The sequence below is a fragment of the Martinezella sp. CNPSo 3959 genome (genome assembly GCF_057784355.1).
On the sequence record NZ_JBXSOV010000015.1, the window covers coordinates 1 to 55,337 of the forward strand.

At 60.0% G+C, this 55,337-nt stretch carries 59 protein-coding genes, 2 tRNA genes and 1 pseudogene (1 of these 62 running past the window's edge); 42 read left to right on the forward strand and 20 right to left on the reverse strand.

From position 1 onward, the window contains the following. From AC13RE_RS24065 to AC13RE_RS24085, 5 genes are all read right to left on the reverse strand, one after another. Positions 1–358, reverse strand: a 358-nt coding sequence (locus AC13RE_RS24065; protein WP_488564807.1) for an SDR family oxidoreductase, incomplete at its 3' end; no start/stop codon positions are given. Continuing rightward, positions 355–1,422, reverse strand: coding sequence for a dTDP-glucose 4,6-dehydratase (gene rfbB, locus AC13RE_RS24070; protein ID WP_488564808.1), 1,068 nt, complete (start codon positions 1,420–1,422; stop codon positions 355–357). The genes AC13RE_RS24065 and rfbB, both read right to left, overlap by 4 nt. 174 nt (positions 1,423–1,596) lie before the next feature. Then, positions 1,597–1,670: transfer RNA gene (locus AC13RE_RS24075), tRNA-Gln, on the reverse strand. A 161-nt stretch (positions 1,671–1,831) separates the two neighbouring features. Next, on the reverse strand, positions 1,832–2,467 hold the full coding sequence (locus AC13RE_RS24080) for an NrsF family protein (RefSeq protein WP_488564809.1): 636 nt from the start codon (positions 2,465–2,467) through the stop codon (positions 1,832–1,834). Continuing rightward, positions 2,454–3,020, reverse strand: a complete 567-nt coding sequence (locus AC13RE_RS24085; protein WP_488564810.1) for a sigma-70 family RNA polymerase sigma factor — start codon at positions 3,018–3,020, stop codon at positions 2,454–2,456. The genes AC13RE_RS24080 and AC13RE_RS24085 overlap by 14 nt, the downstream gene beginning before the upstream one ends. A gap of 293 nt (positions 3,021–3,313) precedes the next feature. Between AC13RE_RS24085 and AC13RE_RS24090 the strand changes: the two genes are divergently transcribed. The 5 genes from AC13RE_RS24090 to AC13RE_RS24110 all read left to right on the forward strand — a co-directional run bounded on the left by AC13RE_RS24090 (position 3,314) and on the right by AC13RE_RS24110 (position 6,146). After that, positions 3,314–3,580 carry a BufA1 family periplasmic bufferin-type metallophore gene (locus AC13RE_RS24090; RefSeq protein WP_488564811.1) on the forward strand — a complete coding sequence of 89 codons (267 nt, stop codon included), beginning with the start codon at positions 3,314–3,316 and terminating at the stop codon, positions 3,578–3,580. A 46-nt stretch (positions 3,581–3,626) separates the two neighbouring features. Continuing rightward, positions 3,627–3,911, forward strand: a complete 285-nt coding sequence (locus AC13RE_RS24095) for a BufA1 family periplasmic bufferin-type metallophore (RefSeq protein ID WP_488564812.1) — start codon at positions 3,627–3,629, stop codon at positions 3,909–3,911. Positions 3,912–4,021: 110 nt separating this feature from the next. Next, positions 4,022–4,876, forward strand: coding sequence for an MNIO family bufferin maturase (bufB, locus tag AC13RE_RS24100; RefSeq protein WP_132719764.1), 855 nt, complete (start codon positions 4,022–4,024; stop codon positions 4,874–4,876). 10 nt (positions 4,877–4,886) lie between these two features. Next, positions 4,887–5,642 (forward strand): HvfC/BufC N-terminal domain-containing protein, encoded by a 756-nt coding sequence (locus AC13RE_RS24105; RefSeq protein WP_488564813.1) that lies wholly within the window; start codon positions 4,887–4,889, stop codon positions 5,640–5,642. An 18-nt stretch (positions 5,643–5,660) separates the two neighbouring features. Next, positions 5,661–6,146: a DoxX family protein gene (locus tag AC13RE_RS24110; protein ID WP_488564814.1), complete on the forward strand. Its 486-nt coding sequence runs from the start codon at positions 5,661–5,663 to the stop codon at positions 6,144–6,146. Positions 6,147–6,263: 117 nt separating this feature from the next. Here the strand turns inward: AC13RE_RS24110 and AC13RE_RS24115 are convergent, their stop codons facing one another. Continuing rightward, complete coding sequence (locus AC13RE_RS24115) at positions 6,264–7,220, reverse strand: phytanoyl-CoA dioxygenase family protein (RefSeq protein WP_488564815.1); 957 nt, start codon at positions 7,218–7,220, stop codon at positions 6,264–6,266. 472 nt (positions 7,221–7,692) lie between these two features. Here AC13RE_RS24115 and AC13RE_RS24120 point away from each other — a divergent pair, with 472 nt between their 5' ends. Further along, entirely contained in the window at positions 7,693–8,610 is a 918-nt protein-coding gene (locus AC13RE_RS24120; RefSeq protein WP_488564816.1) for a DUF1003 domain-containing protein, read from the forward strand. A 58-nt stretch (positions 8,611–8,668) separates the two neighbouring features. On the opposite strand, the gene AC13RE_RS24125 is transcribed toward AC13RE_RS24120, so the two are convergent. Further along, positions 8,669–8,869 carry a hypothetical protein gene (locus AC13RE_RS24125; RefSeq protein WP_488564817.1) on the reverse strand — a complete coding sequence of 67 codons (201 nt, stop codon included), beginning with the start codon at positions 8,867–8,869 and terminating at the stop codon, positions 8,669–8,671. 42 nt (positions 8,870–8,911) lie between these two features. Beyond that, positions 8,912–9,577 carry a flavin reductase family protein gene (locus tag AC13RE_RS24130; protein WP_488564818.1) on the reverse strand — a complete coding sequence of 222 codons (666 nt, stop codon included), beginning with the start codon at positions 9,575–9,577 and terminating at the stop codon, positions 8,912–8,914. 340 nt (positions 9,578–9,917) lie between these two features. Between AC13RE_RS24130 and AC13RE_RS24135 the strand changes: the two genes are divergently transcribed. Beyond that, positions 9,918–10,313 (forward strand): cupin domain-containing protein, encoded by a 396-nt coding sequence (locus AC13RE_RS24135; RefSeq protein ID WP_132719753.1) that lies wholly within the window; start codon positions 9,918–9,920, stop codon positions 10,311–10,313. Between the two features lie 64 nt (positions 10,314–10,377). Here AC13RE_RS24135 and AC13RE_RS24140 read toward each other — a convergent pair. Beyond that, a tRNA-Ser gene (locus AC13RE_RS24140) sits at positions 10,378–10,467 on the reverse strand. Positions 10,468–10,772: 305 nt separating this feature from the next. On the opposite strand from AC13RE_RS24140, the gene rplU reads away from it, so the two are divergent. The 12 genes from rplU to modC all read left to right on the forward strand — a co-directional run bounded on the left by rplU (position 10,773) and on the right by modC (position 20,387). Next, positions 10,773–11,090 (forward strand): 50S ribosomal protein L21, encoded by a 318-nt coding sequence (gene rplU / locus AC13RE_RS24145; RefSeq protein WP_004127263.1) that lies wholly within the window; start codon positions 10,773–10,775, stop codon positions 11,088–11,090. Positions 11,091–11,122: 32 nt separating this feature from the next. Then, positions 11,123–11,392 (forward strand): 50S ribosomal protein L27, encoded by a 270-nt coding sequence (gene rpmA / locus AC13RE_RS24150; RefSeq protein ID WP_004127267.1) that lies wholly within the window; start codon positions 11,123–11,125, stop codon positions 11,390–11,392. Positions 11,393–11,521: 129 nt separating this feature from the next. Further along, complete coding sequence (locus tag AC13RE_RS24155) at positions 11,522–12,157, forward strand: GNAT family N-acetyltransferase (protein ID WP_015341719.1); 636 nt, start codon at positions 11,522–11,524, stop codon at positions 12,155–12,157. Next, complete coding sequence (locus tag AC13RE_RS24160) at positions 12,154–12,741, forward strand: GNAT family N-acetyltransferase (RefSeq protein WP_488564819.1); 588 nt, start codon at positions 12,154–12,156, stop codon at positions 12,739–12,741. The genes AC13RE_RS24155 and AC13RE_RS24160 overlap by 4 nt, the downstream gene beginning before the upstream one ends. Positions 12,742–13,008: 267 nt before the next feature. Next, positions 13,009–14,112, forward strand: coding sequence for a GTPase ObgE (gene obgE / locus AC13RE_RS24165; protein ID WP_132719729.1), 1,104 nt, complete (start codon positions 13,009–13,011; stop codon positions 14,110–14,112). After that, positions 14,109–15,278 carry a glutamate 5-kinase gene (gene proB, locus AC13RE_RS24170; protein WP_488564820.1) on the forward strand — a complete coding sequence of 390 codons (1,170 nt, stop codon included), beginning with the start codon at positions 14,109–14,111 and terminating at the stop codon, positions 15,276–15,278. The genes obgE and proB overlap by 4 nt, the downstream gene beginning before the upstream one ends. Beyond that, positions 15,271–16,554, forward strand: coding sequence for a glutamate-5-semialdehyde dehydrogenase (locus AC13RE_RS24175; protein WP_488564821.1), 1,284 nt, complete (start codon positions 15,271–15,273; stop codon positions 16,552–16,554). Before proB ends, AC13RE_RS24175 begins: the two co-directional genes overlap by 8 nt. Before the next feature lie 37 nt (positions 16,555–16,591). Next, entirely contained in the window at positions 16,592–17,173 is a 582-nt protein-coding gene (locus AC13RE_RS24180; protein ID WP_488564876.1) for a nicotinate-nucleotide adenylyltransferase, read from the forward strand. Between the two features lie 99 nt (positions 17,174–17,272). Continuing rightward, on the forward strand, positions 17,273–17,470 hold the full coding sequence (locus AC13RE_RS24185; RefSeq protein ID WP_488564822.1) for a hypothetical protein: 198 nt from the start codon (positions 17,273–17,275) through the stop codon (positions 17,468–17,470). A 262-nt stretch (positions 17,471–17,732) separates the two neighbouring features. Further along, entirely contained in the window at positions 17,733–18,530 is a 798-nt protein-coding gene (gene modA / locus AC13RE_RS24190; RefSeq protein ID WP_488564823.1) for a molybdate ABC transporter substrate-binding protein, read from the forward strand. Positions 18,531–18,615: 85 nt separating this feature from the next. Then, positions 18,616–19,317, forward strand: a complete 702-nt coding sequence (modB, locus tag AC13RE_RS24195) for a molybdate ABC transporter permease subunit (RefSeq protein ID WP_488564824.1) — start codon at positions 18,616–18,618, stop codon at positions 19,315–19,317. Next, positions 19,314–20,387 (forward strand): molybdenum ABC transporter ATP-binding protein, encoded by a 1,074-nt coding sequence (modC, locus tag AC13RE_RS24200; protein WP_488564825.1) that lies wholly within the window; start codon positions 19,314–19,316, stop codon positions 20,385–20,387. Before modB ends, modC begins: the two co-directional genes overlap by 4 nt. Here modC and AC13RE_RS24205 read toward each other — a convergent pair whose 3' ends face one another. After that, on the reverse strand, positions 20,388–20,771 hold the full coding sequence (locus tag AC13RE_RS24205) for a winged helix-turn-helix domain-containing protein (RefSeq protein WP_112338644.1): 384 nt from the start codon (positions 20,769–20,771) through the stop codon (positions 20,388–20,390). It lies immediately after the preceding gene. 170 nt (positions 20,772–20,941) lie between these two features. Here AC13RE_RS24205 and AC13RE_RS24210 point away from each other — a divergent pair, with 170 nt between their 5' ends. From AC13RE_RS24210 to AC13RE_RS24240, 7 genes and pseudogenes are all read left to right on the forward strand, one after another. Beyond that, a complete protein-coding gene (locus tag AC13RE_RS24210) occupies positions 20,942–21,241 on the forward strand; it encodes a DUF1330 domain-containing protein (RefSeq protein ID WP_488564826.1) in 300 nt (99 codons plus the stop codon). A gap of 162 nt (positions 21,242–21,403) precedes the next feature. Beyond that, positions 21,404–21,846: pseudogene (gene rsfS / locus AC13RE_RS24215) on the forward strand (ribosome silencing factor). Between the two features lie 115 nt (positions 21,847–21,961). After that, entirely contained in the window at positions 21,962–22,444 is a 483-nt protein-coding gene (gene rlmH, locus AC13RE_RS24220) for a 23S rRNA (pseudouridine(1915)-N(3))-methyltransferase RlmH (RefSeq protein WP_488564827.1), read from the forward strand. A 291-nt stretch (positions 22,445–22,735) separates the two neighbouring features. Then, on the forward strand, positions 22,736–24,166 hold the full coding sequence (locus AC13RE_RS24225; protein ID WP_488564828.1) for a murein hydrolase activator EnvC family protein: 1,431 nt from the start codon (positions 22,736–22,738) through the stop codon (positions 24,164–24,166). Further along, positions 24,156–25,484, forward strand: a complete 1,329-nt coding sequence (locus tag AC13RE_RS24230) for a S41 family peptidase (protein ID WP_015341735.1) — start codon at positions 24,156–24,158, stop codon at positions 25,482–25,484. The genes AC13RE_RS24225 and AC13RE_RS24230 overlap by 11 nt, the downstream gene beginning before the upstream one ends. A 218-nt stretch (positions 25,485–25,702) precedes the next feature. Continuing rightward, positions 25,703–26,896: a divergent polysaccharide deacetylase family protein gene (locus AC13RE_RS24235; protein WP_488564829.1), complete on the forward strand. Its 1,194-nt coding sequence runs from the start codon at positions 25,703–25,705 to the stop codon at positions 26,894–26,896. 13 nt (positions 26,897–26,909) lie between these two features. Continuing rightward, a complete protein-coding gene (locus tag AC13RE_RS24240) occupies positions 26,910–27,449 on the forward strand; it encodes an RNA pyrophosphohydrolase (protein WP_488564830.1) in 540 nt (179 codons plus the stop codon). Positions 27,450–27,590: 141 nt separating this feature from the next. On the opposite strand, the gene bfr is transcribed toward AC13RE_RS24240, so the two are convergent. From bfr to AC13RE_RS24265, 5 genes are all read right to left on the reverse strand, one after another. Next, positions 27,591–28,076, reverse strand: coding sequence for a bacterioferritin (gene bfr / locus AC13RE_RS24245; protein ID WP_069611399.1), 486 nt, complete (start codon positions 28,074–28,076; stop codon positions 27,591–27,593). Then, the gene (locus AC13RE_RS24250) at positions 28,042–28,353 is read right to left on the reverse strand and encodes a (2Fe-2S)-binding protein (RefSeq protein WP_246699069.1); all 312 of its coding nucleotides are present in this window, start codon (positions 28,351–28,353) and stop codon (positions 28,042–28,044) included. The genes bfr and AC13RE_RS24250 overlap by 35 nt, the downstream gene beginning before the upstream one ends. A 139-nt stretch (positions 28,354–28,492) precedes the next feature. After that, positions 28,493–31,960 carry an error-prone DNA polymerase gene (locus tag AC13RE_RS24255; protein ID WP_488564831.1) on the reverse strand — a complete coding sequence of 1,156 codons (3,468 nt, stop codon included), beginning with the start codon at positions 31,958–31,960 and terminating at the stop codon, positions 28,493–28,495. Further along, the gene (locus AC13RE_RS24260; protein WP_488564877.1) at positions 31,957–33,513 is read right to left on the reverse strand and encodes a Y-family DNA polymerase; all 1,557 of its coding nucleotides are present in this window, start codon (positions 33,511–33,513) and stop codon (positions 31,957–31,959) included. Before AC13RE_RS24260 ends, AC13RE_RS24255 begins: the two co-directional genes overlap by 4 nt. After that, a complete protein-coding gene (locus AC13RE_RS24265; RefSeq protein WP_488564832.1) occupies positions 33,425–34,405 on the reverse strand; it encodes an ImuA family protein in 981 nt (326 codons plus the stop codon). Before AC13RE_RS24265 ends, AC13RE_RS24260 begins: the two co-directional genes overlap by 89 nt. Positions 34,406–34,680: 275 nt before the next feature. Here AC13RE_RS24265 and AC13RE_RS24270 point away from each other — a divergent pair, with 275 nt between their 5' ends. Continuing rightward, entirely contained in the window at positions 34,681–35,118 is a 438-nt protein-coding gene (locus tag AC13RE_RS24270) for a metallopeptidase family protein (protein ID WP_488564833.1), read from the forward strand. Between the two features lie 52 nt (positions 35,119–35,170). On the opposite strand, the gene AC13RE_RS24275 is transcribed toward AC13RE_RS24270, so the two are convergent. Both AC13RE_RS24275 and AC13RE_RS24280 read right to left on the reverse strand, forming a co-directional pair. Continuing rightward, the gene (locus AC13RE_RS24275; protein ID WP_106999599.1) at positions 35,171–35,377 is read right to left on the reverse strand and encodes a DUF1737 domain-containing protein; all 207 of its coding nucleotides are present in this window, start codon (positions 35,375–35,377) and stop codon (positions 35,171–35,173) included. 37 nt (positions 35,378–35,414) lie between these two features. Then, the gene (locus AC13RE_RS24280) at positions 35,415–36,359 is read right to left on the reverse strand and encodes an HpcH/HpaI aldolase/citrate lyase family protein (protein ID WP_488564834.1); all 945 of its coding nucleotides are present in this window, start codon (positions 36,357–36,359) and stop codon (positions 35,415–35,417) included. A gap of 111 nt (positions 36,360–36,470) precedes the next feature. Between AC13RE_RS24280 and AC13RE_RS24285 the strand changes: the two genes are divergently transcribed. From AC13RE_RS24285 to AC13RE_RS24330, 10 genes are all read left to right on the forward strand, one after another. Next, the gene (locus AC13RE_RS24285; protein WP_041677743.1) at positions 36,471–36,707 is read left to right on the forward strand and encodes a hypothetical protein; all 237 of its coding nucleotides are present in this window, start codon (positions 36,471–36,473) and stop codon (positions 36,705–36,707) included. 189 nt (positions 36,708–36,896) lie between these two features. Further along, positions 36,897–37,505: a 3-isopropylmalate dehydratase small subunit gene (gene leuD / locus AC13RE_RS24290; protein WP_015341746.1), complete on the forward strand. Its 609-nt coding sequence runs from the start codon at positions 36,897–36,899 to the stop codon at positions 37,503–37,505. Positions 37,506–37,778: 273 nt separating this feature from the next. Further along, on the forward strand, positions 37,779–38,597 hold the full coding sequence (locus AC13RE_RS24295) for a sugar phosphate isomerase/epimerase family protein (RefSeq protein WP_132719695.1): 819 nt from the start codon (positions 37,779–37,781) through the stop codon (positions 38,595–38,597). Between the two features lie 156 nt (positions 38,598–38,753). Further along, positions 38,754–39,866, forward strand: coding sequence for a 3-isopropylmalate dehydrogenase (gene leuB, locus AC13RE_RS24300; protein ID WP_488564835.1), 1,113 nt, complete (start codon positions 38,754–38,756; stop codon positions 39,864–39,866). A gap of 200 nt (positions 39,867–40,066) precedes the next feature. After that, positions 40,067–40,831: a lipid A 1-phosphatase LpxE gene (gene lpxE / locus AC13RE_RS24305; protein ID WP_132719692.1), complete on the forward strand. Its 765-nt coding sequence runs from the start codon at positions 40,067–40,069 to the stop codon at positions 40,829–40,831. A gap of 162 nt (positions 40,832–40,993) precedes the next feature. Beyond that, entirely contained in the window at positions 40,994–41,248 is a 255-nt protein-coding gene (locus AC13RE_RS24310; protein WP_488485849.1) for a winged helix-turn-helix domain-containing protein, read from the forward strand. A gap of 158 nt (positions 41,249–41,406) precedes the next feature. After that, complete coding sequence (locus AC13RE_RS24315) at positions 41,407–42,156, forward strand: SDR family NAD(P)-dependent oxidoreductase (protein WP_132719688.1); 750 nt, start codon at positions 41,407–41,409, stop codon at positions 42,154–42,156. A gap of 297 nt (positions 42,157–42,453) precedes the next feature. Further along, positions 42,454–42,963 (forward strand): Dps family protein, encoded by a 510-nt coding sequence (locus AC13RE_RS24320; RefSeq protein ID WP_488485848.1) that lies wholly within the window; start codon positions 42,454–42,456, stop codon positions 42,961–42,963. A gap of 374 nt (positions 42,964–43,337) precedes the next feature. Then, positions 43,338–44,372: an aspartate-semialdehyde dehydrogenase gene (locus AC13RE_RS24325; RefSeq protein ID WP_132719684.1), complete on the forward strand. Its 1,035-nt coding sequence runs from the start codon at positions 43,338–43,340 to the stop codon at positions 44,370–44,372. 283 nt (positions 44,373–44,655) lie between these two features. Then, positions 44,656–45,477 carry a lytic murein transglycosylase gene (locus AC13RE_RS24330; protein WP_488564836.1) on the forward strand — a complete coding sequence of 274 codons (822 nt, stop codon included), beginning with the start codon at positions 44,656–44,658 and terminating at the stop codon, positions 45,475–45,477. A gap of 109 nt (positions 45,478–45,586) precedes the next feature. Here AC13RE_RS24330 and AC13RE_RS24335 read toward each other — a convergent pair whose 3' ends face one another. After that, the gene (locus AC13RE_RS24335; RefSeq protein WP_132719681.1) at positions 45,587–46,228 is read right to left on the reverse strand and encodes a carbonic anhydrase; all 642 of its coding nucleotides are present in this window, start codon (positions 46,226–46,228) and stop codon (positions 45,587–45,589) included. A 98-nt stretch (positions 46,229–46,326) separates the two neighbouring features. Then, positions 46,327–47,034: a DUF1013 domain-containing protein gene (locus tag AC13RE_RS24340; protein ID WP_106999610.1), complete on the reverse strand. Its 708-nt coding sequence runs from the start codon at positions 47,032–47,034 to the stop codon at positions 46,327–46,329. A 224-nt stretch (positions 47,035–47,258) separates the two neighbouring features. Between AC13RE_RS24340 and acs the strand changes: the two genes are divergently transcribed. Continuing rightward, positions 47,259–49,217, forward strand: coding sequence for an acetate--CoA ligase (gene acs / locus AC13RE_RS24345; RefSeq protein ID WP_488564837.1), 1,959 nt, complete (start codon positions 47,259–47,261; stop codon positions 49,215–49,217). A 69-nt stretch (positions 49,218–49,286) separates the two neighbouring features. Here acs and AC13RE_RS24350 read toward each other — a convergent pair whose 3' ends face one another. Then, positions 49,287–49,514 carry a DUF1674 domain-containing protein gene (locus AC13RE_RS24350; protein WP_112338663.1) on the reverse strand — a complete coding sequence of 76 codons (228 nt, stop codon included), beginning with the start codon at positions 49,512–49,514 and terminating at the stop codon, positions 49,287–49,289. Positions 49,515–49,736: 222 nt separating this feature from the next. Between AC13RE_RS24350 and htpX the strand changes: the two genes are divergently transcribed. From htpX to purH, 4 genes are all read left to right on the forward strand, one after another. Continuing rightward, the gene (htpX, locus tag AC13RE_RS24355; protein ID WP_488564838.1) at positions 49,737–50,735 is read left to right on the forward strand and encodes a zinc metalloprotease HtpX; all 999 of its coding nucleotides are present in this window, start codon (positions 49,737–49,739) and stop codon (positions 50,733–50,735) included. After that, the gene (locus tag AC13RE_RS24360) at positions 50,732–52,141 is read left to right on the forward strand and encodes an RsmB/NOP family class I SAM-dependent RNA methyltransferase (protein ID WP_488564839.1); all 1,410 of its coding nucleotides are present in this window, start codon (positions 50,732–50,734) and stop codon (positions 52,139–52,141) included. The genes htpX and AC13RE_RS24360 overlap by 4 nt, the downstream gene beginning before the upstream one ends. A 150-nt stretch (positions 52,142–52,291) precedes the next feature. Next, positions 52,292–53,938, forward strand: coding sequence for a heparinase II/III family protein (locus AC13RE_RS24365; protein WP_488564840.1), 1,647 nt, complete (start codon positions 52,292–52,294; stop codon positions 53,936–53,938). A 170-nt stretch (positions 53,939–54,108) separates the two neighbouring features. Continuing rightward, on the forward strand, positions 54,109–55,337 hold the 5' portion of the coding sequence (gene purH / locus AC13RE_RS24370; RefSeq protein WP_488564841.1) for a bifunctional phosphoribosylaminoimidazolecarboxamide formyltransferase/IMP cyclohydrolase. 388 nt of this gene lie beyond the right edge of the window; 1,229 of the gene's 1,617 nt are visible here — the first part of the coding sequence; the start codon lies at positions 54,109–54,111; the stop codon falls past the right edge of the window.

Here is a 55,337-nt window from a genome sequence, read left to right on the forward strand (position 1 = left end):
TGACCGCATCGTCTTCCTGATAGGGATCAGCTTTCGTGCCGTCGAAGACATAGTCTGTGGAGTAATGGATGAGCCAGGCACCATTGTCCGCCGCCCAGCGCGCTAGTATCCCCGGAGCTGTGGCATTGACTGCCATCGCCAGCTCTTTATCGCTCTCGGCCCGATCCACCGCCGTATAGGCGGCCGGATTGACGATGATACCTGGCTTGTGCTCGTCGAGAGCGGCAAGGATGCCTGTTTCGCTGGCCAGATCCATGTCCGCACGCGTCAGGGCAACGACATTCCCCACAACGCTAAGCGAACGCTGCAGCTCGAAACCGACCTGGCCGTTGGCGCCGGTGACAAGAATGGCACTCACAACTGGGCCTCGTACTGCTTGCCAACCCATTCACGATAGGCGCCGCTCGTGACATTACGGACCCAGTCCTGGTTTTCGAGATACCATGCGATCGTCTTGCGAATGCCGGTCTCGAAGGTTTCCGCGGGCTTCCAGCCGAGTTCGCGCTCGAGCTTGCGGGCATCGATCGCATAGCGGCGATCATGACCGGGCCGGTCCTTAACGAAGGTGATCTGATCGCTGTAGTGGCCGCCATCAGCCTTCGGCCTCAGCTCATCGAGGATGGCGCAGATCGTCCGCACGACATCGAGATTGGGCTTCTCATTCCAGCCGCCGACATTATAGGTCTCACCGAGCTTGCCGGCTTCCAGGACGCGGCGAATGGCGCTGCAATGATCCCGGACGTAAAGCCAGTCGCGGATCTGCTGGCCATCGCCATAGATCGGCAGGCTCTTTCCCGAAAGCGCGTTCAAGATCACCAGCGGGATCAGCTTTTCCGGAAAATGGTAAGGTCCGTAATTGTTGCTGCAGTTCGTCGTTAGGATAGGCAGGCCATAAGTGTGGTGCCAGGCGCGCACAAGATGATCGGAGGCCGCCTTGCTCGCCGAATAGGGGCTGTTCGGCTCATAGCGATTGAGCTCATTGAACGGCGCATCATCCTTCGACAGCGTGCCATAGACCTCGTCCGTCGAGACGTGCAGAAAGCGGAAGCCTTGCTTCTCCCCGTCCGGCAAGCCATCCCAATAGCCGCGCACAGCTTCCAGCAGATTGAAGGTACCGACAATATTCGTCTGGATGAAATCGCCGGGACCGTGAATGGACCGGTCGACATGACTTTCGGCTGCGAAATTGATGACCGCACGCGGCCGGTGCATCGCCAGCAAATCGCTTACCAGCTCGCGATCGCCAATATCGCCATGCACGAACACATGGCGATCATCACCCTTCAATCCCTTCAGCGTATCTAGATTGCCGGCGTAGGTCAGCTTGTCCAGATTGACGACCGTCTCGTCGTGTCGCTCAAGCCAGTCCAAGACAAAGTTCCCGCCGATAAACCCGGCTCCGCCCGAAACCAATATCGTCATCTAAAATCCATTTTAGGCACGCAGCTAAATTGCCGACACAATCCAAGACAAATCAAATCTCATGACAAGGAGTAGTTTCTCCTTCGAAAAGATTTCAATCATAGGAAGACGGATATCCGCCTCAAGCACCAGAGGCAAACCAAAAATGTTTATTCGAATCGGGAAGCTTGAAATTGGCTGGGGAACCTGGACTCGAACCAAGATTAACGGAGTCAGAGTCCGTCGTTCTACCATTGAACTATTCCCCAACGACCGCCAGGCGATAAAACCCTTCGCGGTGAAGGCTGGGCCTCTATAATAGAATTCGTCGCAGATGCAAATAGTTTAACGCAGGCAAATGCATTTTTTTGGCGGAGCACCGTCGATGCTCAAGATGGTGGCCCCTGGTGGAAGTTGAGGATTGATTATTTCACCAGCGCAACAGGCGCCTCCCGAGGGCATATCCGACAGCTGTCACCATGGCGATCGCGATCGGGTACCAGAGCAGGACGAAAAGCGGGCTGTCGTCCGTGCAGTTGGAGGCATAGAAGGTTGCGGCGATGCCGCTAGCGGCAAGGCCGGCGACGGCGCCGGCGGCACCCGGTTTTTCCGGCGCGCCCTGGCGCAGGGCGAACAGGAAGCAGGCAAGCGGGCCGATCGACAAAAGCGGGATGAGCGTCAGGCAGAAGCGGGCGTTGTGGCCGATCATCCGCGCACTCCAGCTGTCGGCCGGCATGACGGCCATTTCGATGGCCGCGGCGACAAGCAGCAGGATGGGCGCCAAGAGCAGCGTCCAGCCCCACAGGCGCAGCGATGCGCCCGGCCGCCCGATGCGGAAAACGACAGCGCAGGCCGTTGCGGCAAGCGCGATGGTCACCACGAACTTGAACAGGAAACGGACGGTCTCCATGGCTGTATCGATATCGGCTCGAAAGCCGATCATGGCGAAGAAGATACCGCCGCTGATCAGGATACCCCCGACGACCGCCAGGGTCAGGACCCTGCCGATCCGCATGCGGACCGGCGCGTCCTGCGCCAGAAGATTGATGAGGTCATCGGTTTTCACTGGTCTCACTCCGATACAAAGCCGCAAGCGCCTTTAGCGCGCGGTGCAGCGCCACGCGCACCGCCCCTTCCGTCATCTTCAGCCGGTCCGCCGTTTCCCGAACACTTGTTCCCTCGACAGAAATCGAGCGCACGATCGTCTTCTGCGGGTCTTTCAACAGCTCCAACATACGATCGACATCGAGCCGGTCCAGGGAGTCGGTATGCACTTCCGCCTCCAGGAAATCGATCACATCGTCGATCGGTACGCTCATATGCCGCCCGCGCCGTCTCAGGCTATCGATCAGCTTGTTGCGCACGATCGTCGACAGCCAAGGTCCGATCGGGCGGGATGAATCCCATGTGCCACGCTTCAGATGGATGGCCAGCAGCACTTCCTGAACCACATCCTCGGCCTCGCTTACCGGCGCACCCAGCTGGTCGCAGCGCCGGCGCGCCATGGCGCGCAGATGCGGCGTCACAGCGGTGAGGAAACGGTGATAGGCCTGCACATCGCCGCCGATGGCCGCGCGCATCCAGACTGCCCATTCCTCTTCGCGCGCCGAATGATTCATCCGACATCTCCTCTACGCGGGACCGCAAGCTTTCGTTACCGGCAACGGCAACTATTTTTCAAGCCCTTTCGTCTCCGCGACAGATTCCCCGCCGGATGCGTCTGCTACCCATGCACATGCCAGCCTCACCCCCCACACCTGCTCGGCTATTGCCCGCCGCAGCAGATAGCCGGCACAATATAAATGACGCCATCTCTAAAAAAATTCCGATGCGGCTGTAACATCCGCTCCAGACGCTCCGTAGACCTCGATGCAAGCCAATGACGGCTCGCATCCATCTAGGAGACAGATCCATGAAGAACAGCATCCTCACCCTGGCCATTGCTGGCTCGATCGCCTCGGCACTTGCATCCGTCGCCGCCCCGGCTTCGGCCGCCGATTCCAAGGAAAAATGCTACGGCGTCGCTCTCAAGGGTCAGAACGATTGCGCCGCCGGCAAGCATGATTGTGCCGGCAAGTCGACCATGAGCTACGACAAGATGTCCTTCAAGCTTGTTCCGACGGGCACCTGCACCTCAATGAAGACCCCGAAGGGCCACGGTTCGCTGACCCCGGCCTGATCCGAAACCGGATTGATCGTCAATCATCTCTCGTAAGGAGTTTGTCATGAGCAAGATGTCCGCACTCGCCCTGGCCGCATCGGTTGCAACGGCGGTGACGCTGGTTGCCGGCGCAACGACCGTATCAGCCGCCGATGCCAAGGAAAAATGCTACGGCGTTGCCCTCAAGGGCCAAAACGATTGCGCCGCCGGCGCCGGCACGACCTGCGCCGGCACGTCGAAGGTCGACTATCAGCGCAACTCGTGGAAGCTAGTTCCCGCCGGAACCTGCGAGACGATCAAGACGCCAAACGGCCACGGCACTCTGGCGCAGGGTCCAGCCCCGGTCTGACAAGACAGCGTAAACACGTGGGCGGCGCAGCCTTTCACAAGCGGCGCCGCCCTTCCGAACGCAAACCGCTTCGTAACTTTGCTGGAATTACTCTCACCCGGAGGCCTGCAATGAAACCGTCAGAACTTCCCCGCCACGCCGGCGTCGGCTTCAAGCCGGAACATTTTGCCGCGATCAATGCGGCCGCGCAGCCGATCAGCTTCTTTGAAGTCCATGCCGAAAACTATATGGGTGCCGGCGGTCCGCCGCATGCCCAGCTCGGGAGGCTGCGCCGAGACTATGCCTTGTCCGTCCATGGCGTCGGCCTCTCCATCGGCTCGATGCAACCTTTGGATAGCGAGCATCTTGCCCGCCTGAAGATCGTCTGCGATCGCTACGAGCCGGAGAGCTTTTCGGAGCACCTCGCCTGGTCGACCCATGATACGACCTTTCTCAACGATCTCCTGCCCCTGCCCTATACCGAAGCGACGCTATCGCAGGTCTGCACCCATATCGATCAGGTGCAGACAATACTCGGTCGCCAGATGCTGCTCGAGAATCCGGCTACCTACCTGCTCTTCGAAGAGAGCACGATCGAGGAAACGGAATTTCTGGCCGAAGTCGCCAGACGCACCGGCTGCGGCCTGCTGCTCGACGTCAACAATGTCTTCGTCGCCGCCACCAACCATCACATGGACGCGCAGGCCTATCTCAAACGCTTTCCTGTGCAATGGGTGCGCGAGATCCATCTGAGCGGCCATTCGGAGACCATCGACGACTCAGGCGCGCCGCTTTTGATCGACAGCCACGATACACCGGTGAAAGATCCGGTCTGGGCGCTCTATGAAGAGCTGATCGATCGCACCGGACCGATTGCCAGCCTGGTCGAGTGGGATAACGACGTGCCGGAATGGCCGGTTTTGAGGGCCGAGGCCGAAGCGGCCGAAACCATCCTGAAGCGCGCCACCGCACGTCGGGCAGCCTGAGGAGGGTTGGATGTCTCTCTCCACGCAAAGCGAATTCGCCGCAGCGCTCATCGATCCCGCTCTCGCGGTGCCGGATGGACTGACGGCCTGGAACGGCTCACGACCCGCACGACGTTTCGGCGTCTATCGCAGCAATGTCACCATCGGCCTGATCGGTGCGCTCTCCTCGCGCTTTCCGGCAGCGGAAAGGATCGTCGGCGAGGAATTCTTCGCCGCCATGGCGCGTGAGTTCATCCGCCTGCATCCGCCGCGCTCGCCGCTGCTGCTTACCTATGGCGATGATTTCCCCGATTTCGTCGAGAGTTTCGAACCGGCGCGGGAAATCCCCTATCTAGCCGAAGTCATGCGGCTGGAGGCGCTGCGGGGTCGAGCCTATCACGCAGCCGACGCCGTGCCGCTTGATGCGGCTCTCGTGGCGACCATCGAACCGGCAGGCCTGTCGGAACTGACTTTCGTGCCGCATCCTTCCGCATCCGTGGCGCGTTCCGTCTATCCGGCCGTCACCATCTGGGCGATGAACACCGGCGAAATCGAGCTTGCGGATATCGACGATTGGACGGGCGAGGATGCTCTCGTCATCCGCCCGCAGATGATTGTCGAAGTACATCGCCTGCCGCCTGGTGGCGCAACTTTTCTGGAAGAGCTGTTTTCGGGCGCCGCCCTTGGCCAGGCCTATGAGACGGCTCTCGCTGAGGTCGCCAATTTCGATCTTTCTGCCAACCTCGCCGGTGCGTTCACGGCAGGCGCTTTCATGGCCATTCGCTGAACGCCAAGAGGAACGACGATGCAAAACCAGTTGATGACGGCCGCCCCGGCCGAACGCGAAACCGTGCCTCAAAGGCTCCATGACGCCCTGAAGCTTCTCGGCCGCATTCCGCATGATCTGATCGCGCTCATTGCGCGTTTGTCGATCGCCGCGGTCTTCTGGCAATCCGGCCAGACGAAGGTGGATGGGTGGCATGTGACCGACAATGCCGTCTATCTCTTTCAGACGGAATATAAGCTGCCGTTGGTCGATCCCTGGATCGCCGCACATATTGCCGCCTTCAGCGAGCATTTCTTCCCGTTCCTGCTCGTCATCGGATTGGCAAGCCGGCTGTCGGCACTGGCGCTGCTCGGCATGACCCTGGTCATCGAGATTTTCGTCTATCCCGATGCCTGGCCGACGCATGGCACATGGGCAACCTGCTTTCTGGTAATCATCGCGGGCGGGCCGGGGCGCATCGCGCTCGACCACCTGATTGCCAGACGGTTCAGCCGCTCGGCCTGAGATCGGTCAGACGGGAGCGCCAATTATAAATGGCGCTCCATGATGCCAGCTAAATGCGCATTTTGATTTTGCGCATAACGTTGTTGCAAAACCGCAGTGGACTTCGCGCGGCTTGCGTTAGCGCAGGACGGGTTCGCCATGAAAGCGGCGACGCGACGGCTTCGAAACGCCAAAGCCCACCTCCATCATCAGTCTCGGCTTCTGCGTCGGCACGGTGCCCATATGGAAACCGAAGGGATCTTCAACAAAGCCGGAGCCGGCCTTGCCTGTCAGCGTCAGCGCGCTCGCCTGCCCATAATAATCGAGCACCTCGTTGGCCGGATGCCCCACAAGCAATGTCAGCTGATGCCGGACGCGCCGGCGCTTGTGGCTTCCCTTGACGAAGACATGCGGGCCGGTGCCCTCATCAACATCGACGAGATTGAAGAAGAACTTCAGCATCCTCCAGTCGTCGAGATCGAAGTGGTATTTGTCGAGCGAGGCGAGGCTTCTGTCGGCCTCGGAAGCCTGCGTCGGAAAGCTCCACCAGATGCGGGTGGTGATTACCTTGGCCTGCCCGCCGAGATATTGGCGGGCGACGTCGATCAGCAGCGGATCGCGCTGGACCGCCATGACAGCCTCGCAATCGAGCGAGCGCTCGAAGAAGTGTCCACTCAGAAGCGGCCGTCCGAAACGACCCTCCGCTTCCTTATGTTCGCTTGCGACAAATTCGAGCTTCCTGTTGAAATTGCCGAAGCAGGCGGTATTGGCGGCGAATTCGGCGATTTCCCGATGAATATGGTCCGGCAGCATCAGGCTCGGATAGATGCCATCACTCCGCAGGGCGTTGACGATGGCGCTGCGATCGGCGTCGGCAAACATCGAGGTGCCGGAAACCGGAAGCCTGACGGGCTGCTTCGTGGCCAGCCAATGGATGCGCCGAAACGGCAGGGTTCTGGCCAATAGGAACATAGGCAGCCAGGCTGGATTCTCTTTGAGATCGGTCAGGTAAGTCGGTATCCTGACAGCCATACGCTTGAAGCGGCCGCCCTGCCGGGCGATGGACTCCAAGTCTTCTGCCGGGGGATTGTGCATAGCGATCCTTTCCACGCATTTTAAAAAATCCGCGACAACAGGCCCCCAACCTGCTGCCGATAATTCATTGAAACCTTAACATTTATTCGCTGTCACGAATGTCTGCTGCACTGCGGCAAATAGAAGTCGGCCGGCCTTGGTCAAGGGGTGAAAAATCAAAACCTGATTGAATCGGTAGAAATTCCTGCAGAAACACGTAACGCTTTTGAAAACGTTTAAGAAATCGCGCGGAGCGGTTGTTTTTAGAGGTCCCGGCAAAATTCGGCGCAACGGATCGCAAGGACGGCGCGCGGTGTTTGCCGTTGCTTAGGATAATGGCGCTAGAAATTTGCTAGGAGCAAATGGAAGAGTAAAGTTGCAGATGGGGGATAGCGGCCTGTATCGGTCGCAATATCTCCTGTCTTCGAACAGTCATATTCCTGTTCGCATTATTGGCTAAATGAGCGAGAAAACGTCAAAGAAGGCCCCTTAGATGACAGAAACGAAGACCTTTGAGCCGGCGGAAGGTATCGTCGATTTCGACGCGGGCGAGGGCGAGAGCCCAACCGTGGTGGAGATGGACGATTATACCAAAAGTCTCGCGCAGGCGAAGGCCAAGTCCGTCAAGCTGATCGACGCCATCACCGGTCAGGTGCTCAAGAAAAAAGATGCCGTCCATGTGGATGATCTCCGCCCCTCGCTGGCGGATTTCATGCGGCTGAAGCATCCCGAGCTCCGTGCCGACGACTATATCAGCCGCAAGGTGATGGACGATTATCGCGCCCAATATATCGCCGAGCTGCTGACAGTGGAGCGCGGCGAGCTTTCCAACCTCGAGGACGAGGTCGTCGAAAGCCTGAAGACGCATGATACGCTGGCTGAGAACATCGAAGAGGATTACGAGGACCACCGCTCGATCGGCGACCGCATGGCGGATGGCGTCGCGTCCTTCGGCGGCAGCTGGACCTTCATTATCTCCTTCTGTCTGTTTCTCGCCGTCTGGATGATGATCAATCTCGTCATGGGCGAAAAGCAGGCCTTCGACGCCTATCCGTTCATCCTGCTGAATCTCGTTCTTTCGACGATTGCGGCCCTCCAGGCGCCGATCATCATGATGAGCCAGCGCCGCCAGGAACAGAAGGACCGCCTGCGCGCCCTCAACGACTACAAGGTCAATCTGAAGGCCGAACTGGAAATCCGCCACCTGCATGAAAAGGTCGACCACCTCCTTAATCGCCAATGGGAGCGCCTGACCGAGATCCAGCAGATCCAGATCGAGATGATGCTGGAACAGGCCAAGGCCGCGACACGGGCGATCAAGGCCAACAAGGCTACGAAGGTAAAGACCAGTGCGCTGAAGAGCCTCTTCACCAAGGTCAAGGATCCCGATCCGGACGATTCCGTCAACTGATTGCAGCCGAACGACGGCGCCAGACATCATATACTCTTAAGGGCGGCTCATCTGCTCGCTACAGGTTTGCGAAGAGAGCCGGCATCCAGAGGAGATAGAGCGAAGCGCCGAGCACCCAGACCAGTCCGGGAAAGACATGCCTTGATGCGAAATAGATCTCGCTGATCGCCAATGGCGCGATCATGGAGGCGGGGCTCGTCAGACTGGTCAAAAACACCGTGCAGACGTCCCGTTCGCCGACACCCACGCGTTTGGTCATCAAGGGCAACAGCGCCGGCTCGCCGGTCCCGCCGAAAATGCATCATCTCTCGGCCTTGAAAGTGCGGCCGAGATCCGGCCCAGTGCCGAAATAATGCCGAAACACATAAAACAGCGGGCTCCATCTGCTGGTATCGATGTGATTGGTGCCGGCAACGACGATATTCTTGTGTGCGTGGATGCGAAGGACCTTCGCTTCGATGATGGAGAAGGCTTCGGGACGCCCCGAGGGCCATTCCGCACCGGGAGGATGCGCCGCCACCACCTCCGCCTCGAACTGGATCGGACATTCGGCGATGCGCAGAGGCCGCACAAGATCGGCTGGCTGCGGCGTGAAGCCGGCCACATCGAATTTATCGGCCTCGAAACGATAGCCGATCTTTTCCTTGTGTGAGGGAACGGGGTCGCGGCCCGTCGTCGGCGCGATCGCCTCAACCTTCGGCCACAGCTCCGGCGACGGAAAATTCAGCACCAGCTGACGCTCGCGCAGGAGATTTTCCCGCCCCTTGCTGGTCGATGTCAGGCCTAGAACGACACGATCATATAGAGCCCAAACTGAAGACATCGGCGAGATATTCGTCGTGCCGTCAGGGTTGAGGCTCGTAATCAGCACGACGGGCGTGCCGACATAAAGCACACTGGGCTTGATTTCGATGTGGTCGTGATCGCTCTCAGCGGCGGCGTTGAATTCGGCTGTGTTGGTCAACATCGCAATTCTCCTTTGAGAGTTCCAGTGTAGCCGACATGACACCTGAAATAGTTCGGCCGTGATCGAACTGTTGCTCGAAGGCAAACACACCAGCCCTAAATCCCTGAGACACGCCTTTGACACAGATTCCGCTTCTCTTCCTCTCGCTCCCGCATCGAGGCAAGCGAGCCGCCGTACAAACTCAACTAACGGCTCGCAAGATTTTCGCCGGCTAACTTTTTTCGCTAACCTAGCTGCGCCGGCATCGCGACCGCGGATCCGCAGCCATATAGCCCGATTGACATTCTCAGCGTTTGTGACACCGTCCGATATGGTTGCTCACCCAGCGTTTTGAGGCGAAATGACACAACGATCGCAAGCCGTTATCACCACAGCCGAAGAACGCCCGCGCGACGGATGGAACGATCCCGTCCACGGCTCGATCTCCTGGCACACTCTGCTCAGCAGCGATATCACCCCCACCGACAGCATGAGCGCCGGCATCGCCGAACTGGCACCCGGCGGTGAGCTGAAACCCCATCGCCACAACCCATCGGAAATCTACTTCATCTTCGAGGGAACCGGCATCGTGCGAATCGACGGTCAAGAAACTGCGGTCAAATCCGGCACGACCGTCTTCATCCCCGGCAATGCCGAACACGGCATCCGCAACGAATCATCCGCCAATTTGAAATTCTTCTACGTGTTTCCGACAGGGTCTTTTGCGGACGTGGTCTATCGGTTTCCGGAGGGTTGAGGCTTTTGAGCTGATTGCCAGCGCATCTGCTAGCTTGATAGTGGCTTGAAACAAAGGCCCAAAATGGCGGAGAGGGTGGGATTTGAACCCACGATGCCCTTGCAGGCATGCCGCATTTCGAGTGCGGTGCATTCGACCACTCTGCCACCTCTCCGGTTATGCTGGTCGGCGCTTATTTGGCGCGGGCTGTCTCATAGCGACAGACGAGGGGGATGGCAAGGGCGAATGTGAAAGCTTTTCATCCTTTTGCCTTGACAGATCAGGGGCGCTTATATATCCCGTGCGACGCAATAGGTGTGGATAAGTCCGCACCTTGCCTTCCCTGCTTCGCGCAGGGTTTCACCGGCAGAACTTTTTGAAGGCTGAAGCCTTTGGAATCCCTGCTAAGTTTCGACTGATAAAAAGACGGCCGCTCGTCCCCATGGCGAGAGAGCCGGAACGAACATGAAAGGATAAAAAATGTTCGCAGTCATCAAGACCGGCGGTAAGCAGTACCGTGTGGCAGCTAACGACGTGCTGACCATCGAGAAGCTCGAAGTCACCGCCGGCGGCACCGTAGAATTCACCGAAGTCCTCGTTATCGGCGAAGGCGCCGACGCTGCGATTGGTGCTCCCTTCGTCAAGGGCGCTTCCGTCAAGGCCGAAGTGGTCGAGCACAACCGCGGCAAGAAGGTCATCGCCTTCAAGAAGCGCCGTCGTCAGAACTCGAAGCGTTCGCGCGGCCATCGCCAGCATCACACGGTCGTCCGCATCACGGACATCGTGGCTGCCAAGTAAGTAACGGGATCAAGGTTTAAAGGAGAACTCCAATGGCACACAAAAAAGCTGGCGGTTCCTCGCGCAACGGTCGCGATTCCGAATCCAAGCGCCTTGGCGTGAAGAAGTTCGGCGGCGAAGCCGTCATCGCAGGCAACATTATCGTGCGTCAGCGCGGCACGCAGTGGCACCCGGGTTCCAACGTTGGCCTCGGCAAGGATCACACGATTTTTGCGCTTACGGCGGGCAACGTGAACTACCGTACGAAGGCCAATGGCCGCGTGTACGTGTCTGTAATGCCGAAAGCGGAAGCAGCGGAATAAGCCGGTAGCGCTCTAAAACAGCCGGCGTCTCATCGACCCGGCTGACCGCATCAGGTTCAGTCCAGAAAACAGGGGAGATGGGGCGCCATCTCCCCTTTTTCTTTACCCTCAACCAAGGAGGACTGAACCATGCAAGGCGAATTGTTAAGGGAAGACCAATCGAGGTCTCCCGAAGAACGGCTGAGGCCGGAGCGGTTAAGGACCGATTGCCCTGTCTTACTGTCGGAAAGGCTCGTTCTGCGCGCGCCCCACGAAGAAGACATCGACGCCCTTGCCCATCTCGCCAACAACGCCAATGTCGCCACTATGGTATCGCGTATGCCGCACCCGTATACGACCAATGATGCCGCCGATTTCGTGCGACGCACGAAGCTTGGCGAGATTGGCAAGTGCGTCTATGCCATTACCAAAGCCGACAACGGCGCCTTTCTCGGTTGTTGCGGGGTCGAACCCACGGGCGATCCGAACACGGTCGAGATCGGGTACTGGCTGGGCGAGCCCCACTGGAACCAGGGCTATACCACGGAGGCGGCCCATGCCCTCATCGACATGGTCTTCCGCACGCGTGAGAACGTCGCGCAGATCGATGCCCGCTGCCGGGTGACGAACGTCGCATCGAGGCGCGTCGTCCAGAAGTGCGGCTTCCAGTTCCAGGGATCAGGCCTTGCCGCGTCGCTGGCGCTCGGCAGCACCGTTCCGGTCGAATGGTACAGGCTCGATCGCAAGACCTGGATCTCGTTGCGCAGCTGGGGAGGCATGAGATGAACGCTCTCGCCCTCACCCGCCGCGATGCCCGCATCCTGATGCCGGGACCGACGCCGGTCATCCAGACCGGCCGACTGACGCTGCGCCCGCACCGGCTCAGCGATGCCGATATGATTGCGGAATCGCTTTCGGATTTCGCCGTCACCCGCATGCTGGCCCGCGTTCCCGCGCCCTATGACCGGCAGGATGCGCTCGACTGGCTGGTCGAGCACACCTCCGGCCTCGGTGTCGATTGGGAGCTCGCCATCACCGAGCGGGATGATGCCCATATCGGCTGCGTCGGCATCGAGCTTCGCCACGGCCGCTGGCACCTCGGTTATTGGCTGAACCGCTTCTACTGGCGGCAAGGCATCATGACCGAAGCGGTCAAGGCTGCGCTCGAACGTTTTGCCCGCCGCATGCCCGACGTCGCGGTCTATTCCGGCGTCTTCGCCGACAACCCGGCATCCTTGAAGCTGCAGCAGAAGCTCGGCTTCGAGATCACCGGTTGCTCGGAGATCTACAGCTTCGCCCGCAACACCATGGTTCCGCATATCGAAACCGTACTGAAGCCGGGCGCGTTGCGGCTCTCGCAGGTGGCTTAAGACACTGAAAATTGGCCATCGCCGGCCCGTTCGGCGATGGCCGTCATACCAATCATGCGGTTCCGCCCCTTTATGGCTCTGGAACCGCACGATATTCTTTGACCTCAGCCCTAAGCGCCTATATCGAAGGCGACATGACGGGCAAACGCCGCCCGATGTGTCTTTTGGATGCAGAAGGAGCGGCAGACATTGAAAAGAGCGCATAGGCTTTTGTGAATCCCATTCGATCCGAAGGGATATGCGCCGACACCGGGTGACGGACGTAAGATGAAATTTCTCGATGAAGCAAAAGTCTATATTCGCTCAGGCGACGGCGGCGCGGGCAGCGTCTCCTTCCGGCGCGAGAAATTCATCGAATTCGGCGGCCCGGATGGCGGCGATGGCGGCCGCGGCGGCGATGTCTGGGTCGAAGCCGTCAATGGTCTCAATACGCTGATCGACTTCCGCTACCAGCAGCATTTCAAGGCCACGATTGGCACGCACGGCATGGGCAGGAACCGCGCCGGCGCCAAGGGTGAAGACGTGACGCTGAGGGTGCCTGTCGGCACGCAGATCTTCGAGGAAGATGGCGAAACCCTGATCTGCGACATCACGCAGGAAGGCCAGCGTTTCCGCCTTGCCGCCGGCGGCAATGGCGGCTTCGGCAACGCTTATTTCAAATCCTCGGTCAATCAGGCGCCCGATTGGGCCAATCCCGGCCTGCCGGGCGAAGAAAAGACCATCTGGCTGCGGCTGAAGCTGATCGCCGACGCCGGCCTCGTCGGTCTGCCGAATGCCGGAAAATCGACTTTTCTCGCAGCTGTTAGCCGTGCCCGGCCGAAGATCGCCAACTATCCGTTCACGACGCTGCATCCCAATCTCGGCGTCGCCACCATCGATGGCCAGGAGTTCATTCTCGCCGACATTCCCGGCCTGATCGAGGGCGCCCATGAGGGTGTCGGTATCGGCGACCGCTTCCTCGGCCATGTCGAGCGCACCCGCGTGCTGCTGCATCTGGTTTCCGCCCAGGAGGAAAAGGTCGGCAAGGCCTACAAGACCGTGAAGCACGAGCTCGAAGCTTATGGCAACAGTATCCCCGACAAGCCTGAAATCGTCGCTCTCTCGCAGATCGACGTGGTGGACGAAGAAACGCTGAAGAAGAAGACGCGCGAACTGGCGCGAGCCTGTGGCAGAACACCCTTCCAGATTTCCGCCGTCACCGGTCGCGGCATGACGGAAGTGCTGCGCGCACTGCGCGACGTGATCGTCGAAGCCAATGCCGGCGAAGCGGACAAGCCGGCAAAGTCGCCGAAAGTGCGGCATCGCGACATGCAGCTTTCCGACGATGAGGACGCTGACGAGCGTAGCGAAGACGAGGATCATCAGGGATGACTGCCCGCAAGCCGCTCGACCGCTACCGCCGCATCGTCATTAAGATCGGCTCCGCCCTCCTGGTCGATCGCAAGACCGGCTTGAAAAAATCCTGGCTCGACGGCATGTGCGCCGATATCGCCGCACTGAAGGCCAAGGGCATCGATATCCTGGTGGTTTCCTCGGGCGCAATCGCGCTCGGCCGCTCCGTGCTCGATCTGCCCTCCGGTGCGCTGAAGCTGGAAGAAAGCCAGGCGGCGGCGGCTGTCGGCCAGATCTCGCTTGCTCGCGCGTGGTCGGAAAGCCTGTCGCATGACGATATCGTCGCCGGCCAGATCCTGCTGACGCTCGGCGATACCGAAGAGCGCCGCCGTTACCTCAACGCCCGTGCCACCATCAACCAGCTCCTGAAGATCGGCGCCGTGCCGATCATCAACGAGAACGATACGGTCGCGACCAGCGAAATCCGTTATGGCGACAATGACCGCCTCGCGGCCCGCGTCGCAACCATGACCGGCGCCGATCTGCTGGTGCTATTGTCGGATATCGACGGGCTCTATACAGCGCCGCCGCATCTCGACCCGCAGGCAAAATTCCTCGATACGATCGCCGAAATCACGCCCGAGATCGAAGCCATGGCCGGTGGTGCCGCTTCCGAGCTGTCGCGTGGCGGCATGCGCACCAAGATCGATGCCGGCAAGATCGCGACCGGCGCCGGCTGCGCCATGATTATTGCGTCCGGCAAGACCGACCGGCCGCTGAAATCAATCGAAAGCGGCGCCCGCTCCTCCTGGTTTGCGCCATCGGGTACGCCCGTTACCGCCCGCAAGACCTGGATTGCCGGGCAGCTGCAGCCGGCCGGCGAATTGCATGTCGACGATGGCGCCGTAACCGCGCTTGGCGCCGGCAAGAGCCTGCTGCCCGCCGGTGTGCGCCGCGTCGTCGGCCATTTCGGCCGCGGTGACACCGTCGCCGTCATCGGCCCCTCCGGCCGGGAGATCGCCCGCGGCCTTGTCGGCTACGATGCCGAAGAGGCCCGCCAGATCACCGGCCGCAAATCGGCTGAGATCGAGGCGATCCTCGGCTATGCCGGCCGCGCCGCCATGGTGCATCGCGACGATCTTGTCATGACGTCATCCGTCAAGACGAAGGCCGAGAAATCGAAGAAGGATGAAGCTCATGCTTGATACAGTCGCACAAAGCCCCGACATCGACGCGCTGATGAACGATATCGGTCGCAAGGCACGGGCTGCATCGCGACCTCTGGCCTTTGCTTCGACTGAGAGCAAGAACAAGGCGTTGAATGCCATGGCGGATGCCATTTTGGCCCGCAAGGATCATATCCTCGCTGAAAACGCCAAAGACCTGAAAGACGTCGTAGGCACCGATATGCTTGCCTCCTTCGTCGATCGCCTGACGCTGAACGACAAGCGCGTCGCCGAGATGGCCGAGGGCATTCGCGCCATCGCCGCCATCGCCGATCCGGTGGGTGAAGTCATCGCTGCCTGGGACCGCCCGAACGGCCTGAAGATCGAACGCGTCCGCACGCCGCTTGGCGTCATCGGCGTTATCTTCGAAAGCAGGCCGAACGTGACGGCCGATGCCGGCGCGCTGTGCCTCAAGGCCGGCAATGCCGTGATCCTGCGTTGCGGCAGTGATTCGCGCCGCTCCTCGCAGGCGATTCATGAATGCCTGGTCGAAGGGTTGAAAGCGGCAGGCCTGCCGGAACATGCTATCCAGCTCGTGCCTGTCAGCGATCGCGCTGCCGTCGGCGCCATGCTGCGCGGCCTCGAAGGCAATATCGACGTTATCGTGCCGCGCGGTGGCAAGAGTCTTGTAGGACGCGTCCAGACCGAAGCGCGCGTGCCGGTCTTTGCCCATCTTGAAGGCCTTTGCCACATCTATATCGATGCCTCGGCCAATCTGGAGATGGCGAAATCCATCGTCGTCAACGCCAAGATGCGCCGCACGGGCATCTGCGGCGCTGCCGAAACGCTGCTGGTCGACAAGAAGGTCGCCTCCACCCATCTGAAGCCACTGCTCGACGGACTTGCCGCGGCAGGCTGCGAAATTCGCGGTTCGGCCGATGTGCTGAAGCTTGCACCCGGCCTGAAGGCAGCAACGGAAGAAGACTGGACAACGGAATATCTGGCCGCGATCATTTCGGTGGCCTTGGTCGATGGCATTTCCGGCGCAATCGAGCATATCGCTAAATATTCGTCGAACCACACCGAAGCCGTGATTGCCGAGGACCCCGCTATCGTCGAGCGCTTCTTCACGGAGATCGACTCGGCGATACTGCTGCACAATGCCTCGACGCAATTTGCCGATGGCGGCGAATTCGGCATGGGCGCGGAAATCGGCATCGCCACCGGCAAGATGCATGCGCGCGGGCCTGTTGGCGTCGAGCAGCTCACCTCCTTCAAATATCGCGTTCGCGGCACCGGACAGATACGGCCCTGACGTGCTGAAAGAAGAGGTTGATCAACGCTATCTGCGCATGCCCCATGCCGAGCGCGGCATGGTGGTCGGTCTTTTCGGCGGCTCATTCAACCCGCCGCATGAAGGCCATGCACTCGTCGCCGAGATCGCCATCCGCCGGCTTGGCCTTGATCAGCTCTGGTGGATGGTAACGCCGGGCAACCCGTTGAAGAGCCGCAATCATCTGGCGCCGCTTGCCGAGCGCATCGCGCGCAGCGAGCAGATCCTCCACAATCCGCGCATCAAGGTGACAGCCTTCGAACAGACGCTGGGTATGAGCTACACGGCCAATACGCTCGCGCATGTGAAGGCGCGCAACCGCCATGTCCACTTCATCTGGATCATGGGCGCCGACAGCCTGAACACGTTCCATCGCTGGCAGAAGTGGCAGGAAATTGCGCAAACCTTCCCGATCGCCGTTATCGACCGGCCGGGATCGACGCTCTCCTACCTCTCGGCCAAGATGGCAAAGACCTTCCACTACGCACGCGTCGACGAAGATGATGCTCGCGTACTCTGGAAGAAGCGGGCGCCGGCCTGGACCTTCATCCACGGACCACGCTCCACGCTAAGCTCGACAGCGTTGCGAGCCGCACAATAATCTCATCGATCTTTTGGAAAAGTCTGGAAAATAAAAAGCCCGACGCGGGAGGAGGTGCGTCGGGCTTTTGAACCTGATCAGCAACTGGGAGGAGGAGAGTTGCTGATCCATATCGGACGGCATTGGGAGGAGGAGATCGCCGTCTCGATGATTATGTTTTACCAGATTTTCCCGATTGATAAATGGGCGATTGCGCAATGCAGCAATGCATATAACGCATGGCTACGGAAATTTTCTGCCCAAAAAACGCTTCTTTCGCAAATTGAGCGCCGCTTGCTTTTCAGTGTCCGGACTTAACTCGGCGAAAGAATGACGTGAGATCCCACGGTTCGTAACGTTATGTCTCGCTTCGTGAGCGTTCGCCAATCGACTGGGCAAAGTCAGTCATGCATTTTTGTAATGCCCAAAGCCGTTCACATGCGCCGCGCCACGGAAAATCCATAGAATTCGTAGGGTTACGCGACCTTATCGCGATATATTTTTGGGAACACATCCCTAGTCAAGCTTCGTCCGTCGTTATATCTCTTGAAATATGTCGACATCTTTGGGGAGAATTGAAATGACCACCAGCCGACGCCAATGGATCAAGCTTGCCACCGCCGCAGCATCAGCTGCATGGCTCGGCCTTTCGGTCATTCCAACACCGGTGTTCGCCGCCGACAAAATCGTCGTCTTTGCCGCCGCCAGCATGAAGAACGCGCTCGACAACGCCGATGCCGCCTTCACCAAGGAAACCGGCAAGGAGGTTACCGTCTCCTATGCTGCGAGCGGTCCGCTTGCAAAACAGCTTGAAAACGGCGCGCCGGCCGATGTTTTCATCTCCGCCGACACCAACTGGATGGATTATGTCGCCGGCAAGAAGCTGATCAAGGACGACAGCCGCGTCAACCTGCTGGGTAACAAGCTCGTTCTCGTCGCCGCCAAGGACAAGGCAAAGCCGGTCGAGATCAAGCAGGGCTTCGATCTGGCTAGCCTGCTCGGCGACGGCCGCCTGGCGATGGGCCAGCCGGAATCGGTTCCGGCGGGCAAATACGGCAAGACGGCGCTGGAAAAGCTCGGCGTCTGGTCGTCGATCGAAAAGAAGGTCGCTGGCGCCGAAAGCGTGCGCGCGGCCCTTGCCTTGGTTTCGCGCGGCGAAGCGCCCTATGGCATCGTCTATCAGACCGATGTCTCCGCCGATCCGGGCGTTGCCGTCGTCGGCACCTTCCCCGCCGACAGCCATTCACCGATCGTCTACCCGATCGCCATCACCAGCGGCAGCAAGAACCCGGATGTACAAGCCTATTTCGATTTTCTGAAATCGGCTAAGGCTGTTCCCTTCTTCGAGCATGAGGGCTTCACCATCCTGAAGCCATGAGCGTCATTGTCGCTGATCGGGCAAGGAAGGTTCAATCATCAGGCTCGCCGGTCGTGGCGGGCCTGAGATGTTTAAGGGGCGGGATTTGGACACATTGGGTTTGAGCAGCGACGAATGGACGGCCATAGAGCTGAGCCTGCGCGTTTCCATCGTCGCCATGCTGGTCAGCCTGCCCTTCGGCATCGGCGCAGCACTTCTGCTTGCGCGTGGCCGCTTTTGGGGCAAGTCGATCCTCAATGGCCTCATTCACCTGCCGCTGATCCTGCCGCCCGTCGTCACGGGCTTCATCCTTCTCATTCTCTTCGGCCGCAAAGGGCCGATCGGATCTTTGCTCGAGCAATATCTCGGCCTCGTCTTCTCCTTTCGCTGGACGGGTGCCGCACTTGCCTGCGGCGTCATGGGCTTTCCACTGATGGTCCGAAGCATCCGCCTGTCGGTCGAGGCCGTCGACCGCAAGCTGGAGGAAGCCGCCGGCACATTGGGCGCCAGCCCCATCTGGACCTTTGTGACCGTAACGCTGCCGCTGATCCTGCCCGGCGTCATCGCCGGCATGATCCTCTCCTTCGCCAAGGCTATGGGTGAATTTGGCGCCACCATCACCTTCGTCTCCAATATTCCCGGCGAGACACAAACGCTGTCTTCGGCGATCTATACCTTCACGCAGGTTCCAGGCGGCGATGCCGGCGCCATGCGCCTCACCATCGTCGCCATCGTCATTTCCATGGCGGCGCTGCTTGCCTCGGAATTCCTTGCCTATCTCGCCGGCCGCAGGGTGGATTTCGAATGACGCTCTCGGTCGATATCCGCCACCGCCTCGGCACCTTTTCGCTGGAGGCCTCCTTCACCTCCGATGGCGGCGTGACAGCTCTTTTCGGCCGCTCCGGCTCGGGCAAGACGTCGATCGTCCGCATCATTGCCGGCCTGACGCGCCCTGATCACGGCCATGTCAGCTTTGACGATACCGTGCTTGCCGATACGACCAAGCAGATCTTCGTGGCGCGTCACCGCCGCCGCTTCGGCTATGTCTTTCAGGAGGCACGCCTGTTTCCGCATCTATCCGTGCGGCAGAACCTCAATTACGGCCGCTGGTTCGCACCCAAGAGCGAACGCGGTGAAAGCTTTGACGGGGTCGTCGATCTTCTCGGCATCGGCGCGTTGCTCGACCGCAGGCCGGCCAAACTTTCCGGGGGCGAGAAACAGCGCGTCGCGATCGGCCGCGCCCTGCTCTCTTCGCCGCGGCTCCTGCTGATGGACGAGCCGCTTGCGGCGCTCGATGAAGCCCGCAAGGCGGAAATTCTTCCCTATCTCGAACGGTTGCGCGACGAGACGAAGATCCCGATCATCTACGTCAGCCACTCCATCGCCGAGGTGGCACGCCTTGCCAACCGCGTCGTCGTCATGCGCGACGGTAAGATCGAGACGATCGGCGCTGCCGTCGACATCTTCAGCCAGCTATCCGGCCCGCTGGCGGCGGATCGCCGCGAAGCCGGTGTGCTGCTGGAAGGCCGCGTCGAGGCGATCGACGATCGCCATCATCTGACAGTCATTGCTCTGAAGACGGCAAAACTCTTTGTGCCGGGCCAGGCGGCGGCTGTCGGCAAGACCGTGCGCGTCCACATTCCCGCCCGTGACGTCATGCTGGCGACGACGCGACCAGAAGGCCTGAGCGCCTTGAATATTCTCGATGGCAAAGTGCTAGGAATCGGCACGGCGGCTGACGGGGCGACTGAGATCGAGGTCGATTGCGGCGGCGACATCGTCACTGCCCGCATCACGCAATTCTCAGCCGAAAGACTGGGGCTGCGCATCGGGCTGCCGATCCACGCGGTCATCAAGACCGTGGCGCTCGAACATTAGTCAGGATTTCTTCGCAGAAGCGTCCGCCGAGCTCCGATTGGCTTCGAGCCAGTTCAGGTCATCGGCTATTGCTGCTCGCAGCGTCATTTCCATACCGCGAAAGCGCCTCAACAACTCCTCGCCGAATGGCGTCAGGGCAGCGCCGCCACCCTTTTGACCACCGCGCTGCGATTCCACGACCGGTTCGCGAAACATGTGGTTGAGTTCGCTGATGAGCAGCCAGGCCCGGCGGTAGGACATATCCATGGCGCGGCCGGCGGCCGAGATCGAGCCGGTCTCCTGAATATGCTCGAGAAGCTCCATCTTGCCGCGCCCGAGCCGATCCTGCCCCGAAAAGCTGATGCGGAGAATGGGCTTCAACGGTGGCTGCGGAGCATCTGTCATGGTGTCTGTGAGCAGTTAATATCTGCATAATCTATACGTGGCCTTCGTCCGGCTGTACATGCCGACGGAAATGGACAAGCGGTTGAACCGGTCTATCTGATCTTCAAGAAAAAACGCATTGGCGCGCGAGCACGGACCGCGCCAACCTTGAGTTTGAGAGGAGGAAACCGATGCCAGCCTATATCATTTCCGATGTCACCGTCAGGGATAGCGAAGCCTTCCAGACCTACCGGACCCGCGCGGCCGCCTCCATAGGCCTTTATGGCGGCCACTATCTGGTCCGTGGCGGCCCGATCGAACGACTGGAGGGCGATTGGTCGCCGAATGCGATCGTGATCGTGGAATTTCCGGATGTGGAACGAGCGAGAGCCTGGTATCGCTCGCCCGAATATGCGCATGCTCTCGAGGTCCGCGACCAAGCCCTCAGCCGCAACCTTATTCTCGTCGATGGAGTGCGCCAGGAAGGCTGATTTTCGTCTTCGGCACGAATATTCGCCCATATCTGGTGCGAAAGCGCACTATTCGGACACAAATCCTTGTCCTGACTGGCCGAAGTTGCCGGCCTGCGTCTTGAAACCTTAATGCTTTGATGCCTATCTTTGTAACGTGATCGACTCAGATCACTCACGTGCATGTTCTGTTACTCAAGGAAGGAAGAGCACTGACAACAGTACACGCCAAGGGGAGAACGCCTGTCGTTATCCCGAAGAGCTCGGAACGTGGCGCCGATGCCGCTGCCCGCGCCCTGCAAGCCGTCCTCGCAAGCCTCGAGGACTCCAAGGCCGAAAATATCGTCACCATCGACATTGCTGGCAAGTCTGCGCTTGGAGACTACATGGTCGTTGTCTCCGGCCGATCGAGCCGCCATGTCCTGGCGATTGCCGACCATCTCATGACCGATCTCAAGGACGAGGGCTTCGGCAATGCCCGCGTCGAGGGTCTTGATGGCGGCGACTGGGTGTTGATCGACACCGGCGACATCATCGTTCATGTCTTCAGACCCGAGATTCGCGAGTTCTACAACATCGAAAAGATGTGGGCAGCACCCGATCTCGACGAAGGCACGCTGCACTAACCGACGCCAGGAACGCTTTCCCGGCCCGGTACTCAGCCTTACATCGCCGGAGATGAGCCTCCGGCAAGAGTTTCGTTTTGTGCCGCCATGACGGCGGATGTGCGTGGGAGCGGGAATGCGAATAGGTCTTTTTGCGGTGGGACGGCTGAAAGCCGGCCCTGAAAAGGATCTTGCGGCTCGCTATCTCGACCGTTTCGCCAAGGCCGGGCCGGCCATCGGCCTGGAAATGGCGCGCATGACCGAGGTTGCAGAAAGCCGCGCCTCCAATAGCGAGACCCGCAAGCGCGAAGAGGCGGGCCTGCTGCACAAGGCGCATCCCGAAGGCGGCGTCCTCATCCTTCTCGACGAACGCGGCAAGGCGCTCGACAGCGAAGCCTTCGCCGCCATGCTCGGGACATACCGCGATCAGGGTAAGCGCGACCTGACGATCGCCATTGGCGGCGCCGACGGCCTTGACCCCGCCCTTTACGACAAGGCCGACCTGACCATTTGCCTGGGCAAGCTGACCTGGCCACACCAGCTTGTGCGCATCCTGATTGCCGAACAGCTCTACCGCGCCGTGACCATCCTCTCCGGGCACCCCTACCACCGGGTGTGATTGCTCCATCCCGTTTTGAAAACAGTTTGGCTTTCGCCGTTTTTGCGTTAACGAAACGCTCACACAGGCGTGTTTTGATTCCCGCCCTGAAAATGACGATGCTTCCTGGAGCATTTCCAGGAAAAGTGCGCAGCGGTTTTCCGTCCGGAATGCGTAGAGAAACAAGAACATAGAGCGTTTTCGCGATTCGAAGAAAAGCGGAAATGCTCTGGATGATCGCGGCAAATCAGCTTATTTTCGCGTGATCTGAAGGGACCAGGCCGAACCGACTGGATGAGAAAAGCCCCGCCCATGCTTTCGCGTATCGTGCTGCCGGCTTTGGCGGCAACTCTGGGCATGGGCGTCTATATGGCAGGCCCTTTCTCCCAAGAGAATGTCGCCCTCGCCCAGGAAGCCGATGCCGTCGCTGCGCAAGCACCCGACGATCGCTCTTCTACACCACCGTCCGCGCAGGAGGCCCCTGACCCGGCGGCGGACCTTGCCCGTAAGCGCGACGAAACCCGCGCGCAGCTCGATGCGCTTTCTAAGACGATCGGTCTTTCGTCCGGCAAGACGAAGGAACTGGAAGACAGCATCGCCTCCCTCGACAAGAGCACTGCCAGCCTGCGCCAGGCGCTGATCGACAGCGCCGCCCGCCGCAAGGAGCTGGACCGCAAGATCCAGCAGAGCGAGAAGACGCTGACGAATCTTGCAGTCAAGGAGGATAAGATCCGCGCCTCCCTGCACGAGCGTCGCGCGCTGCTGGCCGAGGTTCTCGGCGCGCTGGAGCGCATGGGTCGCAATCCGCCGCCGGCATTGCTGGTGACGCCGGACGATGCGCTTGCCTCGGTGCGCAGCGCCATTCTTCTCGGCGCCGTCGTGCCCGGAATGCGCAAGGAGACGGACAAGCTGATCGCCGATCTGACCGACCTCAGCAAGTTGCAAGCCGACACCGCCGCCGAAAAAGCCAGCTTCACCGCCACCGTGACCAACAGTCTGGAGGAGGAGCGGCGCATGGATCTGCTGATTGCGGAGAACGACAAGCACAGCAAGGAAAATACGGCCCAGCTCGATGCGGAGCGCAAGCGCGCGGAAGAGCTGGCGGGCCAGGCAACCAGCCTGGAAGGGCTCGTCGCCTCGCTGGAAAGTCAGATCGGCTCCGTACGCGACGCTGCCGCTGCTGCCCGCGCGGAAGAGGCGCGCCGGGCGCAGATGAGCGAACAGCAGCGCGAGCAGGCAAAGGCCCTTGCCGAGAACGGCGTGCCCGATAAAAACCGCATTACGCCCGCATATCCCTTCTCAGACCTGAAGAAAAAGTTGGAGTTGCCCGTGGCGGGCGATATTCTCCGCCAATTCGGCGACGACGATGGCACCGGCCACACCGCGATGGGACTGACCGTTGCGACCGGCCCGGAAGCACTCGTCACGGCTCCCGCCGACGGCACGGTCGTCTATGCCGGCGCGTTTCGCAGCTACGGACAGATGATCATCCTGGATACGGGCGACGGCTATCATATGGTGCTGTCGGGCATGGACGCGATCAAGACGCGCCCAGGCAGATTCGTCTTCGCTGGCGAGCCGCTTGCCACCATGGGCCAAAAAAGAGTCGCGAGCGCGACCGCATTGGCGCTGGAAACGGATCGGCCAACGCTTTACATTGAATTCCGAAAAGATGGAAAACCAGTCGATTCTCGGCCCTGGTGGACCTCCAAAGACACTGGAAAGGCACGCAATGATACGTAGGGCTTCTCTTGTTCTCGTCGGCGCATTGATGGGTGCGACCGCGATGGGCGTTATCTACTCGGCGGTAGCGCCGGCGGAAGCCGCTGGCACTTCCACTTACAAGGAGTTGTCGATTTTCGGCGACGTCTTTGAGCGCGTCCGCGCGCAGTATGTGACTCCTCCCCAGGAAGACAAGCTCGTCGAAGCCGCCATCAACGGCATGCTGTCTTCGCTGGACCCGCATTCGAGCTACATGAACGCCAAGGATGCGGAAGACATGCGCACCCAGACCAAGGGTGAGTTCGGCGGTCTCGGCATCGAAGTGACGATGGACAACGACCTCGTCAAGGTCATCACCCCGATCGACGATACGCCTGCCGCCAAGGCCGGCGTCCTTGCCGGCGACTATATCACCGCCATCGACGGCCAGTCCGTCCGCGGCCTGAAGCTGGAAGACGCCGTCGAAAAGATGCGCGGCCCGGTCAAGACACCGATCAAGCTGACGCTGCTGCGTAAGGGCGCCGACAAGCCGATCGAACTCACGGTCATCCGTGACGTGATTGCCGTCGCCGCCGTCAAGTCGCGCGAGGAAGGCGGCGATGTCGGCTATATCCGCATCATCTCCTTCACCGAAAAGACGACTCCGGACCTCGAAGCCGCGATCGCCAAGATCAAGAAGGATATCCCGGCCGACAAGCTGAAGGGCTACGTGCTCGACCTGCGCCTCAACCCGGGCGGCCTCCTCGATCAGGCAATCAACGTTGCCGATGATGTTCTCGAGCGCGGTGAGATCGTTTCGACCCGCGGCCGCAACCCGGACGAAACCCGACGCTTCAACGCCACCCCAGGCGATCTGACCGACGGCAAGCCGATCATCGTGCTCACCAACGGCGGCTCGGCCTCCGCTTCGGAAATCGTCGCAGGCGCCTTGCAGGATCTGCGTCGCGCCACCGTGCTCGGCACCCAGTCGTTCGGCAAGGGCTCTGTCCAGACGATCATCCCGCTCGGCGACGGCAACGGCGCGCTGCGCCTGACGACGGCGCTCTACTACACGCCGTCGGGCCGCTCGATCCAGGGCACCGGCATCACGCCTGACATCAAGGTCGACCAGCCGCTTCCCGACGATCTGAAGGGCAAGCTGACGACGGAAGGCGAATCGAGCCTGCCGGGCCACATCAAGGGCCAGAGCGAGACCGATAAGGGCTCCGGCTCTTCGGCCTACGTGCCGCCGGATCCGAAGGACGATATCCAGCTCAACTACGCGCTCGACCTGCTGCGTGGCGCGAAGACGGATCCAGCCTTCCCGCCGAACCCCGAAAAGGCGGTTTCCTCCAAGTAAGGATTGGCGCCGGGCTGGAAACAGACCCGGCGCTTTCATGATGAGGGAGCGGGGCGAGGGGTATCGTTCCGCTCTTCTCGGTCAGCTTCTGAATCCGACGTCGTTTGGAACAGTCTTGTTCATGTTTTAGCACTTCGAGTGCCGCGGGCATTTTTCCGCTTCGCCGTGAGCGATATGCTCGAGGCCAATAGAGTTTTCCGCTTGGGGTGGATTGAAGCTTGGGAACGGATTTGCATGCACCGTTGGGACAGAATCGCGGCCCCGGCCGCCAGCGGCGCTCCATCCCCTTTGGACGCATTCTCGGCGGCTTCTGTCTGATCGCGATCGCCGGCTTTTCGCTCTATTCGGCGCTGATGCGCGATCCCTTGCAAAAGACTCAGCCGGCCGAAACGGCAAAGAAGGAAGACCCGGCACCTGCAACCGAAACCAAGCCGGGGAACACCGAACAAGCCGGTCAAGCCGGATTAACCCAAGTCGATCCGCAGTCCGGCGCCAATACCACGCGCGTGGTGACCGGCGACGGTTCGGTCGTCACCATGTTCAGCCCCAGCAATCGCGATGGCAGCGGCCCGGTCTTGATCAACGCCAATCAGGTGGGGCAGGATCCGCGCATGGCAGCAACGCCGAATGTCAGCCTGCTGGAAGATTCGCCCTTCGGCAAGCTGCCGATCACCTCGCCAAGCGGCCTTCGGCCGATGGATCAATATGCGCGGCCCTGGTCCGGGGCGCGGGGCACCCGTATCGCCATCGTCGTCAGCGGCCTTGGGCTGAGCCAGACCGGCACGCAGCGCGCCATCGAGAAGCTGCCGGAGGAAATCACCCTTGCCTTTGCCGCCAGCGGCAATAGCCTGCAGCGCTGGATGCAGGAAGCAAGGCGCGGCGGCCACGAGATCCTCATCCAGGTGCCGTTCGAGCCGTTCGACTATCCCGGCAACAATCCCGGACCGGATACGCTGCTGACCTCGCTGTCATCGGCCAAGAACATCGAAAACCTGCATAAGGCGATGGGCAAGATCACCAATTATACCGGCGTCATGAACTATCTCGGCGGCCGCTTCCTTGCCAATCCCGGCGCCATGGAACCCGTGCTGCGTGACATCGGCAAGCGCGGCCTGCTGTTCCTTGACGACGGCTCATCCGCCCAATCGAAGTCCGGAATGCTTTCGAAAACGCTTGAGGTGCCGCACGCTTTTGCCGATATCCAGCTCGACGGAGAGCTGCAGCAGGACGCGATCCTCAGAAAACTCGATGAGCTCGAGCGCATCGCCCGCCGCAACGGCTCTGCGATCGGCGTTGCTTCCGCCTTCGATGAAAGCGTCGACGCCATCAGCAAATGGAGCGAGGAGGCCGCCATGCGCGGTATCGAAGTCGTCGCGGTCTCGGCGCTTGCCGAGGATCCCAAACACCCCTGACCTGGAGAGAAATATGAGCACGCCCCACGCCTCCGTGAGAGCCGAAGACCTGCCCTACCGTCCCTGTGTCGGCATCATGATCCTGAACCGGGAAGGCCTGGTCTGGGCCGGACACCGCATTCCGGTCGGCAATTCCGAATATGACGGCTCCCCGCAGCTCTGGCAGATGCCGCAGGGCGGCATAGACGAGGGCGAAGACCCGCTGAAAGCGGCCTATCGCGAATTATACGAAGAAACGGGCATGAAAACCGTGACCTTACTCGCGGAAGCCAGGGACTGGATCAATTACGATCTTCCGCCGCAGCTGATCGGCATCGGCCTCAAGGGGAAATATCGCGGCCAGACGCAGCGCTGGTTTGCCTTCCGCTTCGACGGCGACGAAGGGGAGATCGCCATCAATCCGCCGCCGGGCGGCCACGAACCCGAATTCGATGCATGGGAATGGAAGCCCATGGCGGCGCTTCCCGACCTGATCGTTCCCTTCAAACGCTCGGTCTACGAGCAGGTGGTTTCGGAATTCAACCACCTGGCCAATCTGAAAGCCGAAGATTGAAAATCAAGGCCGGCCGCAAAACGGTCGATTCATGAAGCAATTCCAGGAAAAGCTTGCGCACTTTTCCTGGAATTGGGTGAAAACAAAGATATGGAGCGGTTCAGAGATTTCGTGAAAAACTGAACCGCCGTAGCATATCGCTTATTCCGCGGAATCGGCAGAGTCGGCATTAAGCTGGCCGTATTTGGCTTCGCCGATCTTGCCGAGCAGTTCGAGCTGGGTTTCGAGGAAATCGATATGGCCTTCCTCGTCTGCCAGAAGCTCTTCGAACAGCTTCATGGACACATAGTCGCCGGCATCGTGACAGATGTCGCGGGATTTCTTGTAGGCCGTGCGTGCGTCGTATTCGCCGGCGAGATCGGCTTCCAGCACTTCCTTGACATTCTGACCGATGCGCAGCGGCGCGAGCGTCTGCAGGTTCGGATGACCTTCGAGGAAGATGATGCGGGCAACGAGGCGATCGGCGTGCTGCATCTCCTCGATGGATTCTGCGCGCTCTTTCTTGGCAAGCTTGGTGTAGCCCCAGTCTTCGAGGAGTCTGTAGTGAACCCAATATTGGTTGACTGCGCCAAGCTCGAGGAAGAGTGCCTCGTTAAGCCGCTCGATGACCTTTTTGTCGCCTTTCAATGTCCGCTCTCCTGTTGTCTTCATGGAATTTTTTCAGGCGGGACATGAAATCAAATATTTCCGCTTCCGTCGAGTGGCGGCGGGCATGATAATCCTGGGTTGTCTGTATAATGATATCAACGACATTCGGGAAGCAGCCGCAACAACGACCGCGCTTTTCCATCGCGTGATAAACCTTGGCGGGAACGATGAGCTGCCAACAGTCCTGATCAAGGAACTCGTTGATGACGTCCCGGATTTCTTTGTCGGTGATGTAATTACAACTGCAAACCAGCATTCTTCGCTCAGCCCGTCAAACATGACATCCGCTGTCTTGTTATCTGCTAAAGAAGACACTCTTTGTCAAGAAAGAAACGATTCGAATCTGGTCCGCGGGCCGAGTTCCGAAACTTTTGCCCGATACGAAGCCCGCAATCTCAATGGAAATTGCGGCCCCGCGGCATGACTTTCGCCGTTTCGGCGCCATGGCTGCGGCCTTCCGTCGCTGCCCCCGCACCAGAAGAAGGCGCCAGAAAGACGGACTTCCGCTTCTGCCTGTGATCCATGGTCGACCGCAGGGCCTCATCCGCCCGGTCGCTGACACCAAAGCGCCTTGCCTCCCGCTGCAAAATACCGAGTGCCGACGTCATATCCTCGATATGATCGACCACCACATGGATGACGCCGCTTTCGCTCTGCAACCGGCCACGGATCTTGACCAGCCGCGCCCCCATGACGATGGCTCGGTACTTATCGAACTTCTTCGGCCAGACGATCGCATTGGCGACACCGGTTTCATCCTCCAGCGTCATGAAGATCACTCCCTTGGCCGAACCTGGCCGCTGGCGCACCAGCACCAGCCCGGCAATCGTCACCATGCAGCCGCTGGCGATACCGGGCAAATCCCGGCTTTGCACGATCCCCTGCCGGGCGAAATCGGTACGCAGGAAGGAAACCGGATGCGCCTTCAAGGATAACGACAGATAGCGATAATCTTCGATGACCTGCTCGCCGGGCAGCATTTCCGGTAGTGCAACGGTCGGCTCGACCTGCAGCTCCGCATGGTCGCCGAGATCGAAGAGGGGAAGCGTTTCGGCGGCACTTCCGGCATCGAGCGCCCGCACGGCCCATAGAGCCTCACGTCGGCTCAAACCGATGGAGCCGAACGCATCCGCATCCGCAAGGCGCTCGATCTGCGCCTTGGCAAGCCCGGAGCGCAGCCAGAGATCGCGCACGGACCGATAGCCATCGCCCCGGCGCTCGACGAGCTGGTTCATCTCCTCCTCGGACAGACCCTTGACTTGCCGGAAGCCGAGACGGACGGCACATTGCGTCTTGATATCGTCGCGCATCGACGCATGGCGCCGCTCGATCGCGCCCGGATCGAAACGCGCCTTCTCCAGCAGGCAATCCCAGCTGGAACGATTGATATCCACCGGCCGCACCTCGACGCCATGCTCGCGCGCATCGCGCACCAGCTGCGCCGGCGCATAGAAGCCCATCGGCTGCGAATTGAGGATCGCCGCACAGAAGACATCGGGATAATAGGTCTTGAGCCAAGACGAGGCGTAGACGAGCAGGGCGAAGGAGGCCGCATGACTTTCGGGAAAGCCATATTCGCCGAAACCCTTGATCTGCTCGAAGCAGTTCTTGGCGAACTCACGATCATAGCCACGAATAACCATGCCGCTGACCATCTTCTCCTCAAAAGTATGGATAGTTCCGGTTCGCTTGAAGGTCGCCATCGCCCGGCGTAACTTGTCAGCCTCCGCAGGCGTAAATCCCGCTGCCGTAATGGCGATCTGCATGGCCTGTTCCTGAAACAGGGGAACGCCCAGCGTTCGCTTCAGCACCTCCTTCAGCTCGTCGCTCGGATAGTCGAGCTCCTTTCCTGCCCGTTTCGCCTCCCGCCGCTTGAGATAGGGATGCACCATATTGCCCTGGATGGGACCGGGCCGGACGATCGCCACTTCGATGACTAGATCATAGAATTCACGGGGCCGAAGACGCGGCAGCATGCTCATCTGCGCCCGGCTTTCGATCTGGAAGACGCCGATCGTGTCGGCGCGACAGATCATGTCATAGACTGGCTCGCCGTCGGGGTAGTTGGCGTAACCAAGATCGGAAAGCTGCTTCTTCACATCATAATGCAGCAGAAGGAGATCGAAAGCCTTGGCAAGGCAGGTCAGCATGCCGAGTGCAAGCACGTCAATCTTCAGGATGTTGAGATTGTCGAGATCGTCCTTGTTCCACTCGATCATGTAGCGATCCTCCATCGCCGTATGCATGATCGGCACGACCTCATCCAGCCGATCCCGGGTGATGACGAAGCCGCCGACATGCTGGGTCAGGTGCCGCGGAAACCCCATCAGCGTCGAGGCATAGGAAAGGACGTTCTGTGTCGTCTTGTCCTTGAGATCGAGGCCGGCAATCTTCGCCTCACGTTCCGACAGCTCCTCCGTCGACCAACCCCAGACGCCGCTTGCAAGGGCCGACTGCACATCCTCAGACAGGCCGAAGGCCTTGGCCACTTCGCGACCGGCCGAGCGGGCCCGGTAGCTGGTGACCGCCGCCGTCAGCCCGGCATGCTCGATGTGGTAATGGTCATAGATAAACTGGATAACCTCTTCGCGCTTCTCATGCTCGAAGTCGACATCGATATCAGGCGGCTCCTCGCGCTCCGTCGAAATGAAGCGTTCGAACAAAAGCGACGTAATCTTCGGATTAACTTCGGTAATCCGGAGGCAATAGCAAACCAAGGAGTTAGCGGCTGAACCGCGCCCTTGGCACAGGATATTCTTACTGCGAGCATGTTCCATGATGCGGCGCACCGTCAGAAAATAGGGCTCATATTGCTTCTCGCGGATAAGAGCGAGTTCATCATTGATCTGTTTGACGACCTTTTCGGGAATCTCATCAGGATAGCGCAATCTGGCGCCTTCCCACGTCAGCCGCGCAAGCGTATCCGAAACGGTTTCGCCAGGAACGCTTTCGTCTGGATAATTATGCTTCAGCTCATCCAATGAGAAAGACAGCCGGCTAAAAAACTTCTGCGTATTGGCTATAGCCTTCGGATAATCCCTAAAGAGTCGTGCCATCTCGGCAGCCTCTTTCATGTAGCGTTCGGCATTCGCCGCCAACCTGAAGCCGGCCTCGGCGATCGGCACATGCTCGCGGATCGAAACGACGATATCGGCAAGCGGCTTGCGCTCAGTCGCATGATAAAGTGGCTGATTGCTCGCGATCAGCCGCACGCCATTGCGCTGCGCCAAGATGGAAAGCGTGGCGAAGACCATCCGATCTCGCCCGTCATAGGCCGGCGACAGGACCATATGCAGCTTCCTGCCAAAGCGCATCCATAACCGCTTCAGACATTGCTCCAGCTTTTCCTGCCCCTCCGGCGTCTCAGTACTTTCAGCATCGGGAACGAGCGCCAGCATCATCTCGTCGCCCCATTCCATGAGGTCGCCTTCATTGAGGATGCAGGTGCCTTTTTCGCCACGCAGATTACCGGCGCTCAGCAGCCGGCACAGATGCGCCCAGCCCTTTCGGTTTTCCGGATAGGCAAGAATATCGGGGGTGCCGTCCGAAAACACCAGGCGGGCGCCAGGCTGGAAAGAGACCGGCTTCAGAAGCGGCTTTTCTGGCTCGCCCTGCGCTCGAAGCTTCAGATTTTCCTCGATGGTTCTCTTATGCTCCGCCCAGAGAACCTTGGTATGCGCATGCGCCTTGACCACGCCGGCCACCGAATTGCGGTCGGCAATCCCAAATCCGGAAAGTTTCAGGATGGCGGCCCGCATCACCATTTCTTCTGGATGCGAGGCACCTTCGAGAAAGGAGAAATTCGTTCTCACCCCGATCTCAAAGAAGGGTACAGGTTCGTGAAAGCTCGGGCGCGCGTTCATGCGAAGACCCCGTGCATGTACCAATCCGGCGTCGTGCCGCTTCGGCCATAGAGCCCCTTGCGGAACAGCCAGAAACGATGACCCTCCTCATCCTCGACTTGGAAATAATCGCGGGCAGGCTCTTCCTTTTCCTCGACCCACCATTCCGCCGAAAGCCGCTCCGGCCCTTCGGCCCGGCTGACCCGATGCATGACCCGCCGCCAGCGGAACTGCCGGGGAGGGCCGTCGGGCACTTCGGCAGCAATGGTTTCGACCAGCTCCGGCATACGAAACAGCCGCAGCGGCCGTTCTCCGCGGAAGAAACCATGACCGGCATCCTCCTCACCTGTGCGCCGCTTCGAGGCGAGGATGGCCATGGCCGGCAGTGGCCGCACGGCCCGCTCAGGGATATGGCTCTGCCGCAGCTCGAACCCTTGCAGACAGTCCGGCCCCAGCCGGGCGGCCACACGATCCACAAAGGCGGCAAGAGATCCTTCCTGGCGGTCTTCTCCGACAAAATCGCCTTGCATGGCATCGAAGGGCGCATGCTGAAGCACATTGAGGCGGATGATTTCGAAACCGTAACCGACATCGAGATCGTCATGAATGGCGCCAAAACGCTCCGTGAACAGGCTGGCGATCCGGCTCGGCTCCCGCAGCGGTTGCGATGCGCCGGCCGCGATGCGGAAAACCGCCCCATCCACCCGGAAAAGCAGGAGTTCGAAGGAGCGGCCGCCGACGCCGCGCGCCTCCAGTCCCGGCTTCAGGGTTTCGGCAAGCTGGCGGGCAAGCTGAAGAATATCCTCTTCCGCCTGCACCGGCTCGGCGAGCCGGCGCTCGGCCGACAATTGCGCGACCGGGCGACGCGGCGAAATCGGTTCCTCGACGAGGCCGACGGCCTGATCAAGCCGCAACATTAGCTGCGCACCGAAACGGCGGGCAAGCGGCGCACGCGGTGCTGTCAGAAGGTCGCCGACCTGCTTCAATCCCAGTTTCTGCAACGCAGCGATGGTCTCTTCGCCGAGCCTCAGAGACGCCACGGGCAGCGGCGCCAGGGCCTCTTCCATCGCTTCCGAAGGAACGACACGGCTTTCTTCGAAACGAGCAACCGCCCAGGACAGGCCGGGCGCGGAGGAAATGGCGCCACGCACATCGAGCCCCAGCCGGGAAATCCGGATCAAAATGTCCTCGAGCAGCGCCTCTTCGCCGCCGAAGAGATGGGCACAGCCGGTAATATCGAGAAACAACCCGTCCTTGCCGTCGATCGCCACCAGCGGCGTATAACGGTCGCACCAGTCGGCGATCGCTTCCAGAAGCTTGCGATCCGCGGCCGGATCCTCCTCGACGACATCGAGATCGGGACAGATCGCCTTTGCCTCAGCCACGCCCTGCCCCTGTTTCAGGCCGATCATTTCAGCCCGTTCATTGAGCGCGGTCAGCCGCGTGGCATTGTTCAGCTTACCGGCACATGCGAGCGGCGGCGCTTCAAGCCTGCCTGTCGAACGCCAGGACAGACCCCAGCGCTTGCGCGCGATCCGGTCGGTCGGCAGATGCGGGAAGGTCAGCGCCAGAATGCGCTGGCTGTTCGCCGGGAAGGGGAGAGTGTTGAGTGTCGAGGACAGGGGCAAAGCGGCGGTCATGGGCATTCCACTCCAGGGTTATGGAAAGGGGCGCCGGGTTTCGGCTCTTTTCCAAGGTCAGACGAAAAGCCGGGTGACCGATGCTGCCGCCAAGCACCGATCCGTCCGGCAGGGGCCGCGCCTGCGCCGGCGCGGGTTTGACGGAAAAGCGGAAGAGGGCGCTGCTTGCTTCCTCCTCGCCTCCCTGTCGCAACAGAAACAAGGGCCGCCCCGCCGCCTTGGCCCTCAGCGCCAGCCGCCGGCTCTCGGTCAGACCGAAACGGGCGGGATTGCCGCGCACTTCCAGAATGACGACGGCAAAGGCAGCGCTGCCAAGGGCTGCTTCCGCCACCCAGAGCGCATCGTCGAGCTTGCGCGGCGACGCCTGTAGGAGAGCCTGAGGCTCCAGCCCGAAATCGCCGATGCCGATGGCATAGGGCAGGCCTGCCTCCATCGTTGCGACCGTATCGCCGATCCATAGGACCGGAGACTTGGCCGCGGTCTTATCCGATGCTCGCGCATGCAGTCTCGCCGCAAGCGCAAGGGCAAAGCCGCTGGCCACCCCGGCATCGCGCAGGCCGAGCGAGCGAATTTCCGTCAGCGCATCGAGCGGCAGACCGCCTTGCAATGCCGCATCGAGCTCATCGACGCCGATCGGAAGGAGCGACTGCTCAAGCCTAGGCTCAGTAGGCAGGGATTTCGCAATACCCATCGCCTCTCTCACCGGCTTGTCTGCCAGCGCTTCATGCGCCACCGCTGCCAGTGCCGGGATCGGCCTGCCTTCCAGTCGGGCAATGGTTTCACGCAGGGCAAAAAGCGTTTCCCGCGCCACGGCAGCCTCGGCCATGACGTTCACTCCAGAGCGATAATGTTCCTGTTATGTTCTTATGGATTCCAGAGCTTGAAGAAAGAGTCAACACCATTTCATAAGAAAATATTCCTTTGAACCGAGCCAGATGATTTTCGATCTGTCGCCCGAAAATCCGAATCCGCTCTAGAATCAAAAAAGTAGAGCATGATGTCGATCGAAAACCGCTCAAACACTTTTCGGTATCACGCTCTATTCCGCTCTCGTAAAAGCAGCGCAAAGTCTCTATATGACCAGCCAAGGAAGGAATATTCATGGCTCGCGTTGACCAGAGCGAAGATTGGCGGGATCGCCACTCGCCCTCCATCAGCACATTCGAATCTCTGGCAATGGAGGCTTACGGCCACCTGCCGGAAGAATTTCGCTCGCTCACCGGCAACCTCGTCATTCTCATCGAGGATTTCCCGGATGACGAAGTGTTCGAGGATATGGCGCTGGAAACACCCTTCGACCTGCTCGGCCTTTTCGAAGGTCGCGGCATCTCGGAGCGCTTTACCGCCCAGACCGGCGATATGCCCAACAAGATCCGCCTCTATCGCCGACCGATCATCGACTATTGGGCTGAAAACGACGAAACTCTCGGCGACATCATCACCCATGTTCTGATCCACGAGATCGGCCACCATTTCGGCCTGAGCGACGAGGACATGGAGCGCATCGAGGCGAGCGCCGAAGAAGCGACGGATCGGTGAAACAAACCCCGACCGCAAGACGGCCGGGGGAATGAAGAATTTCAGCCGGCGCTTACTGCTCCGAAAGCTTCATCTCCGGATCGTAATCCTTGCCGGCCACGTCCTTAACGACAGCCTGACCGCATTCCATCCGTCCGCTTGCAGAATTGAAGCCATAGGTCGGCGAGCCGTATAGCTCCCAGCCCTTGTTCAGCGCCGCGCTGACCTTGTGGCAGAAGGAAGCGTCATCGGGACCGGTGAGGAAGCGGTAGAGTTTCATCAGGGCATCTTTCGTATTTGGCCGGGCAATTCGACAGTCAGGCCTCGGTGCGGGGCGCCGCTGCCGTGTCCGAAGAGCGTTGCGCGATCAGACGAGCTTTATGGACGAGTCTCTCCGCCTGGACAAGGTGCAGCCGCTCCACCATCCGTCCGCCGAGGTTCACGACATTGAGAGTGGCGGCCTCCGGTGCGGCAAAGGCAGCGATAATGGCTTCGGCCTCGGCGATGGCAGTCTCAGCCGGGCCGAAATGCCGGTTGGCTGCCTCGATCTGGCTCGGATGGATCAGCATCTTGCCGGCAAAGCCCATGGCGGCCCCTTGGCCGCATTCTGCCTCGAATTCATCGGCATTCTTAAAATCGTTGAAGACGCTATCGATCGCCTCAAGGCCGTAAGCGCTGACGGCCAATATCACCTGCATCAGCCAGGACACGAGATAGGGACGACCGGGCTGCGGCAACACGCCCGTTTCCTTCCTGAGGTCATTGAGACCGACGACGAAACAATCGAGCCGGCTGCCGGCGGTGCGCCCCGCCTCGGCGATTGCAGCCGCGTTGAGAACACCCCGCGGCGTCTCGATCATCGCCCAGATACGCAAGTCTTCCCGCGCATCGGCTTCGGCAAGCCGGTCACTGACAGCAGTCATGTCCTGCGGCTCATCCACCTTCGGCAGCAACACCGCATCCGGCTCCAGCTCCGTAACCAGCGCCAGGTCATCGGCGCCGAAATTGGAGGAAAGCGCATTAATGCGGATGATCCGCTCCTTGCCCGGCAGCGGCGAGGCCGAAAAGAAGGCCCGCAGATTCTCCCGCGCCTCGGCCTTCTTCTCCGGCGAAACCGAATCCTCGAGATCGAAGATGACGGCGTCGCAATCGAGGCTCGAAAGCTTGTCCAGCGCGCGTCGGTTGATCGCGGGAACGCTCAAGACCGAGCGGCGCAGACGGGCGGGACGGGACGGGGGGTTTTGGCTCGCAGATTGGCTCATTGTGCCGTTTTGCCGCGCTTTTAATCGGCAAGCAAGTCAACAAAAAGCCATGCTCCTCTTGCAGATGACAGTGATGAGGGCCACATTGCTTGATGTAGAGAGGTCTCGACCATGCAGAATATTCGTTCCCTGTTCATCGCGCTTGCCGGTATCACCGTGTTTGCGGCCATGGCGTTGTTTACCGTTTCGGTCACGCTCGCCGTCGGCGCTATCCTCACCGTGCTGATGGCAGCCCGCGCGATTTCGCTGCGCATGAAACCGGCCCCGGTGCACGCCAAGGCGAAGACGAACGGCCAGCGCGAAATGCGCATCTGGAACGACGGTCGCGGCACCATCATCGATCTCTGAGATTGAAAGCAGGACAGAGCAGGGCGGTCTTTCCGCCCGCCGGCGTGTCTGATTGAGGTGGCGCCATGAAGGGCAGGGCGACCAAGGCGCTGCATTTTAGGGCATTTCCAAGATTCTCCTTCATTTCGGGCCGGATTTGCTCTATTGGCAGGATAATTCGTGCTTAGACGAGAATGAAGGCAGGACCCCATGGACAAGTTCGTGAAGTTGACCGGTGTCGCAGCACCCCTCCCGGTCGTCAATGTCGATACCGACATGATCATCCCGAAGGATTATCTGAAGACCATCAAGCGCACGGGTCTCGGCAAGGGGCTCTTCGCTGAAGCCCGCTACAATGAAGACGGTTCTCCGAACCCGGATTTCGTGCTGAACAAGCCGGCCTATCAGAACGCCAAGATCCTCGTCGCCGGCGACAATTTCGGCTGCGGCTCCTCGCGTGAGCATGCTCCTTGGGCGCTTCTCGATTTCGGCATCCGCTGCGTTATTTCGACCAGCTTCGCTGACATCTTCTACAACAATTGCTTCAAGAACGGCATCCTGCCGATCAAGGTCAGCCAGGAAGAGCTCGACAAGCTGATGGACGACGCCTCGCGCGGCTCCAACGCCATTCTGACGGTTGATCTCGAAAACCTCGAGATCACTGGCCCGGACGGCGGCTCGCTGAAATTCGAACTTGACGAATTCAAGCGCCACTGCCTGCTGAACGGCCTCGACGATATCGGCCTGACGCTGGAAAAATCCTCTGCGATCAGCGATTTCGAAAAGACGAACGCCGCATCGCGTCCCTGGGCCGCCTGATCGGTCTTTCCTTTATCGCATGTTTCGAAGCCGGGCCTTGCGCCCGGCTTTTTTGTGCCGAGACTCCCTCTCCCCGCGCGCAGGGAGAGGGGACTATCCCGCAATTATCACAGCCCAGGAGAGCGGAGACCGCAAGTCCCGGAAAGCTGATCAGGCATCATCTTTCCCACCCGCTGTAATATGATCGACAAGAAGGGGGTCCATACAGACCGCCGAGATCCTTCGGGCCGTCTCTCCCACCCTTAAATTTTCTCCACGCAATGGAGCCCCTTCATGACTTCCCTTCCCATTGTCGGCGCCGCCATGACGCTTGACGACGTCGAAATCCATCGCAACTGGCTGCTCGAAAAGCCGCGCGATCTGGAGCTGCAGAGCTTTGTCGAAGCCGAAATCCTGAACGGCGACTGGGCTCCGCTGGCCGAGCGCGCCCGCAAGCTGCTCGACGGTCATCAGGGCCGCCTCGGCATCCACGGTCCGTTTTGGGGCTTCGTCATCGCCTCGCAGGACCCGGACGTCCGCGCCGTCGTCACTAAACGCCTGCTGCAGGCGCTCGATGTCTGTGCCAATATCGGCGCCACGCAGATGGTCATCCATAGTCCCTATACGTCGTGGTCCTACAACAACCTCGACAACAACAAGGGCGAGCGCGAAAAGATCATCGAATACACGCATCTGACGCTGAAGGAAGCCGTCAAGCGCGCCGAAGACATCGGGCTCACCATGGTCATCGAGAACATCGAGGACAAGGACCCTCATATCCGCGTCGGCCTCGCCGACAGCTTCAATTCGCCCGCCGTCGCTGTTTCGATCGACACCGGTCATGCCCATTACGCCCATGGCTATACGGGCGCTCCTCCGGTTGACTACTACGTCCATGCCGCCGGCAACCGCCTGCAGCATGTCCACCTGCAGGACGCCGACGGCTATGCCGACCGCCATTGGAGCCTCGGCGAAGGCAGCATCCACTGGCGCGCCGTCTTTGCCGCCCTTGCCAAGCTTAACAGCAATCCGCGTCTGATCATCGAGATCAAGGACAAGTCGAAGATCCCGGCATCATCAGCCTATCTCGCTTCGCTCGGCCTGGCTGAGTAAGGGTAAGCAACGCAAACCACCCGCCCTCGTGGTTCAAGGGCGGGTGTCTGGTCTCAAAAGCCGGAAAACCGTACCGTTTCGGCCTCTTCCTCGCTTGAAAAGCCGCATTCGCAGGTCTAAAAACCCCGCAACTTTTTCTTTCGCGGAGGCTTCTTCATGACAGTGCGCAATCTTTTCCTCCTGCCGGGCGACGGCATCGGCCCCGAGGCCATGGGCGAAGTTCGCAAGATCATCGCTTACATGAACGAGGCCAAGAACGCCGGCTTCGTAACCGACGAGGGCCTTGTCGGCGGCAGTGCCTATGATGCGCATGGCGCGGCGATCTCCGATGCCGACATGGCAAAGGCAATGGCGGCTGACGCCGTGCTCTTCGGCGCCGTCGGCGGCCCGAAGTGGGACAGCGTTCCCTACGAAGTACGTCCGGAAGCCGGCCTGCTGCGCCTGCGCAAGGATCTGCAGCTGTTCGCCAACCTGCGCCCGGCCATCTGCTATCCGGCGCTGGCATCCGCTTCTTCGCTGAAGCCGGAGCTGGTCGAAGGTCTCGACATCCTCATCGTGCGCGAGCTCACCGGCGGCGTCTATTTCGGCGAGCCGAAGGAAATCATCGACCTCGGCAACGGCCAGAAGCGCGGCATCGATACCCAGGTCTACGACACCTACGAGATCGAGCGCATTGCCGGCGTCGCCTTTGAGCTGGCACGCACCCGCAACAATCGCGTCTGCTCGATGGAAAAACGCAACGTCATGAAATCAGGCGTGCTCTGGAACCAGGTCGTTACCGCAACGCATAAGGAAAAATATTCCGACGTGCAGCTCGAGCATATGCTGGCCGATGCCGGCGGCATGCAGCTCGTGCGCCAACCGAAGCAGTTCGACGTCATCGTGACGGACAACCTCTTCGGCGACATGCTGTCCGACGTCGCCGCCATGCTGACAGGTTCGCTCGGCATGCTGCCGTCGGCTTCGCTCGGCGCGCCCGATGCCAAGACCGGCAAGCGCAAGGCACTCTATGAACCCGTACATGGCTCGGCCCCCGATATCGCCGGCAAGGGCATTGCCAACCCGATCGCCATGATCGCCTCCTTCGCCATGTGCCTGCGCTATTCTTTCGGCCTGGTTGCCGAAGCCGATGCGCTGGAAAAGGCGATCGCCAACGTGCTCGACAGCGGCATTCGTACCGGCGACATCATGTCGCCAGGCAGCCGCCAGGTTGGCACCACCGAAATGGGCGACGCCATCCTTGCCGAATTCAAGGCTCTGTCGGCATAATCTCCGGCAGACATCGCCTGATATATTTCACGTGAAACACGAAGCCCCATTCTGCGAGGAACGGGGCTTTTTCTTGTGAACAGGATAGGCCCGTCTCAGCTCGAGATCGCCGCGCCGGCCCCCGTCACCGATTTTTAGAAAAACTGTAACAACACCCTGCTATCTGTCGGACCGATTGGAAATCGACATAGGCACTGATTATGCAGGCGATCTTGACGTCTCTCGACAGGCGTTGGCGGCGAAGCGATGCAGCTTTTGCACCATCCCATTGGAAACTCTGCCTTTTTGTGACAGCCAATATTGTCCTTCTTTCCGCTCTCCTGTTCGATGGGCCTGTCGGCGCCACCCTTAAAAGCCTATCGCCCTCCATTCGCTTCGTCGGCGGAATGCTGACCGATTTCGGCGATTCCGGATGGATCCTTCTCATCAGCGCCTTTCTGTTTTTCGAAGGTTGGGCAGGCAGCAAGCTGCTGCATTCGCAGCGCTGTCGCTGCCAAGCACTGCGCATCTGTCAGATCGGCGGTTATCTCCTGACGACCGTGGCGCTTTCGGGCATCCTCGCCAACTTGCTGAAGCGCGCCATCGGCCGCGCCCGCCCGACGCATTTTGCCGATTGGGGGCCTTTTGGCTTCTCGCCTTTTAATGGCCGTGCCAGCTTCGAAAGCTTCCCCTCCGGCCATGCGACCACCATCGGCGCCCTGTTCGTGGCGCTTGCCTTCCTGTTTCCGCGCTATCGCTATATCTTCGCTGCTTGCGCCCTATGGCTGGCGATCACCCGTGTCATGGTCGGCGCGCATTATCCAAGCGATGTCATGGCCGGCCTGGCGCTCGGCGGCTGGTTTTCCTTCATGATAGCCATCGTCTATTCACGCTACGGCCTGCTCTTCCGTATAGACGCCGCCGGTTGGCCGACGCCGCGCTTGCCGTTCTTCAAAAGCAGCAGGTTGCGCCAGACCGGTTCCTAAGCCCGCCGCAGCCCGCCGCGGCTGCATCGCCAAGGTTGCCAAGCCTCTCGCGCATTCATATATCTGGCAAGATGGGGATGATCGAAGCCGGTCAACCCGATTTTGTTTCCGTTTGCGATGAACACCATGGATGCCGGGCCAATACGTTTAAGCGAAAGGCAGATGGGATTGATCTCCCGGGCACTTGCCGAGCCGCGACGCGTGCAGATCCTGAAGGAGATCGGCACACGGAGCGAGCCCATGCCCTGCAGCGTTCTGAACGAGTGCCATGCCGTCAGCGCCGCAACGATGTCGCATCACATCAAGGAACTCGAGAATGCCGGCCTCATCGAGATCCAACGCGAAGGAAAGTTCGCCAACCTCGTGCTGCGCCGCGATATGCTGAACGCCTATATGGCGGAGCTTTCCAAGATCTGACGATTCCACCTCACGCCATCAGCATTTCTTGCCGCGGCTCTTGTATCAATTAGATGATTATCTAAATATCAAAGTGACGGTGCGATCGGTTTTCGGGTCGCATGCGCCAAATGATTCGATGATTGTAAAACTGTCTAAGTTTTTCGAAGGAAAATAACATGAGCAAACTGGCAGGCAAGGTCGCGATCGTGACCGGAGCATCCAAGGGCATCGGTGCCGGCATCGCCAAGGCAATGGGCGAAGCGGGTGCGGCAGTTGTCGTCAACTACGCCTCGAGCCGCGAAGGTGCCGACAGGGTGGTTGCGGAAATCACCGCCAAGGGCGGCAAGGCGCTCGCCGTCCATGGCGACGTTTCCAAATCAGAAGACGTCAAGCGCCTCTTTGCAGAAACGAAACAGGCCTTCGGCCGCGTCGATATCCTCGTTAACAATGCCGGCGTCTACCAATTCGCTCCGATCGAGGAATTCACCGAGCAGGAATTCCATCGCCAGTTCAATATCAACGTACTTGGCACGTTGCTGGCCACGCAGGAAGCCGTGAAGCACTTTAGCCCCGAGGGCGGCAATGTGATCAATATCGGCTCCAACGCCGTCAGCATGAACCTGGCGACTGCTTCCGTCTATACGGCGACCAAGGCCGCTGTTGATTCCATTACAAAGATCCTCGCCAAGGAACTCGGTCCACGCAATATCCGCGTCAACAATCTGGCACCGGGCGGCGTCGAAACCGAAGGGGTCGTTGCAGCAGGCATCATCGGCAGCGATTTTGAGAAGCATCTCGTCTCCCAGACGCCTCTGGGCCGTCTCGGCCAGCCGACGGATATCGCACCGGTTGCCGTCTTCCTCGCTTCGCAGGATGCCGGCTGGGTGACAGGCGAAACCATCTATGTCGGCGGCGGCCTGAAGTAGCCGCTAATCCCCATGCCGCCTCCGAGAAGGGGCGGTATCGGCGGCGCGGCAGGACGGCACGCCGCGCCGATACATTAGCCAAGCAATTGTCAAACCATCTCATTTTCCTATTTAGTAAAGACGTTCGGGTTTTCCGCCTAAGCATCACAGTTGACCATGCCACGAAGCGATAGCTCGGCCGTGAGGTTTCAAAGCAATCCTGTCTTCAATGTGATCCCACGCAGCAGCTAATGTCATCGAACTCCCCTAAGATCCGCCGGCGATCGCTGTCGTGAACAACAAACGGAGGACGTCTTTATGAATAGCGCCAATACCAAGTCGAAATTGGGCACTCGCACCAATCTCAGCGAAGACGCGACACGCGATATTTCCGCAGCGCTGTCCGCCCTGCTGGCGGATGTCTTTGCCCTCTATCTGAAGACCAAGAATTTTCACTGGCACATGAGCGGACCGCATTTCCGCGACTATCATCTGCTTCTCGACGAACAGGGCGAGCAGATTTTTGCAATGACAGACCCGATGGCCGAGCGCGCCCGGAAGATCGGCGGAACCACCTTGCGATCGATCGGCCAGATCGCCAAGCTGCAGCGCATCCCCGACAATGATGCCGAATATGTAGATCCGCAGGATATGCTCGCCGAGCTGGCGGACGATAATCTGAAGCTCTCCGCCGAAATGCGTGCCGTTCACGACGTTTGCGACGAATATGGCGATGTCGCCACAGCCAGCCTTCTGGAAAACTGGATTGACGAGACCGAGCGCCGCACTTGGTTCCTGTTTGAAACCACCCGCCAGTCCAACCGCTGACATCGAAGCGACACGCCTTCGAACACGATAGGTCGAAGGCCGGTTTCGACGCCTCCGATTTCCTCGCTCCGGCAACGATGCAAGCGAGGAAATCCTTGACTCCTGTGGAAAACATCTTAGAACCGGCGACGGAAAAGGAAGACTTCCATGGTTCGCTTCGAACAGCTCGATAGCTTCAGTCACCTGGCGCAATGTGCCGGGCGGGATGTCTATTTTCCGGTTTCTTCCAAAACCAAGGCCAAAACGACGACGAAAACCGTCTGACGTCTCTGGCCTGCCGCTCTCTCCCCGGCCCGGCCGGGGACAGGAACCGGTCGTCATGGCCGCGGTTCCCCCCTCGCCCAAGAGGAGAGAAGAGAAAGAGAGCTTGAGAAATGGGTTTCAAAGTTGCAATAGCGGGCGCGACCGGGAATGTCGGCCGTGAAATGCTCAATATCCTCGCCGAACGCGGCTTTCCGGCCGATGAGGTCGTGGCACTCGCATCGGCCCGCTCGCAGGGAACCGAAGTCTCCTTCGGTGACCGGACGCTGAAGGTTTCCAACCTGGAGAATTACGATTTCTCCGACACCGACATCTGCCTGATGTCGGCCGGCGGCGACGTTTCCAAGAGGGTCTCACCGAAGATCGGCGCCCAGGGCTGCGTCGTCATCGACAATTCCTCCGCCTGGCGCTACGACGCCGACGTGCCGCTCATCGTTCCGGAAGTAAACCCGGATGCCGTCACGCAGTTCACCAAGCGCAACATCATTGCCAACCCGAATTGCTCGACCGCGCAGCTCGTCGTCGCGCTGAAGCCGCTGCATGACTTCGCCAAGATCAAGCGCGTCGTCGTTTCGACCTACCAGTCGGTTTCCGGCGCCGGCAAGGACGGCATGGATGAGCTCTTCAACCAGACCCGCGCCGTCTTCGTCGCCGATCCGATCGAGAACAAGAAGTTCACCAAGCGCATCGCCTTCAACGTCATCCCGCACATCGATGTGTTCATGGAAGACGGCTACACCAAGGAAGAGTGGAAGGTACTGGCCGAAACCAAGAAGATGCTCGACCCGAAGATCAAGGTCACCTGCACGGCTGTCCGCGTGCCCGTCTTCATCGGCCATTCGGAATCGGTCAACATCGAGTTCGAGAACGAGATCACTGCCGATCAGGCCCGTGACATCCTTCGCGAAGCTCCGGGCTGCCTCGTCATCGACAAGCATGAGAACGGCGGCTACATCACGCCGTACGAATCCGCCGGCGAAGATGCGACCTATATTTCGCGCATCCGTGAAGACGCGACCGTCGAAAACGGCCTCAACCTGTGGGTCGTCTCCGACAACCTGCGCAAGGGCGCCGCGCTCAACGCCATTCAGATCGCCGAATTGCTCGTCAACCGTGGGCTGATCAAGCCGCGCAAGCAGGCTGCATAAGGATCTGTAAACCAATTTACGGTTTATCAACCCTCATTGGGTAAGCAGGACAGAACGGAAGCCTCGCCATTTCGATAAACGGCGGGGCTTTTTTGAATGATTTTGGCGGCGATGTTTCACATGCAACGAAAACATCACTCGCTAAAATGTGATGACATGATGGCCGGATGCTGGCATGGTCCGGTGACGACTAAACGCGCGTGATCCCTTGGCTTCCAAGGGTTTGCGCGCCATTGAAAACGGTTACCGCGTTCGCATCGCGGTAAGAATTCGGGGACACTGAATGCGCTTCACAAAATCTGGAATGGCAGCTCTCGTGGCGGGCGGGTTGCTGCTGGGAATGCCGCTTGCGGCAAATGCCGCCTCTTGCGGTAACACTTCCGCCGGATTCGAGAACTGGGTGCAGGAATTCAAGCGGGAAGCGCAGGGACAGGGTGTCAGCCCATCCACCCTCGACAGGGCCTTCGCCGACGTTCATTACAACCAGCCCACGATCCGCGCCGACCGCGGCCAGAAGAGCTTCAAGCTTTCCTTCGAAGAATTCCTAAAGAAGCGCGGCGCGCAGTCAATCATCGCCCAAGCCAAGAGCAGGAAAGCAGCCAACAAGGCATTACTCTCGCGGATCGAGCAGCGCTATGGCGTACCGCCAGGCATGGTCCTCGCCATCTGGGGTATGGAAACCGGTTTCGGTAGTTTCACCGGCAATCAGCATACGCTCTCTGCATTGGCAACGTTGTCCTATGATTGCCGCCGCAGCGCAATGTTTACCGAACAGCTCTATGCCGCTCTCAAGCTTGTCAGCGAAGGCTATCTCAGCCCATCAGCCCGAGGCGCCGCCCATGGCGAAATCGGCCAGACGCAGTTCATGCCGAAGAACGTTGTCCTATATGGCGTCGATGCCGATGGCGACGGCAAAGTCGACCTGATTGGTTCGCGTGCTGACGCGTTAGCGTCAGCAGCCAATTTGCTGAAAGGTCACGGCTGGCGCGCCGGTGCCGGCTATCAACCGGGCGAACCTAATTTCGCAGCGATTGGCGGCTGGAACGATTCAAGCGTCTATCAGCAGGCCCTTGCCTACATGGCCAAGAGGATCGACGGCGAGTAAGTCTGATCTCATGAAAAAAAGGCGCTGCGACCAGATGGTCCGCAGCGCCTTTTTCGTTTGATCCAGCCGCCACCTTGCCAGGCGGCCAGCCCCTTAAATCTCGAGCACTTTAAGTCTCAGGGCGGATGAAATCGCGCGTCGCCGGGTCCATGACCCAGAGTTCGCCGGTCGAAATATCAAACCAGGCACCGTGCAGACTAAGCTTGCCTTCTTCCTCGCGCGCCCTGATCTCCGGAAAACTACGGAGATTGTCGAGCGAATTGCGGATCGAAATGCGCTCCAGAGCCGTCTGACGCTCGGTCTGCGTCATGATGTCGTTGCTCTGGATCTGTTCGGCCGCCGGCTTCAGCAATCCCATCCATCGGCCGATAAAATCGCCCGGCGACAATGGTTCGGCATTGGGGTCGAGCGCAGCGCGGATACCCCCGCAGCGGCCGTGACCCATGACGACGATATCCGACACTTTCAGCGACAAAACAGCGAATTCGAGCGCTGCCGAAGTCGCATGGAAATTGCTGTCCGGCTCGTAGGGCGGCACCATATTGGCGACGTTACGGATGACGAAGAGCTCGCCAGGCCCCGCGTCGAAGATGATCTCCGGCGCCGAGCGGGAGTCACTACAGGCAATCACGAGGGTCGATGGGTTTTGGCCGAGCTCGGCGAGAGTGCGGTAGCGTTCGCGCTCATCGACGTAACGCCCGCTCATGAAGTTGCGATAACCGTTCAGAAGGGTGTCGGGAAAGCTGCTCATGATATTGGATTACAGCGCGCTTTTACCGATGGCAACCGTTGCGCTGCAAAAAGCCCCGGTCGAAAACCGGGGCTTTGCGAAAATCCGATCGTCCGATCTCAGAACTGGTCGTCGTCTTCGTCGTCGCGGCTGGTCGACTTCAGCGACTTCAGCTTGGCGAAAACGGCGTCGGCATCGATTTCCTTTTCCTTCTCTTCTTCACGCTCATAGCTGAAGCCAAGCTTTTCGGTTTCCTGAGCCGGCTGCAGGGTAGCGCCGAGCTCGGCGGCGGTCGGCAGCGGACGGCCCTTGGAGGCCTTTTCGACTTCCATATCGAGGTCGATCTGGCTGCAGAGGCCGAGCGTGACCGGGTCCATCGGTGTCAGATTGGCTGCGTTCCAGTGCGTGCGGTCACGGATCTGCTCAATGGTCGACTTGGTGGTGCCGACCAGGCGGGAAATCTGCGCATCCTTCAGTTCCGGATGGTTGCGTACCAGCCACAGGATGGCGTTCGGACGGTCCTGACGCTTGGAGACCGGCGTGTAACGCGGGCCGCGGCGCTTGGATTCCGGCACGCGAACCTTCGGCTCGGAAAGCTTTAGCTTGTGGTTCGGGTTAGCTTCGGCGCGGGCGATTTCATCGCGGGTCAGCTGGCCGGTCGAGATCGGGTCGAGGCCCTTAATGCCCTGTGCTGCTTCGCCATCGGCAATGGCCTTCACTTCGAGCGGATGCAGCTTGCAGAACTGCGCGATCTGGTCGAATGACAAGGCCGTATTGTCGACAAGCCAGATGGCAGTTGCCTTCGGCATGAGCAATTGTTGAGCCATGGATATAGTCCTTCTGTCAGTCCGCGCCGGTGTCGCGGTCCGGGGTGTAACACCACATTGTCCGGGAAATACGGCCCTATATAGCGATAGTGTCGCGTAATTGCAATTCTTTGCGCATGAAATGCACTTTGTCCAATTGCTGTCGTAGTTTGACCTGCTATTTATTGCGCGGAAAGAGCACTCACGGTTACAAATCGGGGTGCAAGGGAGTTGAGGAGGAAAGTATGTCGGAGAAGGTTCATCCTGTGACGAAGGCGGCCAAGGCGCATGCTTTGATCGACAAGGCGAAATACCGGAAATGGTATGAGCAGAGCGTCGAGGATCCCGACAAGTTCTGGGGCAAGCACGGCAAGCGGATCGACTGGTTCAAGCCCTTCACCAAGGTGAAGAACACGTCGTTCACCGGCAAGGTCTCGATCAAATGGTTCGAGGATGGCGTCACCAACGTCTCTTATAATTGCATCGACCGCCATCTGAAGAAGCATGGCGATCGCGTCGCCTTCATCTGGGAAGGCGACAATCCCTATATCGACAAGAAGATCACCTATAACGAGCTCTACGAGCAGGTTTGCCGGCTGGCGAATGTCTTGAAGAAGCACGGCGTCAAGAAGGGCGACCGCGTCACCATCTACATGCCGATGATCCCGGAAGCCGCCTATGCGATGCTCGCCTGCGCCCGCATCGGCGCGGTGCATTCGGTCGTCTTCGGCGGCTTCTCACCGGAAGCGCTTGCCGGCCGCATTGTCGACTGCGCCTCGAGCGTCGTCATCACCTGCGATGAGGGTGTGCGCGGCGGCAAGTCGATCCCGCTAAAGGAAAACACCGATAAGGCCGTTCAGATCGCCGCCAAGCAGCAGATTGCGGTCAAGACCGTGATCGCCGTACGCCGCACCGGCGGAAAGGTTGCCTGGGAACCCGGCCGCGATGTCTGGTATCACGAGGAAATCGCCAAGGTGAAGGCGGATTGCCCGCCGGCGAAGATGAAGGCGGAAGATCCGCTCTTTATTCTCTATACCTCCGGCTCGACGGGCAAGCCGAAGGGCGTGCTGCACACGACGGCCGGCTATCTCGTCTATGCGGCGATGACGCATGAATATGTGTTCGACTATCATCCCGGCGATATCTACTGGTGCACGGCCGATGTCGGCTGGGTGACCGGCCATTCCTATATCGTCTACGGGCCGCTTGCGAATGCCGCGACCTCGTTGATGTTCGAAGGCGTGCCGAACTATCCGGATCAGGGCCGCTTCTGGGATGTCATCGACAAGCACAAGGTCAATATCTTCTACACCGCGCCGACGGCGATCCGTTCGCTGATGGGCGCCGGCGATCATTTCGTCAAGCGCGCCTCGCGCTCCAGCCTGCGCATCCTCGGCACGGTCGGCGAACCCATCAATCCGGAAGCCTGGGAATGGTATTACAAGGTGGTCGGCGACAGCCGCTGCCCGATCGTCGATACCTGGTGGCAGACGGAAACCGGCGGCCACATGATCACGCCGCTTCCGGGCGCAACCGATCTCAAGGCGGGTTCGGCGACGCTACCCTTCTTCGGCGTGCAGCCTGAGCTAGTCGACAATGAGGGCAATGTGCTGGAAGGGGCGGCCGACGGCAATCTCGTTATCGCCGACAGCTGGCCCGGCCAGATGCGCACCGTCTATGGCGATCATGAGCGCTTCATCCAGACCTACTTCTCCACCTACAAGGGCAAGTATTTCACCGGCGACGGCTGCCGCCGTGACGAGGACGGCTATTATTGGATCACCGGCCGCGTCGATGACGTGCTCAACGTCTCTGGCCACCGCCTCGGCACGGCCGAAGTGGAATCGGCGCTGGTGTCGCACAAACATGTCTCGGAAGCCGCCGTCGTCGGCTATCCGCATTCGATCAAGGGTCAAGGCATCTATTGCTACGTGACACTGATGGTCGGAATGGAAGGCACCGAGGCGCTGCGGCAGGAATTGGTCAAGCATGTCCGCGCCGAAATCGGCCCCATCGCCTCGCCGGACAAGATCCAGTTTACCCCCGGCCTGCCGAAAACCCGCTCCGGCAAGATCATGCGCCGCATCCTGCGCAAGATTGCCGAGGATGATTTCGGCGCGCTTGGCGATACCTCGACGCTCGCCGATCCGGCTGTCGTCGATGATCTGATCGCCAATAGGCAAAACAAGGCGGATGCGGCGTAAGTCGAGCCTTCGCTCTATCCCGCCCCGAGGGGGCGGGATAGCAAAATCAGCATTTACCCAAGCAAGATCTCAAAAATCGATCGCCCGGCCGTTGATCTCCCAATCGCCGAAGCGGGCGGGGTCGGCGCCGCCGCGGCCGCCGATTTCGGGGGGAAGTTCGGCCTGCGCTTGAGCTTCCTGCGCCTTGCGGCGCTCCTCGGCTTCGGCGAGCGCTCGCTTGGCCGCAGGCGAGAGCGGCTTGCGCGTGATTTCACCGGTTTCGGTGTCGAGTTTATTGTCGTTATCGGCTGTCTGCATGATCTGATCGGTCCGGAACCGTTGAATTAGGCGGAGGAATAGCCAAATCATAGAGCATGATGCCGAAAAGTGTGAACGGTTTTCGGATAACATCATGCTCTGCTTTTTTGATTCCGGAGCGGATTCAGATTTCAGGTCGAAGAGACCTGAAATCATCCGCCTCCGGCGTGTCCGGCCGCAAAGAAAGAGGTTTGGACGACAGATGTGTTTGGAGACCCTTCGATGAATCTCATGCGTACTGCCATGCTGCTTGCCTTCATGACCGCGCTCTTCATGGGCGTTGGCTTTCTGATCGGCGGTCAATCGGGCATGCTGATCGCATTTGTCGTCGCTGCCGGCATGAATTTCTTTTCCTACTGGAATTCCGACCGGATGGTCCTGTCAACCTATGGTGCGCAGGAGGTGGATGAGCGCAGCGCGCCGGAATTCTACCGCATCGTCCGCGATCTCGCCCGCAATGCCGGCCTGCCGATGCCGAAGGTTTATCTCTATGACAGCCCGCAGCCGAATGCTTTCGCGACAGGCCGTAATCCGGAAAATGCCGCCGTTGCCGCTTCCACCGGCCTACTGCACGCGCTGACGCCGGAGGAAGTGGCCGGCGTGATGGCGCATGAGCTTGCGCATGTACAGAACCGCGACACACTGACCATGACGATCACGGCAACCCTTGCCGGTGCTATTTCCATGCTCGGCAATTTCGCTTTCTTCTTCGGCGGCCGCCGCGACAACAACAATCCGCTCGGCATGGTGGGCGTTCTCGTGGCCATGATCGTGGCCCCTCTGGCTGCCATGTTGGTGCAGATGGCGATCAGCCGTACGCGCGAATATTCCGCCGACCGCCGTGGCGCGGAAATTTGCGGTAATCCGTTGTGGCTCGCCTCCGCACTCGGCAAGATCGCCCGCGGTGCGGCGCATATTCCGAACGAAGAGGCCGAAGGCCATCCGGCAACTGCCCATATGTTCATCATCAATCCGCTCTCCGGCGAGCGCATGGACAACTTGTTTTCCACCCACCCGAACACGGAAAACCGCATCGCCGCGCTGCATGAAATGGCCCGTTACGGCGGCGGTGGCGCCTCGCCGATGACGCCGTCTTCTGGCCCATCTTCCGGCTTTGGCTCGACGGGACCGTCCTTCACTGCTAATCCGGGGCGCAAATCGCGCTCCGTACCGAATACGGGTCGCGGTGGTTCGCAACCGCCGAAGGGTCCCTGGTCTTGAGTTCTGACACGAAAAATAACGCTTCCAACAGAGACGGAAAACGATCGGGCAAGCGGCCGCAGCCAACGCGACAGCCTGATACGTCTCCGCCGAAGCCGGGCCTTGCGGCCCGCGCGGCTGCGTCGAAGATCCTGGGAGCCGTGCTCGACCGCAAGACCTCGCTCGACGGTATGCTTGATGTCGAAGGCGGCAGCGCCGCCTATACGACGCTCAGCGATGGCGACCGGGCACTGGTGCGGGCTATCTTGAACAGCGCGCTTAGGCACCTGCCGCGCATCGAGGCCGCGATCTCCTCGCTGCTAGATTCTCCGCTGCCCGAAGGCGCCCGCGCGCTGCATCATGTGCTCGTCGTCGGTGCGACGCAGATCCTTTATCTCGACGTGCCGGATCATTCCGCCGTCGATCTTGCCGTTGAGCAGGCCAACCGCGATCCCCGCAATCGCCGTTTCGCCAAGCTGGTCAACGCCATACTCCGCCGCATCGGCCGCGAGAAGCAGGAGATTCTCGAGCAGATCGCGAAGGTGCCGGCCATGCCGGATTGGTTCCTGTCCCGCCTGAAAGCTGCTTATGGTAACCCTGCGGCGCTCAAGATCTCCGACACGCAGCTCGAGCCGGCGGCTATCGACCTCACCGTAAAATCCGATCCTGAAGGCTGGGCGAAACGCCTGAATGGCGTGGTGCTGCCGACCGGCAGTGTGAGGCTTGCCGCGTTCGAAGGGTCCATTCCCTCGCTGGAGGGTTTCGATGACGGCGAGTGGTGGGTTCAGGATGCTGCCGCCAGCATTCCGGCCAAGCTTTTCGGTTCGCTGGCCGGCAAGCGGGTCGTGGACCTCTGTGCCGCGCCCGGCGGCAAGACGGCGCAGCTCATTCTCGCCGGCGCCAAGGTGACGGCTCTCGATCAATCCGCCAATCGCCTGAAGAGACTGTCCGGCAATCTGACGCGCCTCGGCTTCGAGGCCGAAACGGTCGTTGCCGACATGAGCAAATACCGGCCTGAAGAGCTTTTCGACGCCGCTCTGCTCGACGCTCCCTGCTCCTCGACAGGAACGACGCGCCGCCATCCGGACGTGCTCTGGACCAAGGGGCCGGAGGATATCGCCAAGCTCGCCGCCCTGCAGGAGCGCCTGCTCCGCCATGCCCTGACGCTGGTCAAACCGGGCGGCGTAGTCGTGTTTTCCAACTGCTCGCTCGATCCTGAAGAGGGAGAAGATCTGGTCGCGCGTCTGCTTGCCGACACGGAGAATGTCGAACGCGTCCCGATCGCAGCGGGTGATTGGCCGGGTCTCGAAACGGCGATTTCCCCACGTGGAGCCTTCCGCACCACGCCGGACATGCTGCCGCTTTCCGACGGTTTTGCTTCCGGTCTCGACGGCTTCTTTGCCGTCGTGCTTCGCCGCAGCTATTAATCTCCACTTCGAATCGTTTTTACCGGGCGGTTAAAAAAACCGGCAAATGTGTCCTTAATTGATATATTTGTAACCTCTTTTTAACCACGGCTAATGAGAGTAAGCAGAAGCACATATGCAGATCTGCGGCAGGGTTTTGTGAGTTCATACATGCGGGAAGCATGGCGGCGGATGTCGCGCCGCGCGGCGTTGACGCGATTGCGTCTCACCCGCCACACGATGCGTGTGCCGGAACGCCTGATCGTGGCACCGACCGATCTGCGCAGCGTCGATCCCTTTTTCGTCGAAGAACTTCTGAACGGCCGCATCCTGCTGGCTGGGCGCGTTCTGGAAACGCAGGGCGCATCGCCCTTCTCGCTCGAACTGCCATCGCTGGCCTTTGCCGCCCGACTGCACAATTTTCGCTGGCTACGGCATTTGCGAGCGGAAAAGAGCGATCAGGCCTCAGCCGCGGCGCGGTCGATCCTCACCGATTGGATTGTCGTTCACGGTCGCCGGCTGCATGGCCTTGCCTGGTCGCCCGATATAGCGGCGCAGCGGCTGATCGCGCTTCTGTCGCATTCGCCCGTGCTTTTGCAGGGCACGGATAGCGGCTTTTACCGCCGCTTTATGCGCATGCTGGTTTTCCACGTGCGCTTTCTGCGCCGGACCGTTGCGTCGTCACCGGATGGCATCACCCGGTTCCGTGTGCGCATTGCGCTTGCCATGGCCTCGGTCGCCATGCCGAGCAGTTCCCTCGCACTGAAGCGGGCGGGGCAGGCGCTCGACCGGGAGATAGACCGGCAGATTCTGCAGGATGGGGGCCACATCTCCCGCAATCCGCGCGCATCGCTAGAGCTGCTGCTTGATCTGCTGCCGCTACGCCAAACCTATGTCAATCTCGGCCACGACGTGCCGGTGCGGCTGATCCCCGGCATCGATCGCATGTATCCGGCACTGCGCTTCTTCCGCCACCAGGATGGCGACTTGGCGCTGTTCAACGGCGCGACATCGACGCTAGCCAACGAGCTGATGTCGGTGCTGCGCTATGACGAGACGGCCGGTCAGGCCTTCAAGGCGCTCCCGCATACCAGATATCACCGGCTGGCGGCCGGTTCGGCCGTTGTCATCATCGATGCCGGCGCTGCAGCTTCGACCGATCTCAGCCGCACTGCGCATGCCGGCTGTCTCTCCTTCGAGATGTCGTCGGGCAAGACGCGCTTCATCATCAATTCCGGCGCGCCCGAATTCGCAGGCGATCGCTTCATGCAGGCGGCGCGGGCGACCGCGGCGCATTCCACCGTTACGCTCAATGACACCTCCTCCTGCCAGTTTTCCAAATCGAAATCGCTTGGGCCAATCATGGTCAGTGGCATCAAGAAGGTCATCGTCGAGCGAGCCGAGACCGAGGACGGGCGCGACTATGTGCGCGCCGCGCATGACGGCTATCTCTCCACCTTCGGCTATGTCCATGAGCGGGAAATCAGCCTCAATGCTAGCGGCACGATCGTCGCCGGCCGCGATCGCTTCTTCGTGCCCGAGGGCAAGAAGAACAAGCCGAAGGGTGAGGGCATTGCTTCGGCCCGCTTCCATATCCATCCTTCCATCAGCCTTTTGCAGACGGAAACGGATTCCGCGCTGCTGATCGCGCCGGACGGAGAGACCTGGGTCTTCTCCTCGCCCGGCAACGAGGTGCTTGTGGCTGAGGATATATTCTTTGCCGATCCCTCGGGCATGCGCTCTTCCGATCAGCTCGAGATCGTCTTCCGGATCACGGAAAAGCCGGAAATCCGCTGGTTTTTATCGCATCGGCCATAGGCTAAGCGCGTGAGCTATGCTAACGGGGCGGCATTATCCGTCCCGCACCTTTTTGCCGGACGCCACATCTCCTCATTCCAGAGCGTTCCGCTCTGTTTTTTGTTATCGCAACTCCGGACGGAAAACCGCCATACACTTTTCCTGGAGTTGCTCTAGACCGGAGAAAGCCCATGGCCGTCGTTTCCAAGAAAATTCCCGCTCCCGACAAGGTGAAGGTGAAAACCGCACTTCTGTCCGTTTTCGACAAGACCGGCATCGTCGAGTTGGCGCGTGCGCTGAGCGAACAGGGCGTGCGCCTTCTGTCGACCGGCGGCACACACAAGGCGATTGCTGCGGCTGGCCTTGCTGTGACCGACGTGTCGGAAGTGACGAATTTTCCGGAGATCATGGACGGCCGCGTCAAGACGCTGCATCCGAAGGTGCATGGCGGCCTGCTGGCCATCCGTGATGATGCCGAGCATCAGGCTGCGATGAAGGAGCATGGCATCGAGGGCATCGATCTTGCCGTCATCAACCTCTATCCCTTCGAGGACGTGCGCAAGGCGGGCGGCGACTATCCGACGACGGTCGAGAATATCGACATCGGCGGCCCGGCGATGATCCGCGCTTCGGCCAAGAACCACGCCTATGTGACGACGCTGACCGATCCCGCCGATTATACCGAGCTGCTGGCACAGCTTTCCACTGATACCGGCCAGACGACCTATGATTTCCGCAAGCGCATGGCCGCCAAGGCCTTTGCCCGCACGGCTGCCTATGACGCGATGATCTCCAACTGGTTTGCCGAAGCGCTCGACATCGCCACCCCGCGCCACCGCGTCATCGGCGGGGTTCTGCGCGAGGAAATGCGCTATGGTGAAAACCCGCACCAGAAGGCGGCTTTCTACCTGACCGGCGAAAACCGCCCCGGCGTTTCCACGGCGACGCTCATCCAAGGCAAGCAGCTGTCCTATAACAATATCAACGACACCGATGCGGCCTATGAACTCGTTGCTGAGTTCCTGCCGGAAAATGGTCCGGCCTGCGCGATCATCAAGCATGCCAACCCTTGCGGCGTTGCCACCGGCCCGAGCCTTGTCGAAGCCTACAAGCGCGCTCTCGCCTGCGATTCCACCTCTGCCTTCGGCGGCATCATCGCACTGAACACCCTGCTCGACGCCGAAACGGCGGAAGAGATCGTCAAGCTCTTCACCGAGGTCATCATTGCGCCCGAGGTCAGTGAGGAAGCTAAGGCGATCATCGCCCGCAAGCCGAATCTCCGCCTCCTCTCGGTCGGCGCCCTACCCGATCCCCGTATAGCTGGCCTTACCGCCAAGACCGTCTCCGGCGGCCTGCTCGTTCAGAACCGCGACAATGCGCTGGTAGAGGACATGGAGCTCAAGGTCGTCACCAAGCGCGC

What these genes read in the sequence shown, in the direction of transcription:
- AC13RE_RS24225 (WP_488564828.1), top strand. Translation starts at nt 22,736, where the DNA reads ATGCTTTCGCGTATCGTGCTGCCGGCTTTGGCGGCAACTCTGGGCATG.
- obgE (WP_132719729.1), top strand. Translation starts at nt 13,009, where the DNA reads ATGAAATTTCTCGATGAAGCAAAAGTCTATATTCGCTCAGGCGACGGC.
- AC13RE_RS24155 (WP_015341719.1), top strand. Translation starts at nt 11,522, where the DNA reads ATGCAAGGCGAATTGTTAAGGGAAGACCAATCGAGGTCTCCCGAAGAA.
- AC13RE_RS24175 (WP_488564821.1), top strand. Translation starts at nt 15,271, where the DNA reads ATGCTTGATACAGTCGCACAAAGCCCCGACATCGACGCGCTGATGAAC.
- modC (WP_488564825.1), top strand. Translation starts at nt 19,314, where the DNA reads ATGACGCTCTCGGTCGATATCCGCCACCGCCTCGGCACCTTTTCGCTG.
- leuB (WP_488564835.1), top strand. Translation starts at nt 38,754, where the DNA reads ATGACAGTGCGCAATCTTTTCCTCCTGCCGGGCGACGGCATCGGCCCC.
- AC13RE_RS24105 (WP_488564813.1), top strand. Translation starts at nt 4,887, where the DNA reads ATGTCTCTCTCCACGCAAAGCGAATTCGCCGCAGCGCTCATCGATCCC.
- modA (WP_488564823.1), top strand. Translation starts at nt 17,733, where the DNA reads ATGACCACCAGCCGACGCCAATGGATCAAGCTTGCCACCGCCGCAGCA.
- rfbB (WP_488564808.1), bottom strand. Translation starts at nt 1,422, where the DNA reads ATGACGATATTGGTTTCGGGCGGAGCCGGGTTTATCGGCGGGAACTTT.
- AC13RE_RS24125 (WP_488564817.1), bottom strand. Translation starts at nt 8,869, where the DNA reads ATGACCAAACGCGTGGGTGTCGGCGAACGGGACGTCTGCACGGTGTTT.
- AC13RE_RS24230 (WP_015341735.1), top strand. Translation starts at nt 24,156, where the DNA reads ATGATACGTAGGGCTTCTCTTGTTCTCGTCGGCGCATTGATGGGTGCG.
- AC13RE_RS24320 (WP_488485848.1), top strand. Translation starts at nt 42,454, where the DNA reads ATGAATAGCGCCAATACCAAGTCGAAATTGGGCACTCGCACCAATCTC.
- AC13RE_RS24250 (WP_246699069.1), bottom strand. Translation starts at nt 28,353, where the DNA reads ATGCTGGTTTGCAGTTGTAATTACATCACCGACAAAGAAATCCGGGAC.
- AC13RE_RS24335 (WP_132719681.1), bottom strand. Translation starts at nt 46,228, where the DNA reads ATGAGCAGCTTTCCCGACACCCTTCTGAACGGTTATCGCAACTTCATG.
- AC13RE_RS24270 (WP_488564833.1), top strand. Translation starts at nt 34,681, where the DNA reads ATGGCTCGCGTTGACCAGAGCGAAGATTGGCGGGATCGCCACTCGCCC.
- AC13RE_RS24255 (WP_488564831.1), bottom strand. Translation starts at nt 31,960, where the DNA reads ATGAACGCGCGCCCGAGCTTTCACGAACCTGTACCCTTCTTTGAGATC.
- AC13RE_RS24310 (WP_488485849.1), top strand. Translation starts at nt 40,994, where the DNA reads ATGGGATTGATCTCCCGGGCACTTGCCGAGCCGCGACGCGTGCAGATC.
- AC13RE_RS24315 (WP_132719688.1), top strand. Translation starts at nt 41,407, where the DNA reads ATGAGCAAACTGGCAGGCAAGGTCGCGATCGTGACCGGAGCATCCAAG.
- rplU (WP_004127263.1), top strand. Translation starts at nt 10,773, where the DNA reads ATGTTCGCAGTCATCAAGACCGGCGGTAAGCAGTACCGTGTGGCAGCT.
- AC13RE_RS24280 (WP_488564834.1), bottom strand. Translation starts at nt 36,359, where the DNA reads ATGAGCCAATCTGCGAGCCAAAACCCCCCGTCCCGTCCCGCCCGTCTG.
- AC13RE_RS24325 (WP_132719684.1), top strand. Translation starts at nt 43,338, where the DNA reads ATGGGTTTCAAAGTTGCAATAGCGGGCGCGACCGGGAATGTCGGCCGT.
- htpX (WP_488564838.1), top strand. Translation starts at nt 49,737, where the DNA reads ATGAATCTCATGCGTACTGCCATGCTGCTTGCCTTCATGACCGCGCTC.
- AC13RE_RS24205 (WP_112338644.1), bottom strand. Translation starts at nt 20,771, where the DNA reads ATGACAGATGCTCCGCAGCCACCGTTGAAGCCCATTCTCCGCATCAGC.
- AC13RE_RS24285 (WP_041677743.1), top strand. Translation starts at nt 36,471, where the DNA reads ATGCAGAATATTCGTTCCCTGTTCATCGCGCTTGCCGGTATCACCGTG.
- AC13RE_RS24110 (WP_488564814.1), top strand. Translation starts at nt 5,661, where the DNA reads ATGCAAAACCAGTTGATGACGGCCGCCCCGGCCGAACGCGAAACCGTG.
- AC13RE_RS24180 (WP_488564876.1), top strand. Translation starts at nt 16,592, where the DNA reads ATGCCCCATGCCGAGCGCGGCATGGTGGTCGGTCTTTTCGGCGGCTCA.
- AC13RE_RS24085 (WP_488564810.1), bottom strand. Translation starts at nt 3,020, where the DNA reads ATGAATCATTCGGCGCGCGAAGAGGAATGGGCAGTCTGGATGCGCGCG.
- AC13RE_RS24115 (WP_488564815.1), bottom strand. Translation starts at nt 7,220, where the DNA reads ATGCACAATCCCCCGGCAGAAGACTTGGAGTCCATCGCCCGGCAGGGC.
- AC13RE_RS24265 (WP_488564832.1), bottom strand. Translation starts at nt 34,405, where the DNA reads ATGGCCGAGGCTGCCGTGGCGCGGGAAACGCTTTTTGCCCTGCGTGAA.
- AC13RE_RS24210 (WP_488564826.1), top strand. Translation starts at nt 20,942, where the DNA reads ATGCCAGCCTATATCATTTCCGATGTCACCGTCAGGGATAGCGAAGCC.
- AC13RE_RS24135 (WP_132719753.1), top strand. Translation starts at nt 9,918, where the DNA reads ATGACACAACGATCGCAAGCCGTTATCACCACAGCCGAAGAACGCCCG.
- AC13RE_RS24095 (WP_488564812.1), top strand. Translation starts at nt 3,627, where the DNA reads ATGAGCAAGATGTCCGCACTCGCCCTGGCCGCATCGGTTGCAACGGCG.
- AC13RE_RS24160 (WP_488564819.1), top strand. Translation starts at nt 12,154, where the DNA reads ATGAACGCTCTCGCCCTCACCCGCCGCGATGCCCGCATCCTGATGCCG.
- AC13RE_RS24120 (WP_488564816.1), top strand. Translation starts at nt 7,693, where the DNA reads ATGACAGAAACGAAGACCTTTGAGCCGGCGGAAGGTATCGTCGATTTC.
- AC13RE_RS24365 (WP_488564840.1), top strand. Translation starts at nt 52,292, where the DNA reads ATGCGGGAAGCATGGCGGCGGATGTCGCGCCGCGCGGCGTTGACGCGA.
- AC13RE_RS24090 (WP_488564811.1), top strand. Translation starts at nt 3,314, where the DNA reads ATGAAGAACAGCATCCTCACCCTGGCCATTGCTGGCTCGATCGCCTCG.
- AC13RE_RS24130 (WP_488564818.1), bottom strand. Translation starts at nt 9,577, where the DNA reads ATGTTGACCAACACAGCCGAATTCAACGCCGCCGCTGAGAGCGATCAC.
- bufB (WP_132719764.1), top strand. Translation starts at nt 4,022, where the DNA reads ATGAAACCGTCAGAACTTCCCCGCCACGCCGGCGTCGGCTTCAAGCCG.
- rlmH (WP_488564827.1), top strand. Translation starts at nt 21,962, where the DNA reads ATGCGAATAGGTCTTTTTGCGGTGGGACGGCTGAAAGCCGGCCCTGAA.
- acs (WP_488564837.1), top strand. Translation starts at nt 47,259, where the DNA reads ATGTCGGAGAAGGTTCATCCTGTGACGAAGGCGGCCAAGGCGCATGCT.
- AC13RE_RS24295 (WP_132719695.1), top strand. Translation starts at nt 37,779, where the DNA reads ATGACTTCCCTTCCCATTGTCGGCGCCGCCATGACGCTTGACGACGTC.
- lpxE (WP_132719692.1), top strand. Translation starts at nt 40,067, where the DNA reads ATGCAGGCGATCTTGACGTCTCTCGACAGGCGTTGGCGGCGAAGCGAT.
- AC13RE_RS24340 (WP_106999610.1), bottom strand. Translation starts at nt 47,034, where the DNA reads ATGGCTCAACAATTGCTCATGCCGAAGGCAACTGCCATCTGGCTTGTC.
- proB (WP_488564820.1), top strand. Translation starts at nt 14,109, where the DNA reads ATGACTGCCCGCAAGCCGCTCGACCGCTACCGCCGCATCGTCATTAAG.
- leuD (WP_015341746.1), top strand. Translation starts at nt 36,897, where the DNA reads ATGGACAAGTTCGTGAAGTTGACCGGTGTCGCAGCACCCCTCCCGGTC.
- AC13RE_RS24330 (WP_488564836.1), top strand. Translation starts at nt 44,656, where the DNA reads ATGCGCTTCACAAAATCTGGAATGGCAGCTCTCGTGGCGGGCGGGTTG.
- rpmA (WP_004127267.1), top strand. Translation starts at nt 11,123, where the DNA reads ATGGCACACAAAAAAGCTGGCGGTTCCTCGCGCAACGGTCGCGATTCC.
- AC13RE_RS24350 (WP_112338663.1), bottom strand. Translation starts at nt 49,514, where the DNA reads ATGCAGACAGCCGATAACGACAATAAACTCGACACCGAAACCGGTGAA.
- AC13RE_RS24240 (WP_488564830.1), top strand. Translation starts at nt 26,910, where the DNA reads ATGAGCACGCCCCACGCCTCCGTGAGAGCCGAAGACCTGCCCTACCGT.
- AC13RE_RS24275 (WP_106999599.1), bottom strand. Translation starts at nt 35,377, where the DNA reads ATGAAACTCTACCGCTTCCTCACCGGTCCCGATGACGCTTCCTTCTGC.